Below are 56,417 nucleotides of genomic sequence, written 5' to 3' on the forward strand. Positions count from 1 at the left end.
TGCCTGCCGGCAGGCAAGAGAAGCGTCAGAATTCTTACTGCAGTTAGACAAAAGTGCGGCTGAAGCTGCATAACACACCAACCCGGCATCGTTAAGTAAACGCGTTGCCGTCCCGTGAGGGCATTGTTCCTCACGGGACAGTGCCCTCTTTTTTTTGAAAGAAGAGGAATTAACCATGTCAGACTGGTGCCATAACCGTTTAGAAATCACCGGAAAATCCGCGCTTATCAGCATCATGGAGGAGTGGATCAGCGGTGAAGCCGTACCGCTTTACCGTCACGCCGTCATGCGCAGCATAAAGCTGTTTCTGGCGGGGTGTGGCGGCCTGCTACGCCCGGTTAAAACGGAGTCTTTTCCGCCGTTTCCCGGGTTAATGCAGAGCGGAACGGGACAGGGCACGTCAGCCAACCTGGCGTTTGATCAGTGGCTCGGTTTACTGCGCAATGACGTACCGCTTGACGGGGAGCATCTGCGCAAAATTGAGCGGCTTTACCATCAGTCGGGTATCGACGCGATCCGCTGGGACAGTATTCCGGACGTTTCACGCAGACATATCGCGCGACTCATTGAGGAACGCTATGCAGACTGGTTTGGTATTGCCACGCTTTCCCGGGAAATCGATCCGGGTCAGTGCTGGGAACGACTGAGTCAACTGCCTGACAGGGCGCAACCCTGCGATATGCTGCAGATAATCCCGAGCCGGCTGGCTGCCGAACTGAACGGAAGTGGCGGACTTCTGTCCGGGTCGTCTACGTCCTGCAGCCTCTATTGCCGGCAGTACGGTATGGAGTGGCCGGCAGGTCACAATGTCAGCTGGGAACGTGATGGCGTCAGCAGCATAAAACTTGCGTTTGATTCCGCCTGGTTCCCGCCGGCAGCAGAGGTCATCGCGGCACTGTCATCTACCTTTGACTGTGAAATTCGGCACTGGTACAGCGAGCCGGTTCACGATCTTGATGGTTATGACTGTTACGATCGGGGCGAGCACGTCTGCAGTGCTGAGGCGATTATTGACGAGCTGGACGACGGCGGGCCCGGGCTGCATCTGGTGCCGGTCGTTGAACCTTATGAACCAGAAGGTGCAACATCCGTTCATCAGGCGGCACAGGGATGAGCGGCAACAGTGAGTACCTTCGCTGCCGCGTTATTTCGACGGCTCACCTCAGCGCAGAAGACAATGCGCTGCTGGATGAAATCACGACCCGTGAAGTCGGTAACGGTGAGTGGGTCCACTATATCGGCGGGGGCTATCTTCTGCGGTTAACCGCGTGTACCGCGCCGGTTCTGCGGCTGAAAGAAGCCGGGTTATCGAAAGAAGCCCGCCGCGTGATCGCTTCACTGATGCGTTCGGATGCCGTGGAAATCCTGATTTTTGAACCAGGGGCTCCGGAGGCGGAAGGATTCACCACGTACAGCTGGTAACCAAAAAAGGCAGGCCGTAGGGCTTGCCTCACACCCTGAGGGGAACACCTCCTCAGGGGCGTGTTCCCCTTTTTTATGGAGAACACGCATGACTTTTATCAACCATCGCAGCGCAGTCCTGAAGATTTTCAACACCACGGCCCGTTATCATCACCGGCACAAAGTGTTTGAGGACTTCGTCAGCTGCGCGGCCATTGCGCTGCACAATGGCGTTGCGCACGATGCAGAGCTGGAAAAGCAGTATCTGAGCATAATTGCCGGCTACGAGAAGGAAGACGTCACACGGATGGCTGAGTTATTTCACGCCGTGGGACGTATCGCGAATGATGGCATCAGTGCAGCTTTCCGGCATCGATGCGCTGATGCAGGGAAAAGACTTCATTACCCTGCAGGAGCCGGCGAGCGGTGCAGGTTGTATGGTCATCGCCTTCGCTGAAGAGTTTGCACAGCGCGGTTACACGGTCTCAGAACAGCTGTGGGTGTCGGTAACGGACGTTGATCCGCTGGCCGCCAGTATGTCCTATATACAGCTCTCGCTTTGCGGCATTGCGGCAGAGGTTGTGACCGGAAACGCGCTGACGCTTGAACGGCGTCGCACGCTTTACACCCCGCTGCACTACACCGCCAGGTGGGCAGCAAAACTCGGCCGCGCAGAGCAACGCGCAGCCTGACCATAACGCCTCTCCGGAGGCGTTTTTTTTTGCGGGTCAGTATAGAGTTTGCGGTGGATACTACCTCCCCGGCAGGGCATGGTTCATGGCATGACGCTGACGGAGGTACTGAATACATGCAACCCACGCAGGAGCAGGCACAGATCATCGCCTGGAAAGGCAGGAAACTTGTCGTTACGGCGTTTGCCGGTACGGGTAAAACGTCCACGCTTGAAGCCTACGCGCTGGCAAACCCCACAGAGCGGATGCTTTATCTCGCTTACAATCGCGCGATCAGGGAGGAGTCCGAGCGTCGTTTTCCTTTTAACGTCGAGTGCAGAACGTTTCATCAACTGGCATGGCCGACGTTCGGGCGGCACTTTCAGGCGCGGCTAACCACGTCTCTGCGCGTAACGGATATTGCGCGGCTACTCAACACCCGTCACTGGCTGCTGGCACGGACTGCACTGAACACGCTTAACGCCTTTCTGTACAGCGCCGACGGGGAAATCTCATTTCTGCATCTGCCCGATGAGAGCGATCGGGGCGGACTGGACGCGGGCAAAATACTCGGCGCTGCACAGGTCATATGGCAAGAAATGGCCCGGATGGATTCACATTTTCCGGTAACGCATGACACCTATCTTAAACTTTATCAGCTGTCCGTTCCGGATCTGAATAAGAAATGGGACGTGATCCTTTTCGATGAGGCGCAGGATGCGAATCCGGTGACCAGTCAGTTTGTTCTCAGCCAGCCCTGTCGCATCATCCTTGTCGGCGATCGTTATCAGCAGATATATCGCTTCAGGGGGGCGGAAAACGCTCTCGTGTCTCCGCAGCTGGAGACTGCAGACAGGCTGTGGCTGACGAACAGCTTCCGGTTTGGTCCGGCGGTCGCAGACGTTGCGAATACCCTGCTTGCCGAGGCGGGGGAAACCCGCCGGATCTGCGGCCTTGGCGGTGAGGACCAGGTTGTAGCCGAACTGCCCGCCGGAACCGCGCACTGCTGCGTTATCAGCCGGACGGTAGCGGGCGTGATTGGCTCAGCCCTGATGGAGAGCCTGACGGGTAAAAAGGTGTACTGGGTGGGCGGCATGGAGGGATACCGCATTGGTGAACTGGAAGATTTGTACTGGCTTTCGGTCGATATGCCAGATCGCATCCAGTCGCCGCAGCTGACGCGCGACTTCAGCGATTTTGAAGCATACCGGTCTACTGCCAAAGCAACAAAGGATCCGGAAATGGGGCAGGGAGTTCGGCTTCTGGACATGTTCTTTCCGCTGCCAATGCTGCTGGCCGTGTTAAAAAAGCAGGCGGTGACGCGCGAAAGCGATGCTGATGTGACGGTCGTGACGGCGCACCGCAGTAAAGGGCTTGAGTGGAATGCGGTCAAAATGAACGACGATTTTGTTGATATTAACGGTCCCCTTTTAAACCCGCGCGAAAAAGAAGATGAGTTGAATCTTCTGTACGTATCGGTGACGCGCGCGCGCAAAATTCTGGTGCCGAATGAGCTGGTCTGTGTTGTGACCGGCTGCCTCGATGCACTGAGTGGAGACTCTGAAACGCCGGACGGAAAGGACTCAGAGCGCGCGAAGGCTGTGCTTAATATCAGCAATGAAGCTGAATTATCAGGGAGCCAGAATGTTCAGTAAGCTCATAACCATGATCTCCGGGGGGCAAAACACGGCTAAGTCAGCGCAGGCTGGCGGTAAGGTTCCGCCAGGATATTTCGCGCCACATTCAGCTGCAGAGCTGCTTTATTCCCCGCCTCGTAAGCTCCTTCTCAGGCAAATCTGGGATAACACGTCTTTGCCTGAGGAGATTTATAACCGGCTTTACCTGGCACCGCTTAAAAGACTCGCTGAGAGCGTACAAAACGTGCCGGCCAGCGCGGAAGGTGAATGGAGTAAAGAGGGCGGATACATAGATCTCACCCTGAAATTTACCGCCTGCAGCGTCAGGCTGGCAAAAGGCCATATGTTTCCTCCCGGCGCGTCACCCGAGGAACAGGCCGCTAAAAACACGCTCTGGAATGCGATTGTTTTCTGGTCAGCGCTTACCGCGCATCTGCCGCAACTGACCAGGATTGAAGGTGAATTACTGGACGGGCAATGCTGGATCCCTGGTATGTCATCGCCGGGTGCACCCTACCGATTCCGGATAAGCAATGCAGCTGATGCCGGTACGGCGGCTATAATGGCCGCCAGGCTGTTGCCTGATGACGGGGTCACCTGGCTCTGCGGCGATCGCCAGGCCATGCGAGTGATGGCTTCTCTGGCCGGCGGGGATACGGCGGCCATGCCGCTCATCAAAGAAATTCTCGACAAAGCGCAAGGAATGAGCGGTTCGCCCGCCGGTTGTGCGCAGACTGGCTTGCCTGCAATGGCCGCTGCGGAGCTGGTGCCGGATCCGGGGATACCGGTAACGATATCCCCGGGCGATATCATCAGTGCTGCCTCTGCACTCGCCGATAACCGGCCGGAAAGTTCTGAGGATCTGGCCTCTGGTCTAGCACCAGTGAACGCAGAACCTCCGTTAAGTGCGGATGATGAAACCGGATCTTTGCCCTCGGCACTTTCAGAAAACTGCGGCGCAGTAACTGAGCAGCCGGTGGCTGAAAAAGCGGCTGATGATGACACGACCGTCCTTCTCAGCATGTTTGCAGCAGCTGAACCGGCGGACACCAATGAGGATGAACATGCGGAGAGAGCAGTTACGGCTACAGCAGATGAGTGTTTGCCTGTACAGGATATGAATGAACAGGTAATTGCGGTTCCGGATGAAAGCCCGGAACTTATTCCCGATGCTAAGCCGCAGGAAATACTGCATGTTATTGATTCAGTGCTGGATCAAACTGACAATGAAAAAGTGACGTGTGAACACCCCGTTATTCACGCTGCACCTGAAAGCAGCAATGCAGGTAATCTTGGTGAGCAGTTTTTATTGTGGCTCAGAGAGTCAGTTAATAATAAATCGCTCAGCGTGAATGAGAATGACAGTCTGCTTCATGCAGTGAGTGGATTTATGTTTATTTCCCTGCCGAGCGCAGCTTTTAAATTCATTGAGGCAACAGGAGTTGATAACGATCGCAGGGCTGTTCAGGCGTCATTTGAAAAGAATGGCGTATTGCATATGCGTAACGATAAGCGTTTTTTCAGGGTGAGAATATATGAATCTGAAGGTCTGGAAGGTAAATATCAGAAGCGGAGTGGGTATTTAGTCCGACTCTCTTTATTTTATCAGGCAGGAAAGGATAAGGTTAAAGATAGTCGATATATACTGATTGAAAATTGACAGGGGAACCCGGCAGGGTTCCCTCAGAAAATTCAGGCAGGAATAGCATTTTTCACTACATCAGGAATGCCAGGTCTGCCGTTAGCGATACATGTAGCGGTAAATACCGCTTCTGCATACACAATATCGTTAACCAGTATTTGCTGGACGAAATTGACACGGCTGCGCTTCTCGTTTGCCTGAAGGGCGCATGTTACCTGCATTTCATCCCCTTTCTCCAGGCTCTTTTTAAATCGCATCGTGTATTCAAGGATCATGTGAAGGCGTCCTTCAGCGAACTCCTGTTCCAGATCCAGTCCCAGTTCCTCTTTCATAAAGGCGTGGCGCGTCCATTCCATGTAGAAGGGATAATACAGCCCATCCACAACGCCCTGAAAATCTACGTGTTTTTCATCTACGGAATAGGTTTTGGTAAACATTATAAGTCCTTAAAATAGTTCAGTAGTGCAAACCGCATTGGCAGTATCAGATTTTCAAATTCTTTTTGCGAGGTATCAGCTCCGGTACAGATATTAAGCGCCATGCTCATATCATTCTCTATACCATATATGAAGCTAATGCCATGATATATATTATGTTATTTCCTTTGCGTATCAATGAAGTTATTTTTTTCATTGCGCAAGGCGTCATCCCAGATGACGGTGCTGACATCACCTTTACTTATTTTTGTAAGCTCAATTCCCATCTTTATTAACAGGCTGTCTTTATACTTACCTTCGTAATAAAATTTGTTATCCCATTCAGCGTAGCCGTTGCTTTGATGAGCTGAAATGTTGTTATTAAAGACCAGTAATGTAGATATATATGTAGTGCGCTCAAGCTTGTCGAGGAAGTTTATTACTTCATTGCTGCATTGGTGAAATTTCAATTTCACTTCTTTTGAATCCATTTCACTCTCCGGCATTCATAAATATCGCTCTTCATTAGTGTTATGCTTTGGTTACCTTCCAGGATTATTGATTTTTCGTCCATTACTTTCAGGACACCAATATGTAATCCATTTGCACTTTTCACATAACACAACTTGTTATTATTAGGGTCGATATTTGTAACCGTAGATACAATACAGAACTCTCCGAAACTTACGTATGGTTCACCGTACATGCCGCCTATCTGAACCAGCTCAACATCAGGTAGTTGGCGACTTGCAAGGATGAAAAGCGTGTCTTCGTCGAGCTTCGCATATTCAGTGAACTGCGGAGGGAACCCTTCACCCGTCATGATCCACTGACCATTAACCTGCAGACCATTCTCGGTGAAAAACTCAGCAATTATATGTATCACATCCATTCTACGGGCAGGAACTGAACCGTCAGATTCCCAGCGTGTGTAGGTTGTGTAGGATAGGTCCATGTTTTTTTGCTGTATGTAACTTACAACTTCCTGTGGCGTAGTACCCGTTGCAGCCCTACAACACTTAAGTCTCTTCTCAATCGTGTCTAACATTCGCATTCCTTAACGGAAATTATTGCAATGATTTTAAAGGAAAAAATTGCCTTGGGTTCGGGAATAATTCCTGATGAATGGTAAAAAATTGCATAAAAGGCATTAGAGGTGGTAATATGTAAATAGTTAACAAATTTAGTGTTAAACATTATCATAAAATGACCTTTTCTTGACGCTTTTTAAGTGAGAAGTGAGGGCATAACCCATCCAGAAGCCATCTGAGAGGGTTTTTGAGCAATCAGGGTTCCGATCCGTTTTAGCAACTTGATATTCCTTTACCGTCATTTGGGTTAAGGAAAGTCCTAAGTAAAACTTATCCTGGAGATGATATGCCCTCACATAATCAATCACGAGCCCCGGCTCCCATCATTTATATAGGTCCAGTAAGACGTAACAATCTGGAAGGGTGTGCAGTAAAACTTACTCATTCATCAGGTCGAGTTATAAGCGCTTCGAAAATCGTTCAAGGTCTTATCGACGCTTATTTAGATCAATACGTAACTGAACTAACTGCAAAGTCTGCAATTACGTAACACATCCATTATCTATAGCTCAGCAAATCCACATGTTCCGTGGAGGGATAGACTCATGCCTAATCAGCCCGACACTCAGTTAGCTGTACCTTATTCAACGCAAGCCGAACAATGTGTTCTGGGGGCGTTGATGCTGGATAATGACCGTTGGGATGAAATAAACATCCTACTGACAGCACAAGATTTCTTTGTCGCTGCCCATCGTCATGTATTTAAAGCGATGAGCAGCTTATCTTTGTTATCCCAGCCCATCGACCTGATAACCCTTAGCGAGAAGTTGGAGCGTGACGGTGTGCTTGAGCAAAGTGGCTGCTTTGCTTACTTAGCGGAATTGAGCAAGAACACGCCTTCAGCTGCAAACATTCTTGGTTATGCGGGTGTCATCGTTGAAAAGAGCCGTTTGCGTGATCTGCTGGTTATCGGCAACAGCCTTGTAGCTGATATCCACACCAATCGGCTCAGTTCGCAAACGGTCGCAGAGCACGCTGAAAATGCGCTCTTCCGGCTTCATGAGCAAGGCACAAGCGCAAACGAGTGCGAATCAGAAATTATGGTTGCCCTTGATCAAGTGCTCAGCAAGCTTGAAGTAGCTACTGCAACTGAAAACGGTATCACTGGAACGTCAACAGGCATGGCGGAATTGGACTTTATGACATGTGGCTTGCAACCAGGTGATCTGATTATCCTCGCAGCACGTCCCTCTATGGGTAAAACCGCTCTGGCTGTTAGTTGGTGCATCGGTGCAATAGAAAGTAAGCCTCAAGACGCTGTCTTTATTTTTAGTATTGAAATGCCAACTGATCAGCTAACTATGCGCATGCTATCGATGCGCAGCCGTGTTGATCTGACCAAACTCCGTAGTGGCAACCTGAGCGATGAAGATTGGGGCCGCATCAGCCAGGGTGCAACAGAAATAGCAGCGTGGCGCGACCGACTTATTATCGATGACAACAGCTTCCAGACGCCGGCGACGCTACGTACCCGTGCGCGTCGCTATGTTCGTAAGTACGGTAAGCCCGCCTTAATCATGGTCGATTATTTACAGCTTATGCGATGCCCGGACATGGAAAACCGCACGCAGGAGATCGCCGAAATTTCCCGTTCGCTTAAGGCGCTTGGCAAAGAGCTTGACTGTCCCATCCTCGCTCTGTCGCAGCTCAATCGACAGGTAGAACAGCGTGCGGACAAGCGTCCCAATAATGGCGATCTGCGTGATTCAGGCGCACTTGAGCAGGATGCTGACCTGATTGCATTTATTTACCGCGATGAAGTCTACCACGCTGATACGGCGCATCCCGGTCAGGCTGAGATCATCATCGGTAAACAGCGTCAAGGCCCTACCGGCACCATCAAAACCCAGTTTGACAGCAGGTTTACTCTCTTCAGTGAATATCCTGAAGGCGGGTATGACTTTGGTTACGATTTCAGGAGTGCTGGTCAATGAGTAAACTTCAACTGGTAGAAAACTCGTCTGTTAATAGTAGCAATCAGGCCAGGGATTTTACTCTGGATGAACTTTGTGTGAATCCAGATAATCCGCGCAAAAGCCGTAATCCTTTGTTTGATGATCTCAAAGCATCTATTCGCGCGCGCGGTCTTAATTCTGTGCCTTTAGTGACCCGCGATCCCCGTCTTCCCGATGGTAAGTGGACCTTTAGCGATGGCGGCAACACGCGTTATACCATCATGCGTGAACTTTGGGATGAGACTGGAGATCCACGTTTTTTCAAAATGACCTGCATTGAAAAGCCGTGGCCTGGACGCTTTCAGTGCCTCGCGGGGCACCTCGCTGAAAATGAAACTCATGGGCAGTTAACTTTCATCGATAAAGCTCTTTCTGTAAGTGAAGCGCGGTTATTGCTCCAAGAAGAACGTGGGAAAAAAATTTCTTTGCGTGATCTTGCCGTTGAACTAACTAACAGCGGCCTGCCCGTACATTTTTCCAGTGTTAGCCGAATGGAAGATGTGGTGACAAATATCTATCCCTGGATGCCTGTATTGCTCGCATCCGGCTTTGGTGGTCGTGAGCTTAGAAAATTGCTTAAACTCCGTCATGGAGCTGAAAAAGTTTGGGATAAGTACCAGTTTGAAAAGAATATTTGTACAGAAGCCGATTTCATAAATGTATTTGGTGAGTGCTGCCGTAAATTTGATGATCCTGAACTGTGGTCAATTGAAATGTTCACTGATGAACTTATTGGCGACCTTACAGATGCGTTTCCTTGCGATGACCTTGACTATGATGGCTGGTTGCTTGAGCTACGTGGTGCCGACAAAGTAAAAGCAGAACCTGCTGAAGACATTACTTTTGCTGTTTCTTCTGGTTTACCGGCCAATTCCTCAACTGTTGCAAATGACGATGTAGCTGAACTCAGTCAGCTGTCTGATGAATTGACTCCAAGGGATTCAACCCTGCTTGAGGATGATACTCCTGGCGTAGAGCAATCTACCGCAAAAGAGCAACCTAAGGATTTATCTTCTTTAGTAAAAGAAGATGAATCGCATGCTTTACAGGGTGCGGATGATTATTTACCGGCTGTTGCTCAACCAGAAATCCATTCGCTCTGGCACGTCAGTGCCCTTCAGGATGACATTGAGCATTTGCAAAGTTTGGCCTGGCGTCTGAGCTGGGATATTGCCAGTGCTCATGACTGTGGTAATTCGTTAACACCTGCCAGCGAAAACGCATCGCAGTCTGGTTATCGGCTTTCAGTTCCTGTTGATGATGCTCCTCTTGTAGCCTTATTTCTTGCTTCACTGACAGACGATACGAGTCATCAGGATGCTGCGAACCTCACTTCTGAATTGCTGATCGGGTCATCTGAATCAGCCAAACCTGTTTTTGATGACGAGCAAACCCTGACGGTGTTTCGGCTAATCAGGATCCTTCGTCGTCTCCGCGAACTGCAGCGCAAAAGTGCTGCTTCCATTGTTCCTGCAAATGAAGGGTAACTGATGAACACGAACCTCTCCCGGGCTGCTAATGGCTTCCTGCTTGACTTAGTTATGGAACTCAAAAATGGGTTTATACGGCGCTGTGACAAAATGGGGCTTACGCCTGAAGAGATTGCCACGCTGAAAGATATGACCATTGAAGATATTCATTACATCATCAATAGCGAGGTTTCTGTCCTTTCGTTTCAGATAAACCAGGACAATCTGGCCCGGCTGATGACGCAAGCCAGGGAAGAACAAACGCGTAAGCAACGTATTGATCGCGCACTTGCTCTGGGTGGTTCCATCAAGCTCATGGAGCATTTTTTCGGGCTGATGAGTAATGATGTTGCGGCGCGTCGCAGGATAGCTGGCATAAAAGTTCGTGCAGGTCGTGGAACCGTTCTTAGCGATGAACAAAGTACGGAGCTGTGGGAAATCTGGGCGGCAAATGACAATAAAGCGCTTCGAAGCGAAACGGATGAGGGGCTGGATTTGATGCTGCTTGCCGCTGAACAAATGGATATTTCTCTCACTGCAGTCTGGAACACTGTTCTCAAGTGGGAGAGTGAAAATCTGACAGCGGCCACGCGGAGAAGAGCATGAGTTTTAACCAGCGGAGTGCGTTCACTGTAATCAGATGGGGGCAGGATGCGATTTAAAGAGATCATACCGGGCCTAAAAGCCCCGACGACTGTTCCGGCGTCACTGTCTAAAAAAGCGGTCAGCGCGGTTCAACGATTCTGGCACGGAGAGCGTAACTATAAGCGCCTGAATGAAAACCGGACGGGCTATTACAAGATTGATCTCGGCCCGTTCTGGCGACTGCTCAGCCGTGATGAAGGGCGCACTTGGGAGATGATGAACCATGAGCACTATAACACGGCTATGCGCAACTGAAGCGTAGTCAGAATGCTGAGCGATGAGCCTTTAGCGGCACATTGCTCAGCATTTTTTTGTATTCAGAAGGTGAAGAATGACATTACCAGATGACAGCCTTATCCATCAGGCAGTCACAAAATTAACTGATCGGCTGACGGCACGTTTACCGGAAGAACAGAACAGCTATGTCCGTGGCGGTCTGTTGTTCACGGGTAACATACACGATTCTATGCCGCGCCGGCTGCTTCTCGATCAACGTCTTTCCCCGCTTGATAAAATGGGCTGGATAATTATCCGCTTACACGCTTTGAGCAACGATGGTGCCGTTTTTCCCTCCTATGAAGAATTGCAGCTGCAGCTGGCAACGCCGGGTAAAGGGAGGGCATCAAAAGAGACCATCAGCCGGATACTTCTGATGTTACGCATCACGGGCTGGCTCAGCCTCTGCAAACGCGTCAGGGATGAAAAGGGAAGGGTAAGAGGAAATATTTATGCGCAGCATGATGAGCCATTGTCATTTGCTGATGCAGAAATGTTCGACCCACACTGGCTTAAAACGGTGGCTGAGGCCTGCCTGAGCAGTAACCGGACCGTCAGCGCCACGGCAAAGATAATCATCAGTGAAATCCGGCTTGATCCCACAATGCTCCATCATCGCAGTCATCTCCAGATGATTGAGGCCCGTCTGGGCTCAGCTCAAAGTCCTGAAGAATCGATCCGCCGTGCCGCACCCAGGCAGACAGTCCGCTCGCCGGGTTCGGATTCCGAACTCAGCTTAAAAAAGCATGATCTGCAGCCCGGTTCGGATTCCGAACACAGTGAGAGTACCGGGAATGACAACCGGGTTCGGAATCCGAACAGTTACGTACGTAGTTTTACTAATAATACAGATAAAACATACGTAACCGGTTCGGTTTGCCTGCCAGATGACTTCGCCTCACTGCTGAAACCCGCAGACCGAGACATGGTTAATCGCCAGCTGCAGGCGCTATCGCCTGAGCGTTCTGCCTCGGTGCTGTCGAATGTTATTCGTGCACAGCGTGAAGGCAGCCTGCAAAACCCGCTTGGCTGGTTGCTGACGGTGCTTAAAAAGGCCCGACAGGGGGAGCTTTATCCTGCAGAAAACGTACGAAAAGTACCTGATCACATGAGCTCGTCACCGCGCCCTGAACTACGCCCTTTTAAGCCTTCTCGCCCTGATAGCCGGCAGACGTGCAGTGAAGAGCGCGTAAGAGAAATCGTTCAGAGTCTTAGAATGTCTGTTGGATCTCAGAGAAATGATTAGGCAGCCGGCGGAATCACAAGAGCGAGCAGTATTGCACGGTGCAACAGAGGTTAAAAAGTGATCGCTGTTGCACGGTGCAACAGTGGTTAAAAAAAGAGCAGCGTTGCACGGTGCAACAGTGGTCATTAATTAAGCGTCATAGGCAGCGAACAAATTTTACTTTTCGAATATCTGATTTCGAATTGTTTACGGTCCTCTCAGGAATGAGGATCGCCACTTAACTTACGAAAGCCTTTGCCAATCAGGAGACAGCTATGGCCGAACAGACAACCCCTCAAACAGCGCCCCGGCGATCTGGCGGATTAGTATCCTCGCTGACAGTCGAGCTGCATTCGCATTATGCAATCAGGCTCTGGGAAGGGCGCAATCGATCAGATGAGAAATCAAAGGCGGAAAAACGCCCCAAAATTCTGGGGATGCCGGAAGCGATTTCGCGGGCAGGGTTCGCCGGGCGTGATGCAGCGGCCGGCAACCCCTATGGTGATGAGCTGCTGGTCAAACTTGAAGAGGCCATTAAGCTGGCGACTCAGAAGGTGGAAGAGCAAGTCAAAAAGATAGAAACCATTACAGCCGCCATTCCGGCAGGTATCACCATATCTGAAGTTACATCTTCCGAGCCGCTGAACCTTGATGTATTCAGCCGTTCCCCCCTTGGTTATCGCTGTGTCTGGCTGTTAGTGCATTACGATCAGCTGGCGCTGAAAGCCTTCCGGGCATTCCATTACGGTCTGATCTCCCGTTCACAGCGCGATGATTTTCTTGAAAAAGGGAGTAAAGCGGTACGTATAGTCTACGGGTTGATTCAGAACTACCGGACCGTGCCGGTGACATATGAGGATATCCGCCATAAAACGGCGCGGGGTCTGGCTGCCATAGAGCGCCTGGGGGAACCGGATCCTGCCGTTATGTCAGGCAAAAAACGTTCTTCATTCTCTCCACTTTCTGCCGTTACCTCAGAGGACGATTAATTTGAACCGGATGATTACTTTGGGCGTTATCTGCGCCCTTCTCAGCGGCTGTGCCGGCACTGACTTTGCCAGCATCAACAAAAATATCAGCGATACCGCTTTCAGTATCAGTAAAACCCTGCGTGGCAGTGATTCAAGTTCCATGGATTCCGGCAACGGTATGCCGGTACTGACAAAAGCATCAGCATCTGGCGGGAAGAGTGCCAGCAAACAGTTCAACGTGCCGGTAGATATTGATACGGCAGCCGCGCGACTAAAGCGCCACTACGGCTATGTGAGTGCGGATGAAATTGAACGTATTCGTTCCAGAGATCGCAACAGCCGCTGGAGCGCTGCTGCTATTGAGGACGCTCATCCAGTGTGGGAGGCCGTTCCGGGGAGCTCCTATCGTATGGGCAGCGATGTGGATGACAACGACCATATGGATATCGAGCTTGAAAAGAACGGTTCCGGTACGCGGGTATATGTGACATACAAATCGCCCGTCGCATCGCACCTTACCGGGAGCACGTTCAACAACGTTATGTCTCAGGTCCGCCAGGTTGCTTCTGGGCAGGCACGCTAAAACCGGAGGCCTGCATGCAGCTTTATCTATGTGAAAAACCCTCCCAGGCCAAAGATATTGCCCGCGTGCTGGGCGTCAGTCAGCGCGGCCAGGGGTGTATTACCGGCGGTAACATTACGGTCACGTGGGCAGTTGGCCATCTGCTTGAAACGGCCACGCCCGAAACCTATGGCGAGCAGTTTGGACGCCCGTGGCGCACGGAGGTGCTGCCGATCATCCCGGACCGTTGGCAAATGACCGTCAAGAAAGACACTGCCGATCAGTTTGGCGTTATCAAAAAACTGCTGAAACAGGCCAGTGAGGTAGTCATCGCAACCGATGCCGATCGCGAAGGTGAGGTGATCGCGCGTGAGCTGATGGATTACTGCAATTACACCGGTGCCGTGCGCCGGCTGTGGCTTTCCGCGCTGGATGAGGCCAGCATCAAAAAAGCCCTCAGTGAAATGCTGTCAGGCGACAAGACTGAAAAACTGTATCAGGCGGGTATTGGCCGCTCGCGGGCGGACTGGCTTATCGGGATGAACCTGACGCGGCTTTATACCCTTAAGGCCGGTGAAGCCGGATTATCGGAGGTGTTTTCCGTGGGCAGGGTGCAGACGCCCACGCTCGCTATAGTGGTTAACCGGGATCTTGAAATTGCCGGCTTTACACCAAAGCCCTGGTGGAAAGTCAGAGCGCAGCTTGAAAAAGACGGTGTCCGTTTTGAAGCTGAATGGGTTGCTGCGGAGCAATACTGTGATGATGAAAAACGGTGCGTAAATCAGCAGATTGCACAGGCGGTTCAGCAGCTTTGCCTGAAAGCCGGGAACGGCAGCGTGATTTCAGTTGAGAAAAAGCGGGCTAAAACGCCGGCACCGCTCTGTTTTTCCCTCGGCGATCTTCAGGAAGCCTGCAACAGGAAATGGGGTTTCGGCGCTAATGAGGTGCTCTCTATAGCCCAGTCGCTGTATGAAACGCATAAAGCGACGACCTATCCGCGAACAGACTGCGGTTATCTGCCGGTATCGATGCGGAAAGAGGTCAATGACGTTCTCCAGGCTGTACAGCATTCTGATCCGGCTATCGGCAGCGAGCTTTCCCGACTTGATACCGCATTTACCTCGCGCGTCTGGAACGACAAGAAAATTACTGCGCACCACGCCATTATTCCAACGCGACAGCCTTTCGACATAGCAAAGCTGAACGCAAAAGAGCTCAAAGTCTACTCTCTTATCCGCCTGAACTATCTGGCTCAGTTTATGCCGCTGCAGGAATCCGATGTGACGGATGCCACCTTCAATATCGGTAATCAGCTTTTCCGCACGCGCGGTCGCGTGATGGTTCATGCCGGGTGGAAATCCCTGTTCAGAGGAGAGCTGGCTGAAGAGGAAGAGGGTGATAAGGAGTCCGCCGCGCAGCTGCCAGTGCTGGAACAGGGCAATGTCTGCAGCGTCACCGGCGCAGACGTCAAAGATAATGTGACAAAAGCGCCGCCGCACCACACGGAAGGAACGCTTATTGCCGCCATGAAAAATGCCGCCAGCCTGGTCACGGATCCCCAGCTCAGGAAGGTACTCCGCGATAACGCTGGGCTCGGTACGGAAGCAACGCGCAGCGGCGTACTGGAAACTCTGTTTAAACGGGGTTTCCTGGAGAAAAAAGGAAAATTCATCATTGCCACGCAGATGGCGCGGGAGCTGATCGCTGCTTTGCCAGAGACGCTGACCAGTCCGGGCATGACGGCCCTATGGGAGCAGGCGCTGGATGACATTGCCCAGGGAAAAAGCGGGCTCAGTGATTTTATGCAAAAGCAAAGCCAGTGGACCCGGCATCTGGTCGAAAAAGGGCGGGACACTGCCTTTAAGGTCACGGTTCCGGTCGGCCCTGCCTGTCCGCTGTGTGGCGGACAGACCCATCAGCGTAAGAGTAAGGATGGTAAATTCTGGGGCTGTATGAAATACCCTGACTGTAAGGGGATCGTTGGTGAGACAAACCGTAAAACCCGACGCCAGGCTGCGGGGAAAAGCCGGGGCACTGGAAAAGGCCGGAAAATCCCAGCTTCTGCGCCGGCTACTCTCAATCTGCAGAGCCAGAAAGGTTGACAGTAGTGACATTTGGCTTAAAAATAAACGTGCTTGTCCGTCGTCTCTGACGACCACCAATGATTCACCGGCCTGAGAGAATCGCCTTCGGGTGGCTGAACATAACACTCCTGTAGCCTGCAAGGGAGAACACATCAGTGTGGTACATCTGCTCGCCTTTGGAAGCAGATATCGTCAATCACGGCTCCTACTGCCTGACGATGAAGGTACATTCAACTATCAAGACAGTCAGAATTTAGCTGATTCTGACTCCCCGACGGGAATACTTCTCCCGTCCGGGCAGAAGTTTTCTCCGTCGAACCAAATTTGACCTCCATGGAGAAAACATCATGTCTGTAAACAACACCTCTAATGCCAGTAACACCGGTAAATCTAAAGACTATTTCAACCTGACCATCAACGGACTGGGCTATCTCAGCAACGTTCGCCAGGTAAATGCTCAGTCCGGCACCTTTATCAGCTGCGTGATCAACGCACTGTCAGGTCCGAGCGACAGTCCTTCTTATGTGCGTTTCGACGTCAACGTTGTCGGCAAAGAAGCCAGCAGCCTCATTAACCGTTGCCAGAAAGCGGTAGATGAGGATAAGAAAGTGCTGATTGGCTTTGTTCTGAGCAACCCATCAACGGACATTTTTCAGCTGAAAAATGGTGAGCACGCAGGTGAAAGCCGCGTCAGTCTGAAAGCCCGCCTGATTAAAGTGGACTGGATCAAGATAGGCCAGGACATGGTCTTCAAGACTGAACGCGCTGAACCTCATCAGGCACAGAATACTGCTTCACAGCAGCAATCTTACGCTGATAACTCATTCTAAATCCGCTCACCTTAGACTTGCTATAAACAGAGTAAGTCATCTTTCACAGGTAACTCTATGAATACTCAAACAGGCTTTTTAGCTCAGAAATATCTCAACGTGGTGCTTCCGCTGGAAGTTATGCAATCTGGCCGAGGCTATTATATTGGTACAGCAGATCAGGAAAGCGGGGCACCGGCAACCCGAGAATCTAACGAATATTTTCGTAAGAAAATTGACGCTGAAAATGCGCTTAAAGCTAACTTATGGACTCAGAAAGAGCATCCGTAATAGAAGGGCGGTATAACACAATATGCCGCTGTTTTTTTGCGCCCCCTCACTGCCTTTTGATTACTGCAGTAAATTTCACCATAATCCTTTAAAGGTTACTAACGATGCCTGCCATACTACGGCTAAACGGTTTTCGGTTCTTTTTCTACTCCAATGAAGGCAATCCGCGCGAACCTGCTCACATTCATGTGATAAAGGCCGGTACAGAAGCAAAATTCTGGCTGGAGCCGGTTGTAAAACTGGCAAGTAACGATGGATTTGACTCCCGGACGGTAAAAGAGCTGATGACAGTGATAAGGCAACACCAACCCATGTTTCTGGAGGCCTGGAATGATTATTTCAGCTAAGAACGTTCGGTTCGATCATCACACTATGTGGGTCGAACTCTCAGACGAGCGGATAATCGGCGTACCACTTTCATGGTTTCCCCGGCTTCGCAACGCGTCTGCCGAACAGCTGAAAGATTACGAACTGTCTCCCCGTGGTATCCACTGGGACGCACTGGACGAAGATATCTCAATCGATGGCCTGTTAAAGGGGCGCGGTGATGTAACGCACCCGCCTCATCAGGTCGCCTGAAGGTGCTGATTAAAAAACGCTGACTCCGGTCGGCGTTTTTTTTTGAAATCGCAAAAAGAGTTGTTGATAGAAGCATGCCGAAGAGTTGCGCACAGTGAAGCCTGTTCTCACTGTACAGGAACTTTTCAGATGAAATTTAACGCCGTCTTTGCCGCTTTACCGCTTGCGCTGCTGGCAGGGTGCGTTCAGCAGCCCCAGAAGTTGCAGGAGCGGGCACCTGCTGAACCGGTTGCCCCGGTCAGCGTATCCCGCAATATCCAGGCATCCGCTGATGATGTATATGCGCGGACGCCGGAAGTGGTTCGCTACGATCGCTACCTGCTGGTCAGCACGGATCCGCAGGCCGTGCAACGCGACCCCCTTTCCCAGATTATTGACGTCCGCATCCCCTCCTCAGTGCAGCCAACCGTGGCTGACGCCATGCGCTACGCCCTGAAGCAGTCCGGCTATTCGCTTTGTCAGACCGGTCCGGCTAATGGCGTGTTATACCGTCAGCCGCTGCCGGCAGTCCAGTTCCAGCTCGGTCCTATGCGCCTTCGCACCGCGCTGCAGGTACTGGCGGGCCCGGCATGGGAGCTTGAAGTTGATGACGTACAGCGTGTGGTCTGTCACAGCCTGCGTACCGGTTATCAGTTGCCCGTGACACAGCTGCCGCCGCGTCCTGCCAGCGCCTCCGCACCGGCTGCAGGTGCTCCATCTTCTGCCAGTTCCTCTCAGGTGATCGCCCCTCGTCCCATTCAGGCCCAGCCTGCTCACGGAGGGTGGCTGACAAAATGACCACAGAAACGTCCTTCCCTCACGAAAATGCAGATGACGGTGTTCCGTCATCAGGCGGCAGGTTCAGCGCCGTAAAACGCCGGCTGCCGGCTATAGCACTGACCACGCTTTCCATTGCCGCGCTTGGTCTCGCATTCATATCTCTTCGCGCTGGCGTGTCGCAGGAAAACCGTCTCAGTTACGTCGAAAAGCAGCAAAACGTGGTTTACACCCAGGCACTGGCTAAAACCGATCTTGAACCTCTCCAGGCAAACATCAGCACGCAGGCCGAGGCGATAAAAAGGCAGCAGGTTCAGCTCGATGCGGTCCGTAAATCTGTCGAAGCCTGGTCTGCCAGAGGCTTATCTGAAGCAGTCGGTCAGTTTCGCCATTCGATCGATGAGCTAAACGATTCGCAGACTGCACTGCAGAGCCGTCAGGCTGCACTGGAACAGTCAGTTACCGCACTGCAGAACCCGCCTCAGAAAGCCCAACAGGCCACAGCTGAACCCAAAGCGGCAGCGCCTGTAAAAAAGCCGGCACCCGCTAAGCCGCACCGGGCAGTCAACACCGTGGCCCGTAAAGCGCCATTTGTACTGACCGGCGTTGAAAAGCGGGGCACGGAGTCGTTTGCGGCCATCGCGCCGTCGGGATTCAGCTCGCTGGCTGAAATCCGCCTGATCGGCGAAGGCCAGACCGTTAATGGCTGGACACTTGTTCACGCCGGTTACGGGCAGGCGCAATTTCGCGTAAACGGACGCTTAACGACTATCAACGTTCGCTAACGGAGGCGATATGAAGCTAAAAATAGCCAGTCTTGCAGTGATTATGCTTTGCTGCTCTGCGCAGGCCAGCGTTCAGGTTCAGAATTCCAGGGGCGTACCGGTGGATGCGCCGGCGCAGAGCGTGCAGCAAAGCAGCGTGCAGGATCTGAAGCAGCAAGCCGGTCAGTGGGGGCTGAGTCAGGACGATTATCAGCGCTATCAGTCGCTGATGAACGGTCCGCGCGGCATTCAGTCACCGGGTCTGGATCCGTTGTCAACGCTGGGTATCGAGGCGCGGAGTCAGGCTGAGCGTCGTCAGTATGCTGAGAAGTGGGTAAAGGAAGAGTTTGCGCGTACGCAAAAAGAGCTGCATTTCCAGCGCGAAGTCACCGCCGCATGGAAGCGGCTCTATCCGGAAACGCTTGCGGTAAATATGGGCAACGCAGCCGGCATTGCGCACGACACAGGAGGGCGGCTGGCACTGTTCGTTAAGTCAGCGGGCTGCGGGCAGTGTGACGCCCGGCTGGCAGCGGTATTAGCCGATAACAGGCCGGTTGATATCTACCTTGTAGACAGCCAGGGCGATGACGGGAAACTTCGCGGCTGGGCAAAAGACCATCACATTCCGCTGGACAGGGTGCGCAGCCGTCAGATCACACTGAATCACGACGGCGGTCGCTGGATGCGGTTCGGTAACGGCATCATGCCGGTGGTTCTGCAGCAGGGGGAAGACGGATGGCAACTCGCCGCATTCTGACCGGAGCGGCGCTGCTGCTGCTTTCATTTTCCACGTTCGCCGGTGGCAAACAGACCGTTCCGGAGGGGTATGTGCGCGTGGCGCAGGCGCACAGCGTGCCGCCGGAATCGCTCTACTCCGTCAGCCTGCAGGAATCATCACGCAGGCTGCCGCAGGGCGAACGCCCGTGGCCGTGGACTCTCAACGTCGCGGGTAAGGGCTATCGCTATAAAACCCGCCTTGAAGCCTGGCAGGCACTGCAGGTGTTCATGAAAACAAACTCACTGAAGCGCATCGATGTCGGTATCGCCCAGGTTAATCTCGGCTGGAACGGCCAGCGTTTTACGTCAACCTGGGAGGCGCTGGATCCTTACGTGAATCTGAACGCCGCTGCCGCGATCCTGCGTGAGTGCTGGGACCGGAAACCCGGAAGCTGGCTTGATGCCGCCGGCTGCTATCACCATCCCGCAGGGGGCGCACCCGCTGCCCGCTATCGCGCTTTCGTTAAAAGCAAGCTCGCCATGCTCCAGCCTTCGCCGCATCTGCCGGCGGCTACCGCAGTTGAACAGACAGCGTCCGCATCGGTGCCGGATAACAGCCTCGTCTGGATAAATCCACGGAGTCAGTGATCATGAATCTGAAAAAACTCATCGTTACCGCATTCATTGCATTTTCGCCTGCCGCGCTGGCTGAGCTCAACGTCATTGCAGACTTGGGCGGACAGAGTACGCAGGCTATTTTCGAGGCCGTAAACCGCCAGGATACGCCGCCTGCGCCTGCTGCAGCTCCTGAACAGGGGGAAGCGGCCATGCTGCCCGTTATTACGCCAGAACTTTCCCCCGGCAACGTGACTCCGCGGGCGCTGCAGCTGTCGGGCATCGGGGCGCTGTTTATCATTGGTGATGACAGCTATTCACGGCAGTGGCTGCAGCAGAACGCACAACAGCTTTCGGCCAGCAATGCAGCCGGACTCGTGGTGAACGTTGAAAGCATGGCATCGCTGGTATCTTTGCGTGGTCTCGTGCCCGGTCTTCAGCTGGCGCCCTCATCGGGATCTGAACTTGCCCGCCGCCTGCAGCTGACCCATTACCCCGTACTTATCACGGACAGCGGCCTGTCTCAGGAGGTAGGGCAGTGATATCAGCTCCTTACGTCGCGGCACTGCTGATGGCAAATCCGGTCCTGCTGGCCGTCGTGCTGGCCGTGATTATTTTTCTGCTCTGGCGCTTTCGCCGGCAGTCGGCCAGCGAGCGGCGGCACCGCCGGTATCGCGCAACGGCAGAGCGCGTCTATACCCGCCTTCGCCAGCTCAGCGGAGACGGGCAGCGCATGAGCTATCTGCGCAAGATTAATCCGTATGTCTTTGAGGAATTACTGCTGCTGGCATTTGAGCGTCAGGGCTATGCCGTACAGCGCAATGCGTCATACAGCGGCGACGGCGGCCTGGACGGACGGGTACACATAAACGGCGAGTGCTGGCTGATTCAGGCTAAGCGCTACAGCCGGGCGATAACGCCGTCGCACGTTCAGGAATTTGACGCGCTGCTGACGCGCATGGGGCAGCGCGGTCTGTTTATTCATACCGGCAGGACCGGCCAGAAAAGCAGGGCTTTCGGGAGCGGTTCACAGCAACTGATGATTATCAGCGGACAACGCCTTCTGGCTCTGCTGGCAGGTAAACCCTTTAAGGAGTTCTTTCTGTGAGTGATAAATACGTAATTGAAGCCCTTCTGCGCCCGGCTGTTGAACTGAATACAGCGGTCGCAGCGGGCACTGCCGCCATCGTCTGCGTGACAGCGCCCTGGGCAGTCGCCCTGGCACCCTCCGTCAGCTACGTCACCGCCGGCGGATTCGCCGTGCTTTCTGCCATACGCGCGCGTCAGGGAATACAGGTCATTCGCTACCGCCGTAATCTTCGCCGTTTACCGCGCTACGTAATGACGTCAAAACAGATCCCCGTGAGTAAACGCCGGCTTTTTCTGGGCCGTGGGTTTCGCTGGACCCAGAAACACACTCAGCGCCTGCGCGATACGCTGCGCCCGGAAGTGGCCCACTACCTTAAGCCGTCGAAGCTGTATCAGCTTGCCCGCCAGTTAGAGGAAGCGACAGAAAGCAGTTTGCCGGCGATCGGCAAGCTGCTCAGTGCAGATTCGCCAGTCAATCCGGTTCGCCCGCTTCCCCCGGTTGGCGGTAATCCGGCCGTACACGGCATTGAGCCGGATGAAACTGACGTCACGCTCGATTTACGTGAGCGGGTCGGCCACACGGTTGTCTACGGGACAACCCGCGTGGGCAAAACGCGCCTCGCTGAGCTGTTAATCACTCAGGATATACGTCGTGGAGACGTCACTATCGTGTTTGATCCGAAAGGCGATGCGGACCTGCTGAAAAGGGTCTGGGCGGAAGCGCACCGGGCTGGCCGGGGCGATCAGCTGACCGTTTTCCATCTTGGCTGGCCTGATATTTCCGCGCGGTATAACGCCGTAGGGCGCTTCGGGCGCGTATCGGAGGTGGCTACGCGTGTTGCCGGCCAGCTCAGCGGTGAAGGTAACAGCGCAGCGTTTCGCGAGTTTGCCTGGCGGTTCGTGAATATCGTTGCCCGGGCGCTGGTTGCGCTCGGGGAACGCCCGGATTACACGCTCATCACCCGGTACGTGAACAACATCGCCAACCTGTATCTGCGTTACGCCGAAAAAATCATTACTGAGAAACTGCCCGAACTGAACAGCCAGATCGAGAACAACGCCAACGCGTTCAGTGATGATGACGTGCCGCGCAACATGCAGGGGCAGCCTGAAGCTATCCGGATTTGGGCAGTTGAAGTGGCGCTGAGTTCGGACGCAGGAAACGCGCTGTATGACCCGATACTTGACGGATTGCGCTCTGCCGTACGCTATGACCGTACCTACTTTGACAAGATTGTGGCGTCACTGCTGCCGCTGCTGGAAAAACTGACTACCGGTAAAACAGCGGAGCTGCTGTCTCCCGATTATCTGAACATGGAAGATCCGCGCCCTATTTTTGACTGGGAGCAGGTTATCCGTAAAAAAGGCATCGTTTACGTGGGGCTTGATGCACTCAGCGACAGCGAGGTTGCCAGTGCCGTAGGTAACAGCATGTTTGCCGATCTGGTGAGCGTGGCCGGGCACATCTACAAGCACGGTATTAACGGCGGCCTGCCGGGTTCAAAAGAGGGAAAAGACCCCATTAACCTGCACTGCGATGAATTCAACGAACTGATGGGCAACGAGTTTATCCCGCTCATCAATAAAGGCGGCGGTGCGGGCATGCAGGTGACGGCCTATACGCAGACCTCATCTGATATTGAAGCCCGCATCGGGAGTGCGGCCAAAACCTCTCAGGTTCAGGGTAACTTCAACAACCTGATCATGCTGCGCGTGAGAGAGAACCGGACGGCAGAGCTGCTGACCTCACAGCTGCCGCAGGTTGAGATCTACAGTAAAACGCTGGTCTCAGGTCATCAGGACTCAGCTGACGTCACCGTCAATCACGACTTTACCTCCAGCACCCAGGATCGCGTGGGCACCATTAAGGTGCCACTGCTTGAGCCTGCCGACATTGTCACGCTGCCTAAAGGTCAGGCTTTTGCGCTGCTTGAGGGCGGCCAGCTCTGGAAAATTCGTATGCCGCTACCGGCGGGCGATGCAGGTGACGTGCATATGCCTGAGAACATCGCGCGTCTTGCAGAAGAGATGCGCCGGAATTACCACAGCAGTGAAGGGTGGTGGGACAGCCGCAGTTCAGCAGCTGCGCCAGTGAAGGGAGATAATAATGGCTGAGGCACGTCGTACCGCACCGCAGCAATATCCGCAGCAGCACCCCGCGCAACCGCGTGAGCACGGCCTGCTCTATAACCTGGTCTGGGGCTGGCCGTGGAAACTCGTTGGCGTGATCCTGGCTTCACTGATGGTGAGCCTTGTCATTGAATATGTCGGTATTGCGTTCTTCTGGCCTGAAATGGGTGCCGCGCACAGCCAGGCGGTGATGAATACCGAGTTTGGCTATCTGTCTTCTGATTTTACCCGCAGCCTGCTGCTTTCCGAGCCGGCTGCAACGGTGACGCGCTGGATAACGGATGCCTATCAGTGGGCGTTTGTGGACAGTGGGATCATCGGCTGGATACAGGAAAAATATCAGGCCGAGATGAACAGCGGCAATGAGGTATCGCGCAATCTTAAGGGTGCCAGCCGCTGGATGGGGAATTATCTGCAGCAGTACATGCTGGCAACGGTATATGTCTCTATCGTGACGCTGATCCGCGTCACCATCATTGCCCTTTCTGTACCGCTGTTCGTACTGGTTATATGCGTTGCCGTGGTTGAAGGGCTTGGCCGACGTGATTTGCGCCGGTTTGGTGCCGGTTATGAGTCATCTTTTCTGTACCACCGCGCGAAAAGATTGATCAAGCCAGCTGTTTATCTGCCGGTGATGGCCTACCTCTCATGGCCTTCTGCGGTCTATCCAAACCTGCTACTGCTACCCGCAGCATTAATGCTGGGGCTTACCATTACGGTTACAACTGCATCGTTCAAAAAGTATCTTTAATGGCCATATACCAAAGCCTGTAAAATGCAGGCTTTGCTAAATTTCCTTACTAAATAAGATAAAGGTAAGATCACAGTAAACTTGTGCGATAAGTAAGATACGGACATCGGTTTAATGCCAAAAATGTTATTTAGTGATCGAATTTCACTATTAACAGCCGGTGAAATGCTCAATTAGCCGAAAAAACAAATGCAATTTTAACCAATACAACCGTCAATCCTTGCGATCTACCTTCCTGCCAGGAACCTGAGAGCACCCGGAAACCTGCGTTTATAAAGACAAGTCTCTTTTCAGGTTTCGCTGAGTACGAAAGTGATAACTTTGCGTAACATATCCCTGTCGAGAGCCTCTCCGAATGCGGGATTACGTACCGAACGCACAGCCATCCCTTCCAGTAAGGAGGTGATGATTTCACATTTTGAAATGACGTCTTCAGAGGCACCGCCCAGAATATTATAGAAATCCTGAAAGACGTCTTTATCGTATTCCTGGATCAAGTGCGCTATAGACGCATTGCGTGAAACCTCTGCTGAAATTTCCATTTTCAGCGCCGCGGTTCCTCTGTCTAAAAAGCGCTGCTCATCCGCAAGCGTGGCATCAACGAGCGCCTCAACAGCGTTTTTGGTTTTCATCGAGGATTTCACGTTAGAAATATAGGTTTCAATCTGACTCCTATCTCTGGCGACGATTGCCTCAACGATCCCCTCTTTGCTGCCGAAGTAATGATAGATATGACCGGAGCTCATTCCTGCTGCGGCTGAGATCTGAGACATGCTCGTTTTGTGGAATCCCTGAAGCTTAAAACACTCAACAGCAGCCTCCAGAACCTGCTCTTTGCGTCTTTTTGCTATATCAGAATCACCGCCATTTTTTTTAACAGACATACCTGAACCTTATTGTCCTGAAAATTATCTTCGCGAAAGGTGGACGTAAACATCACTGACCAGAAAATCAACCATTTAACAACGCAAGCGATTGATAAATATACATTTAAATCATATGGCACGCCGTAAAGACTAACATCATTTTCTGAATGTGTGGCGTGATTTTTGCAAAACTGTCAAGAGCTCCACAATTAATAAAAACTTGAATCACAACTTTACATTTTTAGGTCGGTCGTTCAACCTACAACGCGCTATGCCGCAGGTTCGTGCGCTTAATCATACGCTAATAAAAGATTGGTCAACCAACCTAGATCACAATTCGGGATAAAAAATGTATTATTTTCATGATATTAAAAAAAGAAAACAGCTGGGCAACTTCATTAACCTGGCGTTAATGATCGGCGCTACGAGCCTCCTCAGCGCGTGTGATGACGCACCGGCTTCCACGCCTGCTGCAGAACCACCCGTGGTAGGCGTGTATAAAGTCGAGCCCAGCAATGTCCGCATGCTGACGGAATTACCCGGACGCACCAGCGCCTATCTGATAGCGGAAGTCAGACCGCAGGTAGGGGGCATCTTATTAAAGAGGGATTTCACCGAGGGTACGGACGTAAAAGAAGGCCAGACCTTATACCATATTGACCCAGCGCCTTATAAAGCGACGCTTGCCAGTGCTGATGCAAGTCTGGAATCGGCTAAGTTACTGTTCTCACGGTACAGCAAACTCGCGTCCTTAAATGTCGTCAGCCAGCAGAATCTGGATGACGCGAAGTCCCAGTATCTGCAGGCAAAGGCCAACGCCGACAATGCCAGAATTAATCTTAACTACACCGAAATTAAATCCCCGATTTCGGGAAGAATTGGGCGTTCCAATGTCACCCAGGGAGCGCTCGTCACCGCCGGGCAGACAAATGAATTAGCCACGGTGCAGCAGCTGGATCCGATCTACGTGGATATTTCACAGCCGGCATCGGCCCTGGTTCAGATACGTGAGGATCTGGAAAGCGGTCGCCTCAAAAGTGATGACGAAGGCCGGGCAAAAATCAGCCTGGAATTTGACAACGGCACAAAGTACAAACAGACCGGCACTCTTCAGTTCTCCGAAGTCAGCGTCAATGAAAGCACCGGTTCGGTAACCCTGCGGGCAGTTTTCCCTAATCCTGACGGCGTTTTGCTGCCCGGTATGTTTGTGCGCGCGCAGCTGCAGCAGGGGATCCGTGAAAACGCCATTCTTGTGCCACAGAGAGGGGTGACGCGGGACACTCAGGGTAAAGCGGTCGCGTTAGTGGTGGATGCTGACAACGTTGTGGAACAGAAGAACCTTACAACGGATCAGAGCATTGACGGGAACTGGTTAATCAGTGCCGGACTTAAGCCCGGCGAGCAGGTCATTGTCGATGGTTTACAGAATGTGACTCCTGGAATGATTGTTAAGCCTGTTCAGGCTGCAAAAAATTCATCCGAAGGCAGTTTATCTAAGACGTCAGATCACAAAGATAATACGGATATTTAAGGGAGCAGCATGTCCAGATTTTTTATAGATCGGCCTATATTTGCATGGGTCATTGCCATCATCGTCATGATCGCAGGTGCGCTTGCAATTTTAAAGCTGCCCGTTAATCAGTATCCCGATGTTGCACCTCCGGCAATAGGCATTACGGCTTCCTATCCGGGCGCCTCGGCGCAGACCGTTCAGGATACGGTGACTCAGGTCGTTGAACAGCAACTGAACGGCCTTGATGGCCTGCGATACATTCGCTCTGAGAGCAATTCAGACGGCAGCGTAAATATTGTTGTGACCTTTGAGCAGGGGGTTGACCCGAATACCGCACAGGTTCAGGTTCAGAACAAACTGCAGCTTGCCACACCAATGCTTCCTCAGACCGTCCAGCAGCTGGGCATTCGCGTCTATAAGTACCAGATCAACTTTATGTTGGTGGCCACGCTGATTTCAGAAGATGGCCGACTGGATAACAACGCACTGGGCGATTTGATTGTATCGCAGCTGCAGGATCCCCTCAGCCGTACGTCAGGCGTTGGCGATTTTTATGTCCTGGGCGCTCAGAACGCGATGCGTGTCTGGCTGGACCCGATTAAGTTAAACAATTACAAGTTAATGCCCAGTGACGTGATGGCCGCCATACAGGCACAAAACGTTCAGGTCTCCTCCGGTCAGTTAGGCGGACGGCCGTCAGCAGATACCTCAAGATTAAACGCAACGGTAATCGGCAAAACACTCTTCACCAGAGCCTCTCAGTTCCAGGACATACTGCTCAAGGTAAATCCGGATGGCTCACGCGTCTTATTAAAAGACGTCGGAAACGTCATGCTGGGGTCGGATAACTATGACTTCAATGCCAAGCTGAACGGTCACCCCAGTGCAGGTATTGCTCTGCGTTTAGCCACCGGCGCGAACACCATCGACGCCGTCAGCGCCGTGCGTTCAACCCTGGATCAGTTAGCTAAAACGCTGCCGCCGGGCGTTAAAGTGGTGTATCCGTACGATACCGCTCCGGTGGTAAAAGAGTCTATTAAAGGCGTCGTGCATACATTAGTTGAAGCGATCGTCCTGGTTTTCCTGATCATGTTCCTGTTCCTGCAGAACTGGCGCGCCACGCTTATCCCAACGCTGGCCGTGCCCGTCGTTCTGCTGGGCACCTTCGGCATCATGTCAGCCTTCGGCTTCACTATTAACATACTGACCATGTTTGGTCTGGTGCTGGCAATTGGTCTGCTGGTTGATGACGCCATCGTGGTCGTGGAAAACGTCGAGCGAATTTTATCTGAAGAGGACATCTCGGCGGTTGAAGCGACCCGTAAATCTATGGATCAGATCTCCGGTGCGTTAGTAGGCATCGGGTTGGTGCTGTCCGCCGTATTTATACCGATGGCGTTTTTCGGCGGTTCCACGGGCGTAATTTATCGTCAGTTCTCGTTAACTATCGTTTCTGCAATGGCGCTATCCGTACTCACCGCGCTGATCTTCACGCCTGCACTCTGTGCAACGCTGCTGAAGCCGGTCGGTAAGGATCATCATGATAAAAACGGATTTTTTGGCTGGTTCAACCGCGTGTTCGAAAAAAATGCGCGCCGGTACGAAAATGGCGTGTCCCGGGTAATTACAGGCAAACGCCGGTATTTAATGCTGTTTTTATTCATTGTGGTGGCTTTAGCAGTGCTGTTCCCCAGACTGCCGACCTCGTTTTTACCCGATGAGGACCAGGGAACGATGGTTGTTCAGGCAGAGTTACCTGCCAACGCCACTATGGATCAGACCGATGCCGTGCTGGATAAGGTGCAGAAATATTTCGCCGAACAGGAGAAAGACAACGTTCAGGCGGTATTCGCCGTCAGTGGGTTCAGCTTTGCGGGGCGCGGCCAGAACTCAGCGCTTGCCTTTGTGCAGCTCAAGCCCTGGGATGAGCGCAAGGATACCGTATTTGATCTTCAGCGCCGGGCTATGGACTACTTCGGCACAATAAAGGAAGCCAGGGTCCTGGCGTTTGCACCGCCGGCGATCATGGAGCTTGGCAACGCCACGGGGTTCGATGTTTTCCTGCAGGACTTCAGCGGACACAGCCATGCCGAGCTGATGAAGGCTAAGGAAAAAATCCTCTCAGAAGCCGCTAAAAATCCGGCACTCAGTATGGTGCGTGCTAACGGTAAAAACGATGAGCCGCAGTACAAAATCGAAATTGATGATGAAAAAGCGAGCACGCTCGGTGTCAACCTGGATGACATCAATACAACCATGTCGGCCGCGTGGGGCTCTTCTTTTGTCAATAACTTCCTGGATCGCGGACGTATCAAGCGCGTCTACATTCAGGGTCAGCCTCAGTCCAGGATCACGGAGAAGGATTTCAGCCAGTGGTACGTGAGAAATTCATCCGGTGAAATGGTTTCATTTGCCTCCTTCGCTTCAGGAAAGTGGGAAATAGGTTCGCCTAAACTGGAGCGTTACAACGGTGTGCCTGCTGTTGAGCTTCTGGGCCAGCCTTCACCGGGTTACAGCTCAGGCGATGCCATGGCTGCAATGGAAGACATTGCGAAAGATTTGCCATCCGGCATGAAGCTCTCCTGGACGGGCCTCTCCTATGAGGAGAGATCCTCGGGTTCACAGGCTCCGGCCCTGTATGCGCTGTCAATCATCGCCGTTTTCCTGTGCCTTGCAGCGCTCTATGAAAGCTGGTCCGTACCATTCTCGGTAATACTGGTCATTCCGCTGGGGGTTATTGGTACCGTGGTTGCCACGATGATGCGCGGCCTGGAAAACGATGTTTTCTTCCAGATTGGCCTGTTGACGACGGTGGGACTTTCCGCCAAAAACGCAATTCTGATCGTTGAATTTGCCAAGGAGCTGTACGAGAAAGAGGGGAGAACCTTATCTCAGGCGGCCATTGAGGCAGCACGTCTCCGACTGCGTCCGATTATTATGACGTCTCTGGCATTTACAATGGGGGTCATACCGCTGTTAATTTCCAGCGGCGCAAGCTCAGGAAGTAAACATGCCATTGGTACGGGCGTCGTAGGCGGCATGGTGACGGCGACGTTCCTGGCCATATTCTTCATCCCTCTTTTTTACGTTTTAGTGAATAGCCTTAAAAAGCGTAAAAATAATACTGACACATAAAGACCATCTGAGCCGGCTGGCAGGAAATCCACATCTTGCCGGCCGGACAGTTCCTGTAAAAGTAAATAGCAACGAAAGATCATGAGGTATTTATGCTGTCAGACTATTCAAACATTACCGTATTTTTTGATGCTTCCCCTGAAGGATTGAGCGTACTCGCCAGATCAGGAGAATTAGCATGTGTACAGAATTCTCATCTGATAGGCGTGACGTCTATGCGCCATGAATCTGGCGTCCCGGAAGAGTCCTTTTCAAGAGGGGATGCCATCATTGAGGTAATAAAAAAACATCAGCTCGCAACAGCCAGTAAATTACTGGAGCTGCATCATGGCATACAGGATATTTCCGATAAGCTAGGCGTGCAGGCTGAACTTCGCGTTATACCGTCGACGGAAGATAATAAAAATGCAATTCAGCATGCTTTATACAGCGATCTGGTCATTTTTAATTATCCGAGCATGAGTGGATTACCGGAGGGAATGACGATCAACTCGTTCATTTCCTACTCCGGCCTGCCGATAATTGTCGTTCCTGATAGCTGGCTGGGAGAGGGGATCGGAAAAAGAGTCACCATTGCGTGGAACGGCAGCCGGCAGGCGTGGCGGGCCGTATCTGACTCTCTTGGCCTTTTAATCAGTGCGGAAGAGGTTCAGCTACTGATTGTGGATGCACACCACAGTCAGGGCCTTCACGGTGAAGACCCCGGCGCTGACATGGCGGCTTACCTTGCACGCCATGGCGTCAGAGTCGACCTCGTCAACGTCGAGTCCGACAGAAGAGAGGTTGCTGACGTCATTATAGAGCACACGACCGCTCACGCATCCGACCTGTTGGTAATCGGTGCCTGGAGCCGGCCACGCCTGTCCGAACTGATCCTGGGCGGTACCACTAACAGCCTCCTTAAAGATGTGCGGCTGCCCCTGTTTATATCCCGCTGACTGGAGGTTAACTTGGTCAGAAAAACCAAGGAAGAAGCTTCCATCACAAAAGAACGCATAATAAAAGCGGCGGAGGAATGCTTTTGCGAACACGGCGTTTATCTGAGTTCTTTCGATATGGTGGCGAAAAAAGCAAAGTGCACCCGGGGAGCTATTTACTGGCATTTCCGGGATAAAAACGAGCTGCTTTACCACGTCACTCAGAGCTTCAGATGGCCTTTAATGGCCGAACTGAAAGGGCTGTCGTCAGGCGATGAGCATATATTTAACGCGCTTGTTTCCATGTTCAGGCGCTGCATTAATGATTTATCTACGGAAAGTCAGGTGCAGCACTACCTGAAATTAATGATTTATCGCTGTGACGAGGCCGAAACTTACAAGCCATTGCAGCTAAGCCTCTCAAAATTCATGTGTGATTTTGAGAAGTTAGTAAAAGATGCGATGTGCTTATCCATAAGTAAAGGCGAAATAGATGGGGAAGACAAGTCCGTAATCATAACAAATATCCTTCTTTACTCTTTTTATGGTGCCGTCAGAAAATTTTTTATCACGGGGAAATCCCAGAAGCCATTAACAGAGTTTATTGAAATCCTTGACCACATTCTGGGGGAGTTCGTCATTAACAATAAGAATTATGTTTTAGATGAGAGCTCTGACTAATCCTGCACCTTGCTATTCTGAGAGGAAAATCGTGAGAAAATTCACGCTAGAATTATTACACTGGATTGAACAAAATCTGGGAAGCTCCCTGACGATACAGAAGATCTATCGTAAGTCCGGATACAGCAAATGGCACATCCAGAGGCTGTTCCGGGAAGAGACTGGCATGCCATTAGCCACCTATATTCGCAACAGAAGACTCGCCAGGGCGGCTCAGGTACTGAAGTTAACGAACATGCCTATTATTGAGATTGCAGAAGCGCTGGGATTTGGCACACAGCAGGCATTTACACGGGTCTTCTCAAGGCATTTCAGAACGCCACCCAGAGTCTACCGGGATAGCCGTATGTGGAACTTTACCGGGATCATCCCCAGTTCGACAATGGTAAGGCATCCCCTGCCTCCACCTGATTATGTGAGTCTGGATATCAGCCTCAGCCATCACCACAGTTTCACTAATGATGTTGATTTTCATAGCATAGAATGTATGAGCGATAAGATTACCCGCTTGTCTAATCTTGAAATGACAATGCTCGAACAGGCTGAAACCATTTACTCGGTTGTCCATTGCGAACCTGTAGGCAGATTCGGGGATGCCAGGCTTAATATGTTACTGTGCGACACGACTCATTCCGACGAATTAGAAAGTATCAGGATGGCAGGCAGTTACCTGAAATTTAACCTGCTTGGGAGTTACGATGAATTCAGGAACATGATTTCAACAATCTATCATTTTGAACTGCCGTTAAGAGAAGAAGTCCGGAGTGAAGGCCCGGACCTGCTGGAAATTAAAAGCATAAAAACTTCTAATGGTTATAGTTATTTTTCAGGGTGCTACTACATTCCGGTCGCATCAAAGAATAGCTCTCCGGACTCTGCTGTTCATTAAGAGAATCAGGTTCAGTGATTTATCGGGTTCGCTTATATCAGCGGATGAAAACCGGCCCGAAAAAACAAAGGCAATCACCGACTGGTTGCATTGTAAATGACGTATTGCAATAAGGCTTAATAAGTAGGGTGTTAATTTTTCATATGAACTTTTATACGCTATGCGTACTGGCATTTGATATCCGCATGATTTCAATGAACAAATTACTGATCACATATTGATGATGCAAAAAATGAAAGACAACAGAAAAAAGAAACTGAATAAGAAGACCAATTTTACGGAGTTCGACATGATTCGCTTTGTTTCGCTTCTCACCCGGGAGTGTTTATTCCTGCTATTCGCATCGGTTTTTATCCTGCTGGCAATGTCAGCCATTTACGTTGACGTTTACTTTATGGACAACGCTCTTCATGAAAATTCCGTGACTGAAATCCTGCAGGAAACCATACTGGCAGGCATAGCCGGGCTGTTTTTCTGGTGCGCGACAAAGCGCCCTGAGGTCCGCGGGGGGCTTATCCTTATCGGGGGTTTTTACCTATGTATGCTGATCCGGGAGCTGGACGGGATTTTTGACATGATCAGGCACGGCAGCTGGCTCTGGTTTGCTCTTACAACCACCGTCGTGTGTATTGCACTTTCCGCGCTCATACCCGCAAGCACCGTTACAGGTCTGACTGATTTTATTCAGCACCGTTCGTGGCTGATGACTGCGACGGGGTTGATCATAATATTAATATTCTCACGTATATTTGGCATGAATCAGCTCTGGGAGCATCTTATGCCTGACGGGTATAACCGGGAAGTTAAAAACCTGGCGGAAGAAGCGACGGAATTACTGGGATACAGCGTATGCTTTCTCTCCTCAGTGCTTTATCTGGGAGAAACGCGTGAAAAATTCACTGCTCTTCGGAAAAGCTGGACCTGATACGGATAATCTCGGACTGTCATTTTAATACAGTTAGTTATCAAGATGACGAGGCTGAACTTGTCTTCGTCATCACATTTCAATAACCAAACTGACCCAAAGTAGGGCTGTTTCCTTTCTTCTTCCTTTACCCACTCAAACCATTCATCGCCAAACTTCACGGAGCGGCCGTGGTTCCATAGCGGTTTAAACATACGGCTTGAGGCGGCTTCTTGTCCCACCATTCTGGTCCGTAACCCCAGTACACCGGATCAATTTTCAGTTCGCCGTTGCGCTCGCTCAGCTGTAGCACGTTGGTTCCTGGCGCTAAGTTGTAACGGCCGATGGGTTCCGGATCATGCACGTAATCGCTGTCGGCTGCGCCAAGGGCGTCAAAGTAAACGTCCCGGCTTTTATACTGCGCAAACCGTCCGCACATAGTGTCTTTCTCTTTCTGCACGATACCTGTTAACGCGCGCTATGCCTGATTTTACTCATCATTCAATATTAGTCGGCGAAACCGCAGATTAAATTTTGCGTTCGGGGAATTAATTTAATGTCTTACGCTGGTCCCTCTATCAGAGCTGGACGGAGGCACCTGAAACTTGTTTTCAGATGCCGGCCGTCAGCAGGCAAGGCGTACAGCGCCGCGTCAGAGCACTTGTTTAGTTACAACAAACAATAAGCTTTAGATTCACTTTAATCAGCATTCGCGCTGCTTTCTAAATTTTTATTTTTCCAAAAAGAGTTAACGGCTGAACCCGGCAGCCAGATTTCGCATGCTTACCGCACTCAACAACCACTGGAGGTGCATATGAAATCTCTTCGTCCGGCAACACAACTTCTGTTATGCGGCGGTGTGCTGGGCCTGACCTTTCTCGCGTCCTCTCCGGCGTCTGCATCTGAGAAAGACGAGCTGGCATCCGCTCAGCGAATGATCGTCCAGGTTCAGGCTTCGCTGGAACGGGCGCGGGTTGCCGCAGCACAGGCTGATCCGTCGGAGCGTGACCGCTACTTCTTCGATTACCAGCGGGCTAATGGCGATTTGAAAACCATCAGCGCCGGCATTGATCGCTATCTGGAACCAACGCGTGCCCAGCCCCGCGATTTGTCTGGCGTGGCAGGAAATTATCGCCGGGAGCGTCCCTGATGGCGATGACTGCTGCACAGGAAGCTGCCTTTAAGGCAGCTTCCGGAAACGTGGAACCCAATCTGCTGCACCTGCTCTGTCTCGGGCTGCTGATCGCATTCCTCTTCTTCTGGGCAGCATGGGCAATCGTGGATGTCTACTCCGGCTGGACAAATCAGCGTCTCAAGGAGGGCGCGATGGGCAGAGCCGTAGTCCGCTCAGTCTTATTGTTAGTCGTAAGTATCTGGATGTTTTGTAGTTAACCCTAAACCCACTCTTTTTACAGGTGAAATCATGTCTAAATTCGTATCAGCAGTAACCCGCGTGACCGCTAAAGCTCAGACTAAAGCTAAATCAGCCTGGGCACGTATCCTGACGGCTGGCCTGCTGAGTACTCTGGCTGCTAAACCAGCTCTTGCCGATTTGCCGACGGTTGAAGGTCCAACGTCGAGCGGAACGGGTACTGGCCTGATGGGAACGCTCAGCGGTCATGTGCAGGATGGACTCGTCCTTGGTGGTCTCGTTCTGTGCGGATTTGCATTCTTTAAAGTTGCTGAAGCTGGTCTCGTAACGTTTGGTGAGGTTCGTAATGACCGTGCCTCCTGGACCAAATTCGGGTCCATTGTTGTTGTCGGGGTTGTCATGCTGGTCGCAGTTATCTGGCTGCTCGGCAAGTCTGCAGAAGTTATCGCGTAAGGGACAGTCCCAGATGGCGACCATTAAATTTTTACCGGATCGCCTGAATGCTGAGCCAGTCGTATTTCGGGGGTTTAATACCCCCGAGTTAGGACTGGCAGCACTAATTGGCATCTTATCCGGCTTCATACTTTCCCTGCCCTTCGCGTTACTTTTTGGCTGGCTTGCCATTCCAACCGGCACTCTGCTTTTCCCACTTGTATTGATTGCGTTTGGCGGCAAATGGCTTGCCAGCAAAAAACGGGGAAAACCAGAAAATTATCTCTGGCAGCAATTTGAGTTAAAGAAGCGCCGCATGGGGTTGGGGGATTTCAGATTGATTATTGACTCGCGGGGCTGGTCCCTGCGACGCAGCAAAAACCTCAGGAGTACCAGATGAGTCGTTTTCGCCACGCGGTTAAGGGCCGCGATCAGCATATTTTCACCCTGCGGGCGGCCTGTGTCGTATTGCTGCTGTTACTGGTTACCGCTATGGGGGGCTGGATGCGGGCACCTGAAAAGCTGACCATCCACAACCCGCCTGATTTGCGCAAGGGCAGCACGCGTCCGTGGTGGGAAATCCCCCCTCCGACCGTGTACGGTTTTACGTATTACATCTTCCAGCAACTCAACGCCTGGCCTAAAAACGGCAAAGTAGACTATCCCGCCCGCATTCAGTCGCTTTCAGCTTACCTGACGCCACAGTGCAAGGCGTTTCTTGATGAGGATTCAAAGGTTCGCGGTGAAAAAAACGAGTTAACCGACCGCGTGCGCGTCGTTTACGAAATTCCCGGACGTGGTTATTCAGGTGACAGCGTGAAGGTCATCGATCGCGACAACTGGATGGTGAAACTCGATCTTGTTGCCGATGAATACTACCTTACCGAGCCGGTTAAACGCGCCATGGTGCGCTATCCGCTAAAAGTCGTGCGCTGGGACGGCGACTCTGAATCTAATCCATTTGGCATGGCGCTGGACTGCTATGAAGGCATCCCGCAGCGTCTTTCCGCCGCGCCTGAGCAGCCGAAACCAGAAAGAAAGGGGATGTTCTGATGTTGAATCCATCTTTTACCTCAGGATCGCGTGCATGCCTTGTGGCGCTGTCACTGTCACTGCTGCCGGTGGCAGCGATGCTTTCCGTACCGGCGCAGGCGGACGAGCTGATGAAATGGGAGCGCGTGCCGCTGCAGATCCCCCTCAAAGCGGGTCAGGAACGCGTGATTTTCGTTGATAAAAACGTGCGCGTGGGTTTCCCGCCGGCGCTGAACGGCAAGCTGCGCGTGCAGAGCACCGGCGGCGCGGTCTATCTCAAAGCCGACAGCGATTTCCCTCAGACGCGCCTGCAGCTGCAGGACATGGAAAGCGGTGAGGTTATTCTGCTGGACGTCCGTACGACGGCCACCGCGTCAGCCGAACCGGTTAAAATCGTTTATAGCGGTGACGTCAGCACCCTCAGCAGTGCAGCCGCCGGCACCGGAGAGAAAGCCGCCAGCGACAGCAACAGCGCGCAGACGAAGCGTAAAAAAGTCAGCTATAAGGCTCCTGTTCCAGTACTGCTGACGCGCTACGCAGCCCAGAATCTATATGCTCCGGTGCGAACCGTTGAAGCCGTGCCGGGCATTCATCCCGTTAATCCGCACCTGCCATCACGCATTACGACATTATACCCCTCGGCTCCTGTGACCGTGTCACCGGTAGCCGGCTGGGGCGTGGCCGGTCGCACCGTCATCGCGGTGAGGATCCGCAACAGCTTGTCGCAGAAGGTTGTGCTAGATCCGCGAGAGCTGCAGGGCCAGTTTGTCACGGCCACCTTTCAGCACCGCTGGCTGGGTGCCGCCGGCACGCCGGAAGACACCACCACACTGTACCTGGTCACCGCCGGTCGTCCTGATGACGCGTTTGTACGTGAGCCATCCGTAACCCATAAGGCTGCTACCCGCCCGGCCCAGAAGGTGATCCGCTATGAAAATTAAGTCAAACGGACTGGTTAAAGTGCTGGTTCCGGCCATTCTGGTCGGCGGCGGATTCATTGCGGTGAAAAGTTATAACAGCAAGCCGCAGGAGCCCGCCGCGCAGGCAGCGCACGCACAGACAGACGACGCGCTTAAAAACCTGTCTCCGCAGGAGCTCAAAGCACTCGGCATCGAGGGCGACACGCCGCAGGATACGCTGAAAACCATTGTAGGCTCGCTAAACGCCGTTCGTCAGCAGCAGGATTCTCTTAACAAGCAGAATGCCAGACTGCTGGACGAAAATGAAAAGCTGCGGGAGCGCAATACCAACGTTTCCGGCCAGGTTAATGAAGCCGTTCAGGGCGTGGAGAAGAGCTATCACGAGCGTGAAAGCCAGATGCGCCAGCAGCAGAACGTCCTGACGTCAAAAATCAACGAGCTGACGAATAAACTGCAGAATGCCGGTAAGGGTATTGCAGACAAGGCAAAAAATACGGACAGCGATATCCCGCTGGGTCTGGGTCTCGACGGTATGGGTGCCGGCGGTGGCAATGCCCCGGCCTCCGGCAGCGATGGCCTGATGTGGGTCACGCCCCAGGACAGTCCCTCCACGTCCTCAGCGCAGAAAAATGGCGCGTCGGGCAGCAGCGCCGGCGGTTCACAGTTCCCGACGTCGTTTCTCAGTGAAAACGCCCTGACGAAGCAAAAAGGCAGCTATGAACAGCAGGTAAAGGGTTCCACCGCTGAAAAAGGCGCGGAAGAGGAGGCCGAACCGGTTTATACGCTGCCGGAGAATTCCACGCTGATTGGCAGCCGCGCCATGACGGCACTGCTTGGCCGCGTACCGATCAACGGCACCGTCACCGACCCGTATCCCTTTAAGGTACTTATTGGTAAAGACAACCTGACGGCCAACGGCATCGAGCTGCCGGACGTTGAGGGTGCGATCGTCTCCGGCACTGCCTCCGGCGACTGGACCCTGTCCTGCGTGCGTGGTCAGGTCAACAGCGTCACCTTTGTGTTCACCGACGGCACCGTGCGTACTCTGCCGAAGCCGGACCGCAGCGGCAAAGGCGGCAATAACAGCAACCAGAACGGCGGTAAAGAAACCGGCACCAGTGGCGGCATCGGCTGGATTTCTGATGAAAACGGGATCCCCTGCATCTCCGGCACGCGCAAGTCTAATGCCTCAAGCTATCTGCCAACGATCGGACTGCTGGGTGCCGCTGGGGCTGCGGGTGACGCCATCGGCCAGAATCAGACGACAAGCCAGACCAACGCCTACGGCGGCGTGACCTCCACGCTTACCGGAGACGCCGGGCAGGCCGTTCTGGGCAAGGCGATTTCAGGCAGTTCTGATGAAATTACCGAGTGGGTTAAACAGCGCTACGGGCAGACTTTTGACGCTATCTACGTACAGCCGGGGGCAAAACTTGCCGTACACATTACCCGAGAGCTGGCGATCGACTACGAAGATAAGGGCCGCAGGGTGCGTTACGACTTCACCCTGCCGGGCGAAGACGGCAGCACTGGCGGACTGGACTGAGGAGAATGACCATGAGTATTACTGCAAAATTCGGGATTTTCATGATTATTGCAGCCTGCGCGCTTGCCGGCTGCTCCACTAACAAAGATGAAATGCTGCCGCCGGGTAACAGCAACATGCTGGAGCTGTGGAAAGGCACCGACGGTGAATCAGGCGTCTCGCGCGGCAGTGAAGCCCGCAGCACGCTGCGCCGTGGCCTTTCTGACAGCGAGCAGCAGGCCGCACTGCGCGACGATCGCAGCTACAGCCGCACGCAGGAGTCTGAAATCAGCCAGCAGTTCCCGCGATTGCCTAATCCTGACATGGTGATGTACGTATTCCCTCATCTCGCACAGGGAAACACTCCCGTGCCGGGTTACAGCACCGTTTTCCCCTTCTATGACCAGACGCAGTACGCCATGCCTGGCGAACGTACGGAGGCGCTGTAATGTTCGGACTCTTCAAAGGGAAATCCCCTGAAAAAAACCGCCACTTAACTGATGTTTCTGAGCAGGCCGGCCCGGAGCCCGTTACCCGTACCGGTAAAATGTCTCAGGCTGATGAAAAACGCGTTTATTCACACAATCCGTCCATCGTTGATTATCTGCCGTGGGCAGAGTTTCTGGATGCGGAGCAGTGCCTGCTGCTTGATGATGGTATCTCCGTGGGTGCCGTCTATGAAGTGACGCCGGCGGCAACCGAAGGCCGTCCTGACGAGCGCCTCGAGCAGATCCGCGACGTGGTGGAAGATGCGCTGCAGGACAGCTTTGACGATCTGGCGAGCAATCCGTGGATCGTTCAGTTCTACTGTCAGGATGAGAATAACGTCGATGCCTACCTTGACCGGCTGCGCGGCTACGTCAGGCCGCACGCGCAGGGCAGCGAGTTTACCGAGACGTGGCTTAAGGAAACCGAGCAGCATATGCGCGGGATTGCGCGTCCTGAAGGTCTCTTTGAAGACAAGCTGATCACCGGCCAGCCGTGGCGCGGGCAGCAGCGGCGCACGCGCATGGTTATCTACCGATGGGCGACAAAAAACAGCGCTGATTTGATGTCACCCATTGGCATGCTGAATCAGGCGTGTGAGCGTCTCTGCAGCGCCTTTTCCAGCGTCAATATCCACTGCACGCGCCAGAATGGCCTGCAGGTTCACGCCTGGCTGCTGCGGATGTTCAATCCTGCGCCCGAGGGCATGAATAAAGAAGCGTTTTACCGCGCGGCGGCCTATGAGGACAGCCGCGACACGCCTGCAGGCATGATCCCTGTAGAGAATGATTTCGCCGAAACCCTGCTGTTCACGCCGCCACGTTCTGACGTTGAAAACGGCGTGTGGTGGCTGGATAACATTGCCCATTCAGCCATTTCCGTGGAGCGCCTGCGTAAACCCCCTGAGCCTGGCACGCTCACTGGCGAAAAGAGCCGTGGTGAAAAGAAAATTAACGCGCTGATGGACACGTTCCCCGAAGGCACCATGCTGTGCATGACGGTTGTTGCAGAGCCGCAGGACACGCTGGAAGAGAAGTTTAACCGCCTGGCGAAAAACGCCATCGGCGAGAATACCGAGTCGGGGCGCGTCCGTCAGGACGTCGCTGCGGTCAAGGAGCTGCTGGGAAACCGCCACAAACTTTATCGCGCCGCCATCACCTTTGTGCTCCGGGCAAAAGACATGCCCGAAATGAACCGTAAGCGCATCGAGCTCAGCACCGTACTCCTGAACGAAGGGCTGCAGCCGGTGCGCGCTGAACATGACACTGGCCCGCTTAACACCTGGTTGCGAGCGCTGCCTATGTGCTTTAACCCGCAGCACGACAAAAAAAACTGGTATACCCGCCTGACGTGGGTTCAGCACCTTGCCGGGCTGCTGCCCGTCACCGGCCGCGAAACCGGGACCGGCAACGCCGGATTCAGCTTTTTTAACCGTGGCGGCGACGTGCTTGATTTTGATCCCCTGAACAAGGATGACCGCTCTCAGAACGCGCACATGCTGCTGTTCGGACCGACCGGCGCAGGTAAGTCCGCCACGCTCTGCTCAATGCTCTGTCAGCTGATGGCCGTGCACCGCCCGCGTCTGTTCATCGCGGAAGCCGGTAACAGTTTCGGGCTGACCGCTGACTACTTTGAAAGTCTGGGCCTTACGGTCAACAAAGTCAGCGTCAAACCCGGCAGCGGCGTATCGCTGCCCCCCTTTGCTGATGCGCATAAGCTATTTGACGGCGACGCGCCCGCCCCAGCCATTGATGAGAGTGACCTGCCGGATATTGAAGACGATCCGGATGATGATGAAGAGAACAGTAAGCGCGACATTCTGGGCGAAATGGAGATCTCTGCCCGAATGATGATCACCGGCGGCGACCCGAAAGAAGACGCCGCGCTGAAACGTGCCGACCGCGCCATGATCCGCGAGGCGCTGATTATGGCCGCGCGTAAAACCCTGGAGGAAGGCCGCCAGATGCTGCCGGGCGACCTGCAGAATGCGCTTAACGCCATTTCACTGGAGACTGAAAGCGGCAACGGGCAGGTACGTAATGAAACCCGCCGGGCGAAAGCGGCTGAAATGGCCGAATCCCTGGGCATGTTTACGCAGCACGGAAGCTTTGAGGCAGAACTCTTTAACCAGGAGGGTTCTCTGTGGCCGGAGGCTGACGTTACGCTGATTGACCTGGCGCACCTTGCACGTGAAGGATACGAGGCGCAGATGGCGCTGACGATGGTGTCGCTGACCAACACCATCAACAACATTGCTGAACGTGACCAGTATCTTGAGCGCGACATTGTTTTTACCGTCGATGAGGCGCACGTTGTGACGGTTAACCCACTTCTCGCCCCCTATATGACCAAAGTGGTCAAGATGTGGCGTAAGCTTGGCGCATGGCTGTGGCTTGCCACTCAGAACCTTGAGGATTACCCGAACGCTGCCGGTAAGATGCTGAATATGGCGGAATGGTGGATCTGCCTGACGATGCCGAAAAAAGAGGTGGAGGATATTGCCCGCTTCCGGACGCTTTCAGAAGAACAAAAAGCCGTGCTGCTTTCCGCCAGTAAACTCTCACGGTGCTATACCGAAGGTGTGGTGCTCTCGAAGAAAATTGAAGCGCTGTTCCGCGCTGTTCCACCCAGCCTTTACCTCGCGCTCGGGATGACGGAGAAAGAAGAGAAAGCCGAACGTAAAGCGCTGATGCGCAAACATAACTGTTCTGAGCTGGATGCTGCTATTCTCGTAGCGAAAAAACTGGATCGTCTGCGTGGATTGATGACGGAAGATGCGGACGGGATGCCCGAACACAATGATAAGAGAGAGATGCTGACCGCATGATTAAGCTCAAGTATGCGCTACCTCTGACCCAGCGCCCTGCGCCGGACGATACGCCAACCCCTGCTATGTTCAGCCTGCATCCGCAGGGGGAGCCAGCGATGACGGCAACGACGGCAGAGCGCCTTAAAGCAATGGAGAACGCGTTGAGGTCAAGGCTGCAACCGCCGGTAACGATCACCTGTAATCCACATCGTATTGGTAAGAGCAGCTGCGTGTCGGTTCATCTTGAGGACAGCAGAGGCAAGCGTGCGGACATTCTACTGACACAGGAAGGTCGCGCCGGACTCCCGCTGGATCACGAATTTGACTCACCGCGCTGGCATGTAAACGTACCAGATGCCGCCGACATGATTTTTCTAACTCTGTGGGTTAATGAGTTATTTAAAGATTAAGCAAAATACTATCTGTTTCCGGCTCTTTGAGCCGGTTTTTAAAAAGGAGATCAAATGGCACTTTCAATATCACTTGCTGCATTCAAAGTTAATGCCGGCGGGGAAAGCATCACCAGTTTTGAAACTCTGAACCCACCTGGAATGGCAGAGTCTTTCTGGAGTTTACCGGAGGCAAATCTTTATCTGGTCTGTAGACTGGCCCCATGAATCTCCAGACAGCTGGTATCACTTAAGTTAGTGATAGTCTTAATACTAGTTTTTAGACTAGTGGTTGGAGTCCGGATGATTGATGTTTTAGGCCCAGAGAAGCGTAGACGGCGAAGTGTTCAGGAAAAAATCGCCATTGTTCAGGAGAGCTTTGAACCCGGAATGACCGTGTCGCTGGTCGCCCGCCAGCATGGTGTTGCTGCCAGTCAGCTGTTCCTGTGGCGTAAGCAATATCAGGAAGGCAGCCTCACAGCCGTTGCCGCAGGAGAACAGGTTGTGCCTGCGTCGGAGCTGGCATCTGCGATGAAGCAAATTAAAGAGCTGCAGCGCCTGCTGGGCAAGAAAACCATGGAAAACGAGCTGCTGAAAGAAGCCGTTGAATATGGCCGACAAAAAAAGTGGATAGCGCACGTGCCCTTGTTGCCGGAGGATGGCGAATAAGCCTTGTCAGTCGTTGCCTCCGGGTCTCACGTGCGCAACTGCATGCCACGGCCCGTCGGTCAAAGAACTGGCAGGATCGCCGGCGCAAGCGCAAGCCTGATGATACTGAAGCGCTGGCCCGTATCCATACTGTTATCGGCGATCTGCCCACCTATGGTTATCGTCGGGTATGGGCACTGCTGCGCAGACAATCAGAAACTGACGACATGGTGGTGCTCAATGCCAAACGCGTATACCGCATCATGCGTCAGAATGCGCTGCTGCTTGAGCGTAAACCGGCAATACCGCCATCGAAGCGGGCGCATACAGGGAAAGTGGCCGTTGGAGAAAGTAACCAGCGGTGGTGCTCTGACGGCTTCGAGTTCAACTGTGATAACGGTGAAAAACTGCGGGTCACGTTCGCACTGGACTGTTGCGATCGCGAGGCACTGCACTGGGCGGCCAGTACCGGTGGATATGACAGTGAAACCGTGCAGGACGTCATGCTGGGTGCAGTGGAGCGTCGCTTCGGTAACAGCCTGCCAGCATCCCCCGTTGAGTGGCTGACAGACAACGGTTCAGCCTACCGTTCTCATCAGACGCGTCAGTTCGCCAGAATGGTAGGACTGGAGCCTAAACATACGGCGGTACGTAGCCCGGAAAGCAACGGGATGGCGGAGAGCTTCGTGAAAACGATGAAGCGCGATTACATCAGTATCATGCCGAAGCCCGACGGGTTAACAGCGGTAAAGAACCTTGCGGAGGCCTTCGAACATTACAACGAATGGCATCCGCATAGTGCACTGGGATATCGTTCGCCACGGGAATATCTGCGGCGGCGAACCAGTAATGGGTTAAGTGATAAAAAGTGTATGGAAATATAGGGGCCAATCCAGTCTGTATGGCAAAGAAAAAAGGTGAACTTCGTGATGTTAAAGCCGGGATCGCGGTTTTAACGAGCCATACTCACCACGACAAAGAATTTCAGGACGCTGTTATGGGTCTAATTCGTACCAGCCCTGTTCTCAAGCCTATCAGCGAAAAATCCAATATGTCACTTTTACCAGCTCGGCTATCTGTTCAAGGTGAAATTCCAACAGAAGACGAGCTTAAAGGTGTTTTTTCCAGCAGTATCTTAAGCACAGTAGCGCTGGTAGTGCCTGATATTACAGAGCGGGGTACACCCGCTTATTTTCCTTTTCATATCTCTTCCGTCACAATCTTATCCCCCCCCCCTATCAGAAATTTTCAAAATCGGAAAAAGAGTTTACTGCTGAAAGCCTGACTAGGCGCTGCCACTCTGACGGCCTGTTACCGTAACGGAGATCCGCTATGCGACTCAGGCTATTACACTCACTTTTCCTGTTTATACCGTTTCAGCTGATGGCCGGCACCGTTGTGTATACCGATGCCGGACATCCCCCTCAGAATCTGACTGAAGAAAGCTCTGTTGTCTGGCTTGATGCCCCCGACCGTCTGCAGGACTCCATTTTTGGCAAACTGGCTGCAGATCCGCAGCTGGCCGCTCAGCAGGCCCGCGAAATCATTCAGTCGCCGCAGTGGCACGGACAGCAGGAGCAGATTGCTCAGGCATACCGGCAGGTTGTGCATGCCTGGGAGATCGGGCTACATAAGTTCCCTGCCGTTGTTTTCGATGACCAGGATGTGGTTTATGGCACGTCCGACGTTGCCCGGGCTGCCACGCTTCGCAGTAAGGGAGATAAATGATGCGCTTCTCCCCAGGAACACACTTCAGCGCCGCCGGTGTTGCCACCGTGCTGGTAGCAGCCGCGACGCCGGCCACGGTTTCTGCCATTAATACTGCCGGCATCATTGCCAGCGCCATCACTCAGGACTGTATCAGCTGGCGCGTCAGCGGCATCTGTTACTGGCTGATGTGTACGCCCTTTGGCTGTTCGGTGAAAACCTCCGTTAAGGTGACGCACTTCATTCCTGAAGTCGTAGTGTCCACCTACACCGGCCCGGGTGGTAATCCCTGGACAGAAATGGCGTTTATGAGCGGCGCGTCCGGTACGATCGATAATGCGCTGACCAGCGGTGCGCCAGCCGGCGGCGGTAATGCCGCCGATATCAAAACTCCCGGCCAGCGTAAGTCAAACATCAAATTCAAGTACGCCGATGCGATAGGCCACCCTGCCACCTCCGTCATTGGTGGCAGCATTCCCGGTTACTCGTGCGATACCGCCGCCACGCCATTTAATCCCTACTTTCTGAGTACGCTGGATTCACTTGTCTGGCGATCGGGATTACCTGAATCGCTGTATCCCGAGGCGCTGGTTCCCGGCCAGCGCGAACTGGGCAGCCAGGTCAGCGCCAACATGTGGGGCAATATTTATCCCCGCTCGGGCTTCGTCAGTCAGACGGACGATGACAAAGCCTCTGCCGTGGTCGCGCAGCGGGTCGCCGACATTATCACCCGCTCCGGGCAGCCTCACGTTTATCAGGTACTGAAGGGCACGCACAAAGCCGGCTACTGGCCGCCAGGAGAGGTGAAAGAAAACACGGGCACGGCGAATCATAAATGGCAGCGCCTTTCACCCACGCTCTCCGCTTCCTGCGCCGTCTTCCCTGACGGCGCGTATCCCATTGCTCAGGACGGCAACGAAGCCTATGCGCTATGGCAGCCCTACAGCTGCTGCAAGCGACGCGGCCAGACCTTCCTCTATTCAACTGACTTCTGAGAGGCACAATGTCACCAGTTCAATTTAAATCGGCCGCGCTTGCCCTGTGCATTGCGTCCGCAGCGGCATCCGTGCAGGCGGCTGATGATAAACAGTCCGGCGCATTCGGTATTTCACTGCCCTCCGTAAATAACAGCGCCATAGGCTACGGCAAGGACGTCAGCGGCGCGGTTTCTGACAAGCTCTACTATACGCTCGGCGGCGGCTCAGTGATTTCACAGCCGGCAACGCGCAGCAGCATGCGTAAAATCGGTATGAGCGCAGGCTGGAGCAGCGACCTGATGTGCGGCAACTTCGACCTGAAAACGACCGTCGGTAATCAGCTCAACGGGGTAACAAACGGTTTTAAAAATCTCATGGGGGACGTGGTGCAGAACGCCACCGGTGCCGTCGCCAGCCTGCCGGCAATGATTATCCAGCGAGCCAATCCCGGCCTGTACGACATGCTCACAAACGGCGTGCTTCAGGCAAACGTCTCTTTTGATAAAGCCCAGCTCAACTGCCAGAACATGTCGAAGCGCATGATGGATTTTGCCGGTAACAACAAATGGACGCAGGGCGCGGTAATGGATGAGTACCGATCGCTTGTTAACAGTGGAGACGCAGATGCTGTCCGCGTGAATAACTCAGCGGACAAGCTGCAGGGCAACTCAGGCCAGAACTGGATCGGCGGACAAAAACGGGGCGGTCAGGGGCAGAAGGCCATCCGGCCAACACATGACTTAACGGCCGCAGGGTTCAATATGATGAACAGCCTGCCGGTATTGAGCTCTGACACGGTCAGCAGCAGCAGCTGTAACGGGGGAGCCTGCGGAAAATATGCGAGTGCTGAAGAAGCCGCTAAAGCCGTGGTTCAGGTTGTGGGAGACAGCTCCCTGCGCACCTGCAGCGATGCATCTCAGTGTACCAGCGGCGATGACGAACAGCAGCCGGGGGCTACTCAGGCCGGCACTGGTTTTGCCCCGATTCTGGAAGAGACCACCAAAGAGAATACTGAACAGCTGGTAAAACTCGTTAACGGCACCGAGCAGCCCAACGCGACTAACCTGGCAAAGCTCAAAACAGGCAGTTTGCCCATTACTGCAGGTGTTATCAGAGCACTTCAGCGGGATCCTGATAACGCAGCCCTGACCGCCCGCCTCGCCGGCGAGCTGGCGATGGCGGATACGGTTGAAACCGCGCTGATTATGCGCCGCATGATTGTTACCGGCATGTCTGAGCCTAACGCTGCCGCGCAGAATGCGGCCATTGAGGAAGGCGATCGTCGCGTTGCGGCCATCGATCGTGAGATCACCGCTTTGCGAAATGAAATGGAGCTCAAGCGCGAGTTGTCCCGTAACTCAGTGCTCACCATTATCGAGCGGGAAAACGGGCGCGTTAACAGTAACCCGCAGACGCAGAGTGATGACAGCACCGACAACCGTATTAACCGTCTGGCCGTTCCTGAAACGGAAAACAACTGATGAGAGCGCAGCCTATGAAAACCACAAACGGGGCGCAACGCGCCTCATTTTTCCGCCGGCACCCCGCGCTGTTGCACGTGCTGTGTACTGCCGGCGCTCTGCTGGCATTCCTGCTGGCCGGGCTCATCGTCGCGGACCGCGCTATTAAGGAACCTGCGCAGGCAGCTGCATTCCGTGACTGGATGGAGCATGCCCGCTATGGCTGGCTGATATGGCGCCTGGCGCTTTATGGTGCGCTGGCGTGGGGTTTTGTGAAAGTTTTCCATGCACCGGGCTTCGGCCCGCAACACCGGCAGCCGCTGATCCGCATTGCGGCTGTCAGCCTTATTTTTGCCGTTGTCTGTGAACTAGTGCTGCTTGGCGGCACGGGAGCGTCCTGATGCTGACTAACAGCTACCTGGAATATTTCCTTACCCTGCTCGGCTGGGTGGTTAACAACGGACTCTGGAATATTCTCATCACGACCGGTCTGTTTGCCGCGCCTGTCGCTTTCCGGCTTATCGGCATCTGGCTGAAAGTGCGTGAAGAAGGTGAAGATGAGGGAAATAAAGGTGCCCTGTCCATACCACGCATGGAGCACGCGGTTTACACGTCTTTTCTGGTGATGATTGCCTGCTGTATGCCGCTGATGAACGTCGATATGAGCACGATAAAATATGACACGTCGCGTGCGCAGAGCTGCGGGACGTGGACGCCAAAAGCGCCCGATGACACAGGATATTCACCGGTCATATCGAGCATTAACGATCAGACGGCTGCCGCGCCGGTCTGGTGGTATCTGATTCACAAGCTGGCAAAGGGCATTACCCAGGCGTCTGTTGCCACTATCCCCTGCCGTCCGGACATGCGTCAGCTCCGCTTCGAGGTGCAGCATACGCGAATTAACAACAAATCACTCGCGGAGGAGCTTCAGGACTTTACCAACGACTGCTATTCGCTCGCGCTGTATATGTGGAAACGTCAGGATCAGGGGCAGACGAAAGACAAAGCCACGCTGCGTGATATTGAGTGGATAGGCAGCAAAACTTTCCTTAGTAATTATTACGGCAGCCTGCAATCGAAAACGCCCCGGGCTGAATTTGCCTGGAACGAAAGCCGCGACAGCGGAAGGCCGGATACAGGCCGGGGCGGCTATCCGACCTGCAGCGAGTGGTGGAATAAAGCGGATACCGGGCTGGAGGCCCGTGTCGTCGATCAGGCTGACCCGGGGTTATGGACCCGTCTGACAGCTGCCATGAAAATGATCGGGGGCAACTCAGCGGACTATAAAGAGGCCATTATCCGTCGCCTGGTCAGCCCTGAGAGTCTGACCGTATCACAGGGCGGACACGTCTATGCCGGCTACGGAGGCAACGCCGATTTCACGCTTGATAACTCCGTAGCCCGCGTGGCTGCGATCGGCGGCACCGCGTTAGGCAGTCTGGCAGCGTTTCCGGCATTTGATGCCATGCGCCAGGCGCTGCCAATGATTCAGGCCGTTATGCTCATGGCCGTGGTAGTAGTTCTGCCGCTTATCCTGGCATTCTCAGCTTATGAATTTAAAACGGTTATTACGCTCACGTTTGTGCTTTTTGCGCTGAACTTCCTGACGTTCTGGTGGGAGCTCGCGCGGTGGCTCGACAGCTGGCTGCTGACAGCGCTGTACAGCTCTGACACACACAGCAGCTTTAACATGGCCGGATTTCAGAACAGTTCAGATGATCTGATTATGAATTTTGTTATGGCTACGATGTTTCTGGTATTACCGGCCTTCTGGATGGGGGCACTGTCATGGGCAGGCATTAGAGTGGGAGGCGCACTTGATGGCGCACTTAAAAACGGAAGTTCTGATGTGCAAAAAGCAGGCGGTAGCGCAGCTGACACAGCTAAAAGAGCAGTTAAACTGTAACCTTAAGGAAGATTAGAAGTGTCAAATCTCTAATCTTCATCATCCTCAATGTCTACCCGATAAGATGGGCCAGGACCGTGTTCTGGCCCAGTATAGATTCCAGTCCCCTCACTACCGTTGCGCCACTCAGTCCCATAAGAAGGGGCATGATCATCGCTATAGTCATCTTCACCGCTGATAGCTATGTTGCACAGCATATAAACAAATATGCCGCCGATAATGATAATGGTTCCAAAGATTACTCCACATGCGACCGCAGTACACAGCGCTACAAAGCACGCCAATGGAACCGGTATGCGCCCTAAAAAAGCAGGAAATCCACGCTTGATAGCCCATGCGATACAAATGTTATTAGCAGTTCTCGCACTTTTAGAGAGCCTGAGCCACAACCCGGCGGCACGCCTTCCTCTGTTAAAAGCTGAGTTATCCATAGTCTCTCCTTAGATAATTTGTGAGGTTAATAGTCACATAGAATGTCTGTGGAACTTTGGTTGTAACATTTATCTGACTGACTCTCAGCCCAGAACATAACCCCGCATGCGAGCATCACACCTAAACACGCGCCAAAATAGGGTGCATATCTTGATTTTAGTCTCCTACCCAAAACCACTCCAAAACCAATGCAGTAGATAAATAAGAGAATAATTAGGAAGTTATGTGACATAGTCACCTCTACTCATTAATTGAACTTTCATCATGCTCAGCAAGGTAACGTTTAGTTATCCTGATTACCTGCCGTTCAGAAACCCCACAAATATTGGCTGTTTCACGAATGCTCATCCCGTTATGTAGCCGCAGTTTTATAACGTTTTTATGCATTTGATGGTTAGCCTGCTTTCCTTTGAACTTTCCTTGCTCAACAGCTTTTTTAATACCCTCTTGCTGCCTACGTCTGCGATCCTGATAATCCTTACGGGCTATAGCTGCAAGCATATCTAACATCATTGCATTTATTGCTCTGAGCATTGCAGCAGTAAAGTCGTCACTTCTCTGGTTCTCCAGCGCGACGTAACTGGTTGGTAGATCCAGACTTACTATCGATAGACTTTTACTGTTAATCAATTCCTTAAGTTTTACCCATCCAGCATCATCAAGACGAGAAAGCCGATCTACCTGCTCAATCAGTAAGGCGTCCCCTGGCGAAGCATTCTCAAGTAGCCGCATAAGTTCGGGCCGCTGAAGTGAAGCACCAGAAACATTCTCTACATACCAGCTTTCTACACGATGGCCGCGCTCAGCTACAAATTGCTGCAGGCTGTTTTTAGCACGCTCGGCATCTTGTTGCCGGGTAGATGCGCGGAGGTACGCAAAGATGTACATTTTTCAAGCTGCCTTGACTTATAGGTGATGACTTATCATAGCATGACTTTTAGGTAATGACTTAATGGTAAAATGGATGCATTTGAGGGGGTGACTTTTGGGTATACACTGCCGATTTCCTGCGCTTTGTAAAGAACCTGCGGGCTTCTTAGGAGAATTCATGTAGCGCGATCAATTGTAATGTCACTACTAGATGAGAATTGTTTGGTAGTAAATTACTCTTCAAGGTGGTTAATTTTGAGAGAATTTCGTTTATAAGATATCGGCGGAGTATTAATTCAAAATGAAATGGTTCCGAAAAAGACAGTCTCAGTGTCTGTTGTGTGAATCAGGTGACGGCGTCACCCCACCGGAAAGTGAGGCCGGCCTTAACCCGGACAAAGCCAGGTTTGATCATGTGCTCTCACTCGCGGCATCCTTGCCCTCAGCCGCGCGCCACAATCTCCTCCGTGCTTTGGTGAGCCCCATACAGGCAGATTACCTTCTCGCGGTGGGAGCGGAAGGTCAGGACGCGCGTCCGACCTTGGATGAAAGGCAGTTCTTTTTTCAGAGGCTGTTTGATTACATCAGTTTTGAGCAGCTAAGCCATCAGAAACTGATGCCTGAAGAATACCCGCTATCGCTGGCTGCCGACATGGTACTACCGTGGCCGTGGAGCATGAACAGTTATAAGGGAAGTCTGAGCATCGGGAGCTGGCAGGGAAATCCCTGGCGATATGACAATTCCAATCATCACGTTGAGCTCTGGCTTCCATGGCGCATTGGCTTCGTAAAGGGCGGTAATCACTCGCTGGCAGCGGGCATACTGGCAGGTGAAGGAACTCTGCTCCCTGACCGGGTTTTTAACATGCATGATTTGCTAAGCCGTGTATCTACAGACGGTATCAGCTGGTTTGCCGATGGCATGCAGATTGAGAAAGTGCGCGACTGGCGAACGGCCGCGTTTTACGAACTTGGAAGGCTGGTCAGCTGACAGCAGTCATCCCCTGCCTGCAGACGTGTTGATTGCCTGGAAGACCAGAATAGTGGGCTATAAAACAACCCGGGAGAACTGAAATGGAAGTTAAAGACCTTTTGACGCCCGCTTTTACCGTTATGGGCGTCTGCCTGGCTGCGCACTTTGCGCTGCGTAACGAACACAGAAAGAAGGCACTTGAAATCGAAACGTCCCAGCTGGACCGGCTTTCAGTCCTGGTACTCAACTCTCTTGATAACTTTGCTCAATACGCCGGAGCACTTGCGGGCCTTATCGACGCACAGATAACTATTTTGACTGAGCAGCTTCCTCCGCCCAACCCCGATAATGCAAAGATTCCTGTCGCAGAGCTACAGAAATGGTTAGATCAAATAGATTCGCACCCTGCCTGGGGGCTTAACCGGAGCGAGCTGCAAAAGGCCTCTCATGGCCTGAGGTTTCACCGGGAAGCGGACTGGTTACGCTGGCAGGAGGCTGTTCCGCAGCTGCAGCGCAAAATATACGCATTTTTCATGATCACACTTCCGGGTGAGGAAAACATTGAGCTCATGAGCCGCGGACGGACTGCTGCAGAGGGCAGAGCGTTTGCCGAGACTATGCGAAGCTGCGTCATTGAATTGCGCAGCTTACAGGAAACCCTTTTATCCTCAATGAAAGACGACTTCAATAAACTGCTCAGGCCTGAGCAGACAGCGACTTTCTGCTCTGTGACGAATAGCTTATGGCGCTGGATGCGCCGGTTCTTTACCTGCTCGTTTTAACCTGGCGGAAGCGATCGCAGCACGGCGGCCGCTTCCGCACCCTCCCCGCTGAACGGCACCGCCAGCGTCGCCGCCACGTCCAGCGCAAACACCCGCGTGTACACCTCCATCGAACGCGCATCCTTATGCCCGGCCAGCGCCTGGATCACCTTCGGCGGCTGACGGTGGTAGAGCATGTGCATTATGTAAGAATGCCGGAAGGTGTGCGGCGTCACGGGAATGGAAAAGTGTACCCCGTCATCATTCGCCCGCTTTACGGCGGCCTTCAGCCAGTTGCGCATCGTCTCATCGGTCGCGGCCCACAGTGATTCACGCCGCTTCGGCCGTTCCGTGGCGAACCAGATGCGGACCTGGTGCACATAGCCGGCGTCGGTAAGCGGCACCAGTCGTACCGCATCTTTGGGGGGCCGCCCACGGCGACTTCTCACCTTCTCAGACAGTATGCGAATAAACGGACGCGGCCCGTCCAGCTCAAACGACTCCGGCGTCAGCGTGCAGGCCTCGCCGATGCGTGCGCCGGTGTTCCAAAGCGTGCTGAACAAAAAATGGTGACGGCGGTCGGGCATATAGTGCAGCAGCGCGTTGACCTCAGGGGCCAGTAAATAAAAAGGCGTGACGCCATTTGCAGTGGCCATACGCCGCAGCGCCACCGCAACTGCAAAGTCCGCGCTGGGCGCAAACGAAAGCGCGGTGACGCGTTCTGGTGAATTCTGCAGTACCGGAGGGTTCATTATCATGTAATTTTCACGCAGCGTTGTCTGGACATTTATCAGGCTATTTTCCCGCACCGGGGCGGCGGGAGCCAGCGCAATAAATCGCGCAGACAGGATACAAAGTTTGGTTTTACCCGCAGATTAGCGGGTTATCCCAATACCGTAAAGGATCTTTTTTCGCCGTAAAACGCCGCCAGGCCTTGTGCCGCATGGCCTCAGCCCTCGATCCGCGCGTTTGGTATAAACAGGGTAATCCCAAATTCCTTCTGGACCTCGACACAAAGCCGTTACGTTTCTGTGGTATGCCGGTTAAGGCTCGCTTATGATTGAGCGCACACATAGCAAGATATACCGCAGGATACGGAGATTAAGAAAAATGAAAGGCTCTGAGTGGAATAAATGGGATTTACATATTCACAGCCCCATGACGTGGCTGAATAACAACTTTGGGGAAAACTGTTCTATTCCTGATTTTGTCACGAAACTGGGACAGGCAGAATTGACACTTATCGGACTGACTAATTACTTTTTCTTTGCGGATAATGAGGTTGAAATCATTCGCGAGGAAATTGCTAGGCAGGGTTTAAATATTACTGTTCTTCCCAATATTGAACTTCGTGTCTCTCAGGCGAACAAAAAAGGAGAGTGGATAAATATCCATCTTCTCTTTTCAGAAAAAGTGTCCACACAAAAAATTAATGATGCCCTTTCTTCTCTTTTCATCACCTCAACTACCGCCGCCGGAAAAAAAGTATTCTGCAGTGAGAAAAGTATTACCGAACACGGAAAAAATATTGAGGTAATTACCGTTGATTATGGCGACGTGCTGGAACATATGAGTGCGCAGTTCTCGCTTTTCACCGAAATGATTGTGGCTGTCTGCCCTAACGGCTATGGTGGCTTCCGTGCCGGCACAGAAGGCCGTTCACACGAGATTGCCACCGAGTTTGATAAAGACGGACATATTGTGCTGGATGGGTCCGAAATGCCGGGGGCGCTGAGTACACGCGCCTATTTCCTCGACAACACTCGGTATGCCGGGGCTATTGCCATGCCCGTTTTTCACTGTTCTGACGCCCACGACCTGAATAAAATTGGCACCATGTTCAGCTGGGTAAAGGCCAAACCCACCTTTGAGGGGCTTCGCCAGACATTCATAGAGCCTGAATCCCGTCTGAGGCTGGAACGGGACTGGCCGCAGAGTCGAACAAACAAAGTGCATTTCAGCAGGATTGAGATGGAGGGGAGAATTTTTGAGGGACAAGACATCCGCTTCAAGAATCTTTCTATCCCGCTGAGTGAAGATATGGTTGCTATAGTTGGCGGCAGAGGCACAGGCAAAAGTCTGATCCTTGACGGCATGCGGTCGCGCTTTACGCCATCGCGCCCTGATAATGTTCTCGCCCGACGTGTATCGCCGGAACGGCTCTGCGTTCAGCTCAGTAAGACAGACGGGGAGTTTAAAGAATTTGACGGAACTGATAATTCCTACAGTTACCTTCACGTTTCTCAGGGGGAAATCAAGGAGCTGTGTCAGGAGCCAGGAAAGATCAGCGATGAAATAAAGAAAATGCTCCGCCTTCCCCCTGAATCCTTCCCGGTCCAGCTCCGAAACGAACTGGAAACAAACCTGAATGATTTTCGCAGCTTATTCGAATTCTTTAATGTGAAGAATTCAGACGGGATTTTTTTAAACCGTCCGCGTCATATCAATTCAAAAATAGCAGATGCACAAAAGCATATTGACACGCTGACCAGCGAGAAGAACCGGGAACTGATTAGTACGTTTCAGGAAAACGGAAAGAGTCTTTCCGAGACAAATGCTTACATATCACGTTTAAATAATTTCCTGATTCTGTTGAACGAGCAGGAAAGTGCATTAAACGATGAGATTGAGTTCATTAACGCAAAGGGAAATGAAGATAATATTGTCCCTCATATCAACTTAGAGCCACAGAGGGCTGCGATTAATAATAAAATCCAATCTGCAAAATCAGAATCAGACAGAAAAGTGCTGGTTAACCATGAAATTATCGATCAGTTCCGGCAACAGGGATTTGAACAGGACATATCAGGCCTTCTGGATAAAGTCTCCGAATACCAGCAGGTGATTAACGTTGCTGAACTTGAGCTGGAAGAGTCACGGCGCAGACTGGGGCTGGCAGAAAAAAATCTGGAGAGCAGAAGAGTGCTGGCGAATCGTTTTCTGACACATATCCAGCAGGAGAAACAAACTGTGGATGCTGCTTTCCATTCTCTACGCGGAGCAAAAGAGCATTACACCGCAGAGCAGCAGTCTCTGGTAACTGAAATTCTTCAGGATATAAACATTTACGGCGAGGTCACATTTAATCGTCAAGCCTTTTATGCTGGTGCCCTTAAATGCATGAATGGTGGAAGATTTCGCGCTTCAAAGGAAGGAGAATCTCCGATTGAAAAAATTTCGTCACTCTTCAATGTTCACACGGTCGAAGACTACACCCGTCTGGTGAGTAATGAACCAATTCTGAAAGCTTATGACGACAATCAGGAATTAACTGATATATCTCTTCATAATTTAGTATGGAAGCCTGAATTTTTTAACAGTGCAGGACCGCACGAGCTTCTGTCCCATCTGTTCAACCCTGACCGTATCTCAGCCTATCTGAACGTTAAAGCGCATTTTACCTATAAAGGTAAAACTGTCGAAAAGCTTTCTGCAGGACAGAGAGGCACGTTCTATGTCTGCCTCAAGCTCGCTACCGATCCGTTTGGCTCCCCCTTCGTTTTTGACCAGCCTGAAGACGACCTCGATAACGATTTTATCATGCACCACCTTGTGCCCCTCTTCCGTAAGATAAAACAGTACCGGCAGGTCATCATTGTTACCCACAATGCCAATCTGGTGGTGAACTGTGACGCTGAGCAGGTTCTGGTGGCCAGCAACAAAGATGAGGTCATTACTTACCGATGCGGCGCTCTGGAAGACGGGGATCCTGCCGACGGAAAAAATATGCGGCAGGCAATCTGTAATGTTTTAGAAGGTGGACACCGGGCTTTTGAGCAGCGTGAACGTAAATACGGTTTGCTAAGACCGGCTTTATAGCATAATCGGGTGGCGGGCCGCAAAGTCAGTCCGTCATCCCGATACTTGACGGTGCCTAAATTTTTCAGAATCAGCATTTGTATGTCTTATTGGTAAATTGCGCGCGCAATAGGAGTGCTTCGCTCAGACGATACTCATGCTAAACATGGGAGGGCTTTAACGTCGTTCGACTCATGACATTTATGTATACTCTAATGTTTTACTAAGATTTATTTTTCCAAAATTTTTTTTATAAAAAGCCAAGAATAAAAACTCCGCTGGCGGTAAATCGCATTCGGGGAAACCCTCCGTTCCCGGAGTTTTACCGAACGGCGCAGCGCGTAGACCGGCGCGGCCTGCCCCGGCACAGAGGGCCGGACCGCTATATCTGGTATGCCTCTCAGCTGAAACAGGCACAACATGTAGTGTTTTGCGCCGCAGCGGGGCGATTCGGTCTTATGGGCGT

At 52.6% G+C, this 56,417-nt stretch carries 58 protein-coding genes and 2 pseudogenes; 52 read left to right on the plus strand and 8 right to left on the minus strand.

Annotation, left to right across the window (positions count from 1 at the left end; genetic code table 11):
* The first annotated feature begins 175 nt into the window (after positions 1–175).
* From IBT47_RS22900 to IBT47_RS22920, 5 genes and pseudogenes are all read left to right on the plus strand, one after another.
* A complete protein-coding gene (locus tag IBT47_RS22900; RefSeq protein ID WP_200563220.1) occupies positions 176–1,114 on the plus strand; it encodes a DUF1281 domain-containing protein in 939 nt (312 codons plus the stop codon).
* Positions 1,111–1,422 carry a DUF5983 family protein gene (locus IBT47_RS22905; RefSeq protein WP_200563222.1) on the plus strand — a complete coding sequence of 104 codons (312 nt, stop codon included), beginning with the start codon at positions 1,111–1,113 and terminating at the stop codon, positions 1,420–1,422. The genes IBT47_RS22900 and IBT47_RS22905 overlap by 4 nt, the downstream gene beginning before the upstream one ends.
* Before the next feature lie 88 nt (positions 1,423–1,510).
* Positions 1,511–2,093, plus strand: a pseudogene (locus IBT47_RS22910) (N-6 DNA methylase).
* A 116-nt stretch (positions 2,094–2,209) separates the two neighbouring features.
* Complete coding sequence (locus IBT47_RS22915) at positions 2,210–3,727, plus strand: UvrD-helicase domain-containing protein (RefSeq protein ID WP_200563224.1); 1,518 nt, start codon at positions 2,210–2,212, stop codon at positions 3,725–3,727.
* Positions 3,717–5,369: a TraI domain-containing protein gene (locus tag IBT47_RS22920; protein ID WP_200563232.1), complete on the plus strand. Its 1,653-nt coding sequence runs from the start codon at positions 3,717–3,719 to the stop codon at positions 5,367–5,369. Before IBT47_RS22915 ends, IBT47_RS22920 begins: the two co-directional genes overlap by 11 nt.
* Positions 5,370–5,401: 32 nt before the next feature.
* On the opposite strand, the gene IBT47_RS22925 is transcribed toward IBT47_RS22920, so the two are convergent.
* The 3 genes from IBT47_RS22925 to IBT47_RS22935 form a co-directional block, all read right to left on the minus strand.
* Positions 5,402–5,788 (minus strand): thioesterase family protein, encoded by a 387-nt coding sequence (locus IBT47_RS22925; protein WP_200563234.1) that lies wholly within the window; start codon positions 5,786–5,788, stop codon positions 5,402–5,404.
* A 158-nt stretch (positions 5,789–5,946) separates the two neighbouring features.
* Positions 5,947–6,258 (minus strand): hypothetical protein, encoded by a 312-nt coding sequence (locus IBT47_RS22930; RefSeq protein ID WP_234472064.1) that lies wholly within the window; start codon positions 6,256–6,258, stop codon positions 5,947–5,949.
* Positions 6,240–6,815, minus strand: a complete 576-nt coding sequence (locus tag IBT47_RS22935; RefSeq protein WP_135778141.1) for a hypothetical protein — start codon at positions 6,813–6,815, stop codon at positions 6,240–6,242. Before IBT47_RS22935 ends, IBT47_RS22930 begins: the two co-directional genes overlap by 19 nt.
* Positions 6,816–7,403: 588 nt before the next feature.
* On the opposite strand from IBT47_RS22935, the gene dnaB-PI reads away from it, so the two are divergent.
* The 20 genes from dnaB-PI to IBT47_RS23035 all read left to right on the plus strand — a co-directional run bounded on the left by dnaB-PI (position 7,404) and on the right by IBT47_RS23035 (position 24,546).
* On the plus strand, positions 7,404–8,792 hold the full coding sequence (gene dnaB-PI, locus IBT47_RS22940; RefSeq protein ID WP_200563236.1) for an SPI-7-type island replicative DNA helicase: 1,389 nt from the start codon (positions 7,404–7,406) through the stop codon (positions 8,790–8,792).
* Positions 8,789–10,300, plus strand: a complete 1,512-nt coding sequence (locus IBT47_RS22945; protein WP_200563238.1) for a ParB family protein — start codon at positions 8,789–8,791, stop codon at positions 10,298–10,300. Before dnaB-PI ends, IBT47_RS22945 begins: the two co-directional genes overlap by 4 nt.
* 3 nt (positions 10,301–10,303) lie before the next feature.
* A complete protein-coding gene (locus IBT47_RS22950) occupies positions 10,304–10,888 on the plus strand; it encodes a DUF2857 domain-containing protein (RefSeq protein WP_200563240.1) in 585 nt (194 codons plus the stop codon).
* Between the two features lie 45 nt (positions 10,889–10,933).
* Positions 10,934–11,182, plus strand: a complete 249-nt coding sequence (locus IBT47_RS22955; protein WP_200563242.1) for a hypothetical protein — start codon at positions 10,934–10,936, stop codon at positions 11,180–11,182.
* Positions 11,183–11,258: 76 nt separating this feature from the next.
* Positions 11,259–12,449 carry an STY4528 family pathogenicity island replication protein gene (locus IBT47_RS22960; protein ID WP_200563244.1) on the plus strand — a complete coding sequence of 397 codons (1,191 nt, stop codon included), beginning with the start codon at positions 11,259–11,261 and terminating at the stop codon, positions 12,447–12,449.
* Between the two features lie 254 nt (positions 12,450–12,703).
* On the plus strand, positions 12,704–13,417 hold the full coding sequence (locus tag IBT47_RS22965; RefSeq protein WP_200563246.1) for a PFL_4669 family integrating conjugative element protein: 714 nt from the start codon (positions 12,704–12,706) through the stop codon (positions 13,415–13,417).
* A 10-nt stretch (positions 13,418–13,427) separates the two neighbouring features.
* Positions 13,428–13,982 carry a hypothetical protein gene (locus IBT47_RS22970; RefSeq protein ID WP_234472067.1) on the plus strand — a complete coding sequence of 185 codons (555 nt, stop codon included), beginning with the start codon at positions 13,428–13,430 and terminating at the stop codon, positions 13,980–13,982.
* Between the two features lie 14 nt (positions 13,983–13,996).
* Positions 13,997–16,063: a DNA topoisomerase III gene (locus IBT47_RS22975; protein WP_200563250.1), complete on the plus strand. Its 2,067-nt coding sequence runs from the start codon at positions 13,997–13,999 to the stop codon at positions 16,061–16,063.
* 329 nt (positions 16,064–16,392) lie between these two features.
* Positions 16,393–16,875, plus strand: a complete 483-nt coding sequence (locus tag IBT47_RS22980; protein WP_200563252.1) for an STY4534 family ICE replication protein — start codon at positions 16,393–16,395, stop codon at positions 16,873–16,875.
* A gap of 57 nt (positions 16,876–16,932) precedes the next feature.
* On the plus strand, positions 16,933–17,145 hold the full coding sequence (locus IBT47_RS22985) for a hypothetical protein (protein ID WP_200563254.1): 213 nt from the start codon (positions 16,933–16,935) through the stop codon (positions 17,143–17,145).
* Positions 17,146–17,249: 104 nt separating this feature from the next.
* On the plus strand, positions 17,250–17,492 hold the full coding sequence (locus IBT47_RS22990; RefSeq protein WP_023285896.1) for a DUF4160 domain-containing protein: 243 nt from the start codon (positions 17,250–17,252) through the stop codon (positions 17,490–17,492).
* Entirely contained in the window at positions 17,476–17,724 is a 249-nt protein-coding gene (locus IBT47_RS22995; RefSeq protein ID WP_135778150.1) for a DUF2442 domain-containing protein, read from the plus strand. Before IBT47_RS22990 ends, IBT47_RS22995 begins: the two co-directional genes overlap by 17 nt.
* A 129-nt stretch (positions 17,725–17,853) precedes the next feature.
* Positions 17,854–18,501 (plus strand): PilL N-terminal domain-containing protein, encoded by a 648-nt coding sequence (locus IBT47_RS23000; protein ID WP_200563256.1) that lies wholly within the window; start codon positions 17,854–17,856, stop codon positions 18,499–18,501.
* The gene (locus IBT47_RS23005; RefSeq protein ID WP_200563258.1) at positions 18,498–19,265 is read left to right on the plus strand and encodes a DUF2275 domain-containing protein; all 768 of its coding nucleotides are present in this window, start codon (positions 18,498–18,500) and stop codon (positions 19,263–19,265) included. Before IBT47_RS23000 ends, IBT47_RS23005 begins: the two co-directional genes overlap by 4 nt.
* A gap of 10 nt (positions 19,266–19,275) precedes the next feature.
* Positions 19,276–20,001 carry a TIGR03759 family integrating conjugative element protein gene (locus IBT47_RS23010; protein WP_200563260.1) on the plus strand — a complete coding sequence of 242 codons (726 nt, stop codon included), beginning with the start codon at positions 19,276–19,278 and terminating at the stop codon, positions 19,999–20,001.
* The gene (locus IBT47_RS23015; RefSeq protein WP_200563262.1) at positions 19,980–20,609 is read left to right on the plus strand and encodes a lytic transglycosylase domain-containing protein; all 630 of its coding nucleotides are present in this window, start codon (positions 19,980–19,982) and stop codon (positions 20,607–20,609) included. Before IBT47_RS23010 ends, IBT47_RS23015 begins: the two co-directional genes overlap by 22 nt.
* 2 nt (positions 20,610–20,611) lie before the next feature.
* Positions 20,612–21,118 carry an integrating conjugative element protein gene (locus tag IBT47_RS23020; protein ID WP_200563264.1) on the plus strand — a complete coding sequence of 169 codons (507 nt, stop codon included), beginning with the start codon at positions 20,612–20,614 and terminating at the stop codon, positions 21,116–21,118.
* Positions 21,115–21,684, plus strand: coding sequence for a restriction endonuclease (locus IBT47_RS23025; protein ID WP_200563266.1), 570 nt, complete (start codon positions 21,115–21,117; stop codon positions 21,682–21,684). Before IBT47_RS23020 ends, IBT47_RS23025 begins: the two co-directional genes overlap by 4 nt.
* Complete coding sequence (gene traD / locus IBT47_RS23030) at positions 21,681–23,780, plus strand: type IV conjugative transfer system coupling protein TraD (protein WP_200563268.1); 2,100 nt, start codon at positions 21,681–21,683, stop codon at positions 23,778–23,780. The genes IBT47_RS23025 and traD overlap by 4 nt, the downstream gene beginning before the upstream one ends.
* Positions 23,773–24,546: a TIGR03747 family integrating conjugative element membrane protein gene (locus tag IBT47_RS23035; RefSeq protein WP_004181877.1), complete on the plus strand. Its 774-nt coding sequence runs from the start codon at positions 23,773–23,775 to the stop codon at positions 24,544–24,546. The genes traD and IBT47_RS23035 overlap by 8 nt, the downstream gene beginning before the upstream one ends.
* Positions 24,547–24,836: 290 nt before the next feature.
* Here the strand turns inward: IBT47_RS23035 and IBT47_RS23040 are convergent, their stop codons facing one another.
* Positions 24,837–25,430 (minus strand): TetR/AcrR family transcriptional regulator, encoded by a 594-nt coding sequence (locus IBT47_RS23040; RefSeq protein WP_004181878.1) that lies wholly within the window; start codon positions 25,428–25,430, stop codon positions 24,837–24,839.
* A gap of 331 nt (positions 25,431–25,761) precedes the next feature.
* Here IBT47_RS23040 and IBT47_RS23045 point away from each other — a divergent pair, with 331 nt between their 5' ends.
* The 6 genes from IBT47_RS23045 to IBT47_RS23070 all read left to right on the plus strand — a co-directional run bounded on the left by IBT47_RS23045 (position 25,762) and on the right by IBT47_RS23070 (position 33,472).
* Entirely contained in the window at positions 25,762–26,943 is a 1,182-nt protein-coding gene (locus tag IBT47_RS23045) for an efflux RND transporter periplasmic adaptor subunit (protein WP_077258305.1), read from the plus strand.
* A 9-nt stretch (positions 26,944–26,952) separates the two neighbouring features.
* A complete protein-coding gene (locus tag IBT47_RS23050; RefSeq protein WP_004181881.1) occupies positions 26,953–30,060 on the plus strand; it encodes an efflux RND transporter permease subunit in 3,108 nt (1,035 codons plus the stop codon).
* A gap of 92 nt (positions 30,061–30,152) precedes the next feature.
* Positions 30,153–30,998 (plus strand): universal stress protein, encoded by an 846-nt coding sequence (locus tag IBT47_RS23055; RefSeq protein ID WP_004181882.1) that lies wholly within the window; start codon positions 30,153–30,155, stop codon positions 30,996–30,998.
* 12 nt (positions 30,999–31,010) lie between these two features.
* Positions 31,011–31,658 carry a TetR/AcrR family transcriptional regulator gene (locus IBT47_RS23060; protein WP_004181884.1) on the plus strand — a complete coding sequence of 216 codons (648 nt, stop codon included), beginning with the start codon at positions 31,011–31,013 and terminating at the stop codon, positions 31,656–31,658.
* Between the two features lie 31 nt (positions 31,659–31,689).
* Positions 31,690–32,547: a helix-turn-helix domain-containing protein gene (locus IBT47_RS23065; RefSeq protein WP_200563270.1), complete on the plus strand. Its 858-nt coding sequence runs from the start codon at positions 31,690–31,692 to the stop codon at positions 32,545–32,547.
* A gap of 232 nt (positions 32,548–32,779) precedes the next feature.
* Positions 32,780–33,472: a hypothetical protein gene (locus tag IBT47_RS23070; protein ID WP_227685223.1), complete on the plus strand. Its 693-nt coding sequence runs from the start codon at positions 32,780–32,782 to the stop codon at positions 33,470–33,472.
* 98 nt (positions 33,473–33,570) lie between these two features.
* On the opposite strand, the pseudogene IBT47_RS23075 reads toward IBT47_RS23070, so the two are convergent.
* Positions 33,571–33,890 (minus strand): annotated as a pseudogene (locus IBT47_RS23075) (SOS response-associated peptidase family protein); the annotation flags it as partial.
* Positions 33,891–34,265: 375 nt separating this feature from the next.
* Between IBT47_RS23075 and IBT47_RS23080 the strand changes: the two are divergent.
* The 18 genes from IBT47_RS23080 to IBT47_RS23165 all read left to right on the plus strand — a co-directional run bounded on the left by IBT47_RS23080 (position 34,266) and on the right by IBT47_RS23165 (position 49,117).
* Positions 34,266–34,601 (plus strand): RAQPRD family integrative conjugative element protein, encoded by a 336-nt coding sequence (locus tag IBT47_RS23080; protein ID WP_103061414.1) that lies wholly within the window; start codon positions 34,266–34,268, stop codon positions 34,599–34,601.
* A complete protein-coding gene (locus IBT47_RS23085; protein WP_103061413.1) occupies positions 34,601–34,843 on the plus strand; it encodes a TIGR03758 family integrating conjugative element protein in 243 nt (80 codons plus the stop codon). Before IBT47_RS23080 ends, IBT47_RS23085 begins: the two co-directional genes overlap by 1 nt.
* A gap of 31 nt (positions 34,844–34,874) precedes the next feature.
* A complete protein-coding gene (locus IBT47_RS23090; RefSeq protein WP_103061412.1) occupies positions 34,875–35,276 on the plus strand; it encodes a TIGR03745 family integrating conjugative element membrane protein in 402 nt (133 codons plus the stop codon).
* 13 nt (positions 35,277–35,289) lie between these two features.
* The gene (locus tag IBT47_RS23095; RefSeq protein ID WP_103061411.1) at positions 35,290–35,655 is read left to right on the plus strand and encodes a TIGR03750 family conjugal transfer protein; all 366 of its coding nucleotides are present in this window, start codon (positions 35,290–35,292) and stop codon (positions 35,653–35,655) included.
* Positions 35,652–36,308: a PFL_4703 family integrating conjugative element protein gene (locus IBT47_RS23100; protein ID WP_200563272.1), complete on the plus strand. Its 657-nt coding sequence runs from the start codon at positions 35,652–35,654 to the stop codon at positions 36,306–36,308. The genes IBT47_RS23095 and IBT47_RS23100 overlap by 4 nt, the downstream gene beginning before the upstream one ends.
* A complete protein-coding gene (locus tag IBT47_RS23105; RefSeq protein WP_200563274.1) occupies positions 36,308–37,228 on the plus strand; it encodes a TIGR03749 family integrating conjugative element protein in 921 nt (306 codons plus the stop codon). The genes IBT47_RS23100 and IBT47_RS23105 overlap by 1 nt, the downstream gene beginning before the upstream one ends.
* Complete coding sequence (locus IBT47_RS23110) at positions 37,218–38,753, plus strand: TIGR03752 family integrating conjugative element protein (protein WP_200563276.1); 1,536 nt, start codon at positions 37,218–37,220, stop codon at positions 38,751–38,753. Before IBT47_RS23105 ends, IBT47_RS23110 begins: the two co-directional genes overlap by 11 nt.
* Positions 38,754–38,764: 11 nt before the next feature.
* Positions 38,765–39,181 carry a TIGR03751 family conjugal transfer lipoprotein gene (locus IBT47_RS23115; RefSeq protein ID WP_200563278.1) on the plus strand — a complete coding sequence of 139 codons (417 nt, stop codon included), beginning with the start codon at positions 38,765–38,767 and terminating at the stop codon, positions 39,179–39,181.
* Positions 39,181–42,045, plus strand: a complete 2,865-nt coding sequence (locus IBT47_RS23120) for a conjugative transfer ATPase (protein ID WP_200563280.1) — start codon at positions 39,181–39,183, stop codon at positions 42,043–42,045. The genes IBT47_RS23115 and IBT47_RS23120 overlap by 1 nt, the downstream gene beginning before the upstream one ends.
* Positions 42,042–42,437 carry a hypothetical protein gene (locus IBT47_RS23125; protein ID WP_200563282.1) on the plus strand — a complete coding sequence of 132 codons (396 nt, stop codon included), beginning with the start codon at positions 42,042–42,044 and terminating at the stop codon, positions 42,435–42,437. The genes IBT47_RS23120 and IBT47_RS23125 overlap by 4 nt, the downstream gene beginning before the upstream one ends.
* Positions 42,438–42,491: 54 nt before the next feature.
* Positions 42,492–42,644: a hypothetical protein gene (locus IBT47_RS23130; RefSeq protein WP_200563284.1), complete on the plus strand. Its 153-nt coding sequence runs from the start codon at positions 42,492–42,494 to the stop codon at positions 42,642–42,644.
* Between the two features lie 75 nt (positions 42,645–42,719).
* Positions 42,720–43,948 (plus strand): IS3 family transposase gene (locus IBT47_RS23135; RefSeq protein ID WP_200563286.1). Its coding sequence is split into 2 segments (ribosomal slippage): positions 42,720–43,035 and positions 43,035–43,948, totalling 1,230 coding nucleotides; the frame shifts between segments, so codons are not numbered across the junction.
* A 17-nt stretch (positions 43,949–43,965) separates the two neighbouring features.
* Positions 43,966–44,349 (plus strand): hypothetical protein, encoded by a 384-nt coding sequence (locus IBT47_RS23140; RefSeq protein WP_200563288.1) that lies wholly within the window; start codon positions 43,966–43,968, stop codon positions 44,347–44,349.
* A 47-nt stretch (positions 44,350–44,396) separates the two neighbouring features.
* A complete protein-coding gene (locus IBT47_RS23145; protein WP_200563290.1) occupies positions 44,397–44,792 on the plus strand; it encodes a TIGR03757 family integrating conjugative element protein in 396 nt (131 codons plus the stop codon).
* A complete protein-coding gene (locus IBT47_RS23150) occupies positions 44,789–45,766 on the plus strand; it encodes a TIGR03756 family integrating conjugative element protein (protein WP_370569942.1) in 978 nt (325 codons plus the stop codon). The genes IBT47_RS23145 and IBT47_RS23150 overlap by 4 nt, the downstream gene beginning before the upstream one ends.
* Before the next feature lie 8 nt (positions 45,767–45,774).
* Entirely contained in the window at positions 45,775–47,229 is a 1,455-nt protein-coding gene (locus IBT47_RS23155; RefSeq protein WP_200563292.1) for an integrating conjugative element protein, read from the plus strand.
* Positions 47,230–47,243: 14 nt separating this feature from the next.
* Positions 47,244–47,609 carry a hypothetical protein gene (locus tag IBT47_RS23160; protein ID WP_234472065.1) on the plus strand — a complete coding sequence of 122 codons (366 nt, stop codon included), beginning with the start codon at positions 47,244–47,246 and terminating at the stop codon, positions 47,607–47,609.
* Positions 47,609–49,117: a conjugal transfer protein TraG N-terminal domain-containing protein gene (locus IBT47_RS23165; RefSeq protein WP_200563296.1), complete on the plus strand. Its 1,509-nt coding sequence runs from the start codon at positions 47,609–47,611 to the stop codon at positions 49,115–49,117. The genes IBT47_RS23160 and IBT47_RS23165 overlap by 1 nt, the downstream gene beginning before the upstream one ends.
* A 29-nt stretch (positions 49,118–49,146) precedes the next feature.
* On the opposite strand, the gene IBT47_RS23170 is transcribed toward IBT47_RS23165, so the two are convergent.
* The gene (locus IBT47_RS23170; protein WP_200563298.1) at positions 49,147–49,548 is read right to left on the minus strand and encodes a hypothetical protein; all 402 of its coding nucleotides are present in this window, start codon (positions 49,546–49,548) and stop codon (positions 49,147–49,149) included.
* A gap of 241 nt (positions 49,549–49,789) precedes the next feature.
* Positions 49,790–50,437, minus strand: coding sequence for a recombinase family protein (locus IBT47_RS23175; protein WP_200563300.1), 648 nt, complete (start codon positions 50,435–50,437; stop codon positions 49,790–49,792).
* A 283-nt stretch (positions 50,438–50,720) separates the two neighbouring features.
* Here IBT47_RS23175 and IBT47_RS23180 point away from each other — a divergent pair, with 283 nt between their 5' ends.
* Positions 50,721–51,410 carry a DUF6710 family protein gene (locus IBT47_RS23180; protein WP_200563302.1) on the plus strand — a complete coding sequence of 230 codons (690 nt, stop codon included), beginning with the start codon at positions 50,721–50,723 and terminating at the stop codon, positions 51,408–51,410.
* 83 nt (positions 51,411–51,493) lie between these two features.
* Positions 51,494–52,174, plus strand: coding sequence for a hypothetical protein (locus IBT47_RS23185; protein ID WP_200563304.1), 681 nt, complete (start codon positions 51,494–51,496; stop codon positions 52,172–52,174).
* Here IBT47_RS23185 and IBT47_RS23190 read toward each other — a convergent pair.
* Complete coding sequence (locus IBT47_RS23190; RefSeq protein WP_200563340.1) at positions 52,171–52,905, minus strand: tyrosine-type recombinase/integrase; 735 nt, start codon at positions 52,903–52,905, stop codon at positions 52,171–52,173. The two genes, IBT47_RS23185 and IBT47_RS23190, sit on opposite strands and share 4 nt — an antisense overlap.
* A gap of 358 nt (positions 52,906–53,263) precedes the next feature.
* Here IBT47_RS23190 and IBT47_RS23195 point away from each other — a divergent pair, with 358 nt between their 5' ends.
* Complete coding sequence (locus tag IBT47_RS23195; protein ID WP_200563306.1) at positions 53,264–55,972, plus strand: TrlF family AAA-like ATPase; 2,709 nt, start codon at positions 53,264–53,266, stop codon at positions 55,970–55,972.
* The last annotated feature ends 445 nt before the right edge of the window (positions 55,973–56,417 follow it).

Origin of the sequence: Erwinia sp. S43, assembly GCF_016624745.1 — a bacterium.
In the GTDB taxonomy this organism is placed as follows: Bacteria; Pseudomonadota; Gammaproteobacteria; order Enterobacterales; family Enterobacteriaceae; genus Erwinia; species Erwinia coffeiphila.

What these genes read in the sequence shown, in the direction of transcription:
- dnaB-PI (WP_200563236.1), top strand. Translation starts at nt 7,404, where the DNA reads ATGCCTAATCAGCCCGACACTCAGTTAGCTGTACCTTATTCAACGCAA.
- IBT47_RS23070 (WP_227685223.1), top strand. Translation starts at nt 32,780, where the DNA reads ATGAAAGACAACAGAAAAAAGAAACTGAATAAGAAGACCAATTTTACG.
- IBT47_RS23190 (WP_200563340.1), bottom strand. Translation starts at nt 52,905, where the DNA reads ATGAACCCTCCGGTACTGCAGAATTCACCAGAACGCGTCACCGCGCTT.
- IBT47_RS22970 (WP_234472067.1), top strand. Translation starts at nt 13,428, where the DNA reads ATGATTACTTTGGGCGTTATCTGCGCCCTTCTCAGCGGCTGTGCCGGC.
- IBT47_RS23155 (WP_200563292.1), top strand. Translation starts at nt 45,775, where the DNA reads ATGTCACCAGTTCAATTTAAATCGGCCGCGCTTGCCCTGTGCATTGCG.
- IBT47_RS23130 (WP_200563284.1), top strand. Translation starts at nt 42,492, where the DNA reads ATGGCACTTTCAATATCACTTGCTGCATTCAAAGTTAATGCCGGCGGG.
- IBT47_RS23035 (WP_004181877.1), top strand. Translation starts at nt 23,773, where the DNA reads ATGGCTGAGGCACGTCGTACCGCACCGCAGCAATATCCGCAGCAGCAC.
- IBT47_RS23125 (WP_200563282.1), top strand. Translation starts at nt 42,042, where the DNA reads ATGATTAAGCTCAAGTATGCGCTACCTCTGACCCAGCGCCCTGCGCCG.
- IBT47_RS23175 (WP_200563300.1), bottom strand. Translation starts at nt 50,437, where the DNA reads ATGTACATCTTTGCGTACCTCCGCGCATCTACCCGGCAACAAGATGCC.
- IBT47_RS23185 (WP_200563304.1), top strand. Translation starts at nt 51,494, where the DNA reads ATGGAAGTTAAAGACCTTTTGACGCCCGCTTTTACCGTTATGGGCGTC.
- IBT47_RS23195 (WP_200563306.1), top strand. Translation starts at nt 53,264, where the DNA reads ATGAAAGGCTCTGAGTGGAATAAATGGGATTTACATATTCACAGCCCC.
- IBT47_RS23160 (WP_234472065.1), top strand. Translation starts at nt 47,244, where the DNA reads ATGAAAACCACAAACGGGGCGCAACGCGCCTCATTTTTCCGCCGGCAC.
- IBT47_RS22955 (WP_200563242.1), top strand. Translation starts at nt 10,934, where the DNA reads ATGCGATTTAAAGAGATCATACCGGGCCTAAAAGCCCCGACGACTGTT.
- IBT47_RS23120 (WP_200563280.1), top strand. Translation starts at nt 39,181, where the DNA reads ATGTTCGGACTCTTCAAAGGGAAATCCCCTGAAAAAAACCGCCACTTA.
- IBT47_RS23010 (WP_200563260.1), top strand. Translation starts at nt 19,276, where the DNA reads ATGAAGCTAAAAATAGCCAGTCTTGCAGTGATTATGCTTTGCTGCTCT.
- IBT47_RS23020 (WP_200563264.1), top strand. Translation starts at nt 20,612, where the DNA reads ATGAATCTGAAAAAACTCATCGTTACCGCATTCATTGCATTTTCGCCT.
- IBT47_RS22905 (WP_200563222.1), top strand. Translation starts at nt 1,111, where the DNA reads ATGAGCGGCAACAGTGAGTACCTTCGCTGCCGCGTTATTTCGACGGCT.
- IBT47_RS22945 (WP_200563238.1), top strand. Translation starts at nt 8,789, where the DNA reads ATGAGTAAACTTCAACTGGTAGAAAACTCGTCTGTTAATAGTAGCAAT.
- IBT47_RS23105 (WP_200563274.1), top strand. Translation starts at nt 36,308, where the DNA reads ATGTTGAATCCATCTTTTACCTCAGGATCGCGTGCATGCCTTGTGGCG.
- IBT47_RS23090 (WP_103061412.1), top strand. Translation starts at nt 34,875, where the DNA reads ATGTCTAAATTCGTATCAGCAGTAACCCGCGTGACCGCTAAAGCTCAG.
- IBT47_RS23055 (WP_004181882.1), top strand. Translation starts at nt 30,153, where the DNA reads ATGCTGTCAGACTATTCAAACATTACCGTATTTTTTGATGCTTCCCCT.
- IBT47_RS22980 (WP_200563252.1), top strand. Translation starts at nt 16,393, where the DNA reads ATGTCTGTAAACAACACCTCTAATGCCAGTAACACCGGTAAATCTAAA.
- IBT47_RS23005 (WP_200563258.1), top strand. Translation starts at nt 18,498, where the DNA reads ATGACCACAGAAACGTCCTTCCCTCACGAAAATGCAGATGACGGTGTT.
- IBT47_RS22965 (WP_200563246.1), top strand. Translation starts at nt 12,704, where the DNA reads ATGGCCGAACAGACAACCCCTCAAACAGCGCCCCGGCGATCTGGCGGA.
- IBT47_RS22935 (WP_135778141.1), bottom strand. Translation starts at nt 6,815, where the DNA reads ATGTTAGACACGATTGAGAAGAGACTTAAGTGTTGTAGGGCTGCAACG.
- IBT47_RS22960 (WP_200563244.1), top strand. Translation starts at nt 11,259, where the DNA reads ATGACATTACCAGATGACAGCCTTATCCATCAGGCAGTCACAAAATTA.
- IBT47_RS23045 (WP_077258305.1), top strand. Translation starts at nt 25,762, where the DNA reads ATGTATTATTTTCATGATATTAAAAAAAGAAAACAGCTGGGCAACTTC.
- IBT47_RS23095 (WP_103061411.1), top strand. Translation starts at nt 35,290, where the DNA reads ATGGCGACCATTAAATTTTTACCGGATCGCCTGAATGCTGAGCCAGTC.
- IBT47_RS23150 (WP_370569942.1), top strand. Translation starts at nt 44,789, where the DNA reads ATGATGCGCTTCTCCCCAGGAACACACTTCAGCGCCGCCGGTGTTGCC.
- IBT47_RS23170 (WP_200563298.1), bottom strand. Translation starts at nt 49,548, where the DNA reads ATGGATAACTCAGCTTTTAACAGAGGAAGGCGTGCCGCCGGGTTGTGG.
- IBT47_RS23000 (WP_200563256.1), top strand. Translation starts at nt 17,854, where the DNA reads ATGAAATTTAACGCCGTCTTTGCCGCTTTACCGCTTGCGCTGCTGGCA.
- IBT47_RS23080 (WP_103061414.1), top strand. Translation starts at nt 34,266, where the DNA reads ATGAAATCTCTTCGTCCGGCAACACAACTTCTGTTATGCGGCGGTGTG.
- IBT47_RS23100 (WP_200563272.1), top strand. Translation starts at nt 35,652, where the DNA reads ATGAGTCGTTTTCGCCACGCGGTTAAGGGCCGCGATCAGCATATTTTC.
- IBT47_RS22925 (WP_200563234.1), bottom strand. Translation starts at nt 5,788, where the DNA reads ATGTTTACCAAAACCTATTCCGTAGATGAAAAACACGTAGATTTTCAG.
- IBT47_RS22995 (WP_135778150.1), top strand. Translation starts at nt 17,476, where the DNA reads ATGATTATTTCAGCTAAGAACGTTCGGTTCGATCATCACACTATGTGG.
- IBT47_RS23180 (WP_200563302.1), top strand. Translation starts at nt 50,721, where the DNA reads ATGAAATGGTTCCGAAAAAGACAGTCTCAGTGTCTGTTGTGTGAATCA.
- IBT47_RS22900 (WP_200563220.1), top strand. Translation starts at nt 176, where the DNA reads ATGTCAGACTGGTGCCATAACCGTTTAGAAATCACCGGAAAATCCGCG.
- IBT47_RS23040 (WP_004181878.1), bottom strand. Translation starts at nt 25,430, where the DNA reads ATGTCTGTTAAAAAAAATGGCGGTGATTCTGATATAGCAAAAAGACGC.
- IBT47_RS22920 (WP_200563232.1), top strand. Translation starts at nt 3,717, where the DNA reads ATGTTCAGTAAGCTCATAACCATGATCTCCGGGGGGCAAAACACGGCT.
- IBT47_RS22915 (WP_200563224.1), top strand. Translation starts at nt 2,210, where the DNA reads ATGCAACCCACGCAGGAGCAGGCACAGATCATCGCCTGGAAAGGCAGG.
- IBT47_RS22950 (WP_200563240.1), top strand. Translation starts at nt 10,304, where the DNA reads ATGAACACGAACCTCTCCCGGGCTGCTAATGGCTTCCTGCTTGACTTA.
- IBT47_RS23145 (WP_200563290.1), top strand. Translation starts at nt 44,397, where the DNA reads ATGCGACTCAGGCTATTACACTCACTTTTCCTGTTTATACCGTTTCAG.
- IBT47_RS23165 (WP_200563296.1), top strand. Translation starts at nt 47,609, where the DNA reads ATGCTGACTAACAGCTACCTGGAATATTTCCTTACCCTGCTCGGCTGG.
- IBT47_RS22985 (WP_200563254.1), top strand. Translation starts at nt 16,933, where the DNA reads ATGAATACTCAAACAGGCTTTTTAGCTCAGAAATATCTCAACGTGGTG.
- IBT47_RS22990 (WP_023285896.1), top strand. Translation starts at nt 17,250, where the DNA reads ATGCCTGCCATACTACGGCTAAACGGTTTTCGGTTCTTTTTCTACTCC.
- IBT47_RS23115 (WP_200563278.1), top strand. Translation starts at nt 38,765, where the DNA reads ATGAGTATTACTGCAAAATTCGGGATTTTCATGATTATTGCAGCCTGC.
- IBT47_RS23110 (WP_200563276.1), top strand. Translation starts at nt 37,218, where the DNA reads ATGAAAATTAAGTCAAACGGACTGGTTAAAGTGCTGGTTCCGGCCATT.
- IBT47_RS23015 (WP_200563262.1), top strand. Translation starts at nt 19,980, where the DNA reads ATGGCAACTCGCCGCATTCTGACCGGAGCGGCGCTGCTGCTGCTTTCA.
- IBT47_RS23050 (WP_004181881.1), top strand. Translation starts at nt 26,953, where the DNA reads ATGTCCAGATTTTTTATAGATCGGCCTATATTTGCATGGGTCATTGCC.
- IBT47_RS23085 (WP_103061413.1), top strand. Translation starts at nt 34,601, where the DNA reads ATGGCGATGACTGCTGCACAGGAAGCTGCCTTTAAGGCAGCTTCCGGA.
- IBT47_RS22975 (WP_200563250.1), top strand. Translation starts at nt 13,997, where the DNA reads ATGCAGCTTTATCTATGTGAAAAACCCTCCCAGGCCAAAGATATTGCC.
- IBT47_RS22930 (WP_234472064.1), bottom strand. Translation starts at nt 6,258, where the DNA reads ATGGATTCAAAAGAAGTGAAATTGAAATTTCACCAATGCAGCAATGAA.
- IBT47_RS23140 (WP_200563288.1), top strand. Translation starts at nt 43,966, where the DNA reads ATGGCAAAGAAAAAAGGTGAACTTCGTGATGTTAAAGCCGGGATCGCG.